Origin of the sequence: Clavibacter michiganensis (genome assembly GCF_016907085.1) — a bacterium.
Lineage (GTDB): Bacteria > Actinomycetota > Actinomycetes > Actinomycetales > Microbacteriaceae > Clavibacter > Clavibacter michiganensis_O.
This window is the reverse complement of the sequence record NZ_JAFBBJ010000001.1, coordinates 1,937,604-1,992,558: the sequence shown is the minus strand read 5'-3', so window position 1 is coordinate 1,992,558 and position 54,955 is coordinate 1,937,604. Positions and strand designations below refer to the sequence as shown.

The following is a 54,955-nucleotide window of genomic DNA, read 5'->3' as shown; positions in this document are numbered from 1 at the left end:
GCCCGCGAGCTCGGCCTCAGCCGCCTGTTCTGCCTGACCTTCGAGGTCGGCTTCTTCTCCCGCCACGGGTACCACGAGGTGGCGGAGTCGATCATCGCGCAGGAGATCTACTACGAGATGCTCCGCTCGCACGACGAGGGCATCGCCGAGTTCCTCGACCTCTCGCGCGTGAAGCCGAACACCCTCGGCAACACGCGCATGCTCAAGGCGCTCTGAGCGGATCCGCCCACTGGCGCCCGCGGGCGGTGTCGCTCGACCTGGAGGGACGCGGCCGGCGGGCGCGCCGACCCGCCCGGGCGGGCACCCGACCGTAGCCTGTGGTCATGTCCTCGACCTCGCCCGGAGGCCGCCCGTCCGCGGCCGTGTACCGCCGTCGCCGTCTGCTCGCGCTGCTCGTCGTGGTGGCCGTGATCGCCGTCGTCGTGATCATCGTCTCCAACCTCGGTCGCGGCTCGGCCGACACCGCGGCTCCCGGCGCGACGCCCAGCGCGGACGCCGCCCCCGACGGCGACTCGGGCGACGCCGCCGCGGAGACCGCCCCCGATCCCACCCCGAGCGTCACCGCCAGCGCCGGCACGGAGACGAACGCCGACGGATCCTGCGCCGCGGGCCAGCTGACCGTCACCCCCGTCACCGACGCCGCGTCCTACAAGGCGGGCGTGCTGCCCAAGCTCTCGTTCACCGTGACGAACACGGGCATGGAGCCCTGCACCGCGAACCTCGGGACGACCACGCAGGTGTTCACGATCTCGAGCGGATCCGACGTCTACTGGAAGTCGACCGACTGCCAGACGGGCGCGGAGGACGCCGAGGTCGAGCTCGCCGCGCGGACCCCGCAGACGTCGTCGCCGTTCGAGTGGTCGCGCCAGCGGTCGTCCACCACCACGTGCCAGGAGAAGCAGCGTCCGGCCGTGCCCGCGGGCGGCGCGACCTACACGCTGTCGGTCGAGGTCGCTGGCGTGAAGAGCGCAGCGCCCAAGTCGTTCCTGCTCTACTGACGCGCGCAGCGGTCGGCGCCCATGTGCGCACATGAGCACGATTCCCAATTGGATGCATCCATTGCAATCCATGCATGCGTCTGTCATCCTGATGTCCCACCGACCGAAGGACGCATCATGACCGACACCACCGAGACCCACGCCGAGCACACCGTCGCCGAGCACCAGCACGGCACCGACTGCGGTCACGAGACCGTCACGCACGAGGACCACGTGGACTACGTCCACGACGGCCACAAGCACGCCGAGCACGGCGACCACTACGACGAGCACTGATCCGACGCGCGACGACGCGCGAGGATCGACACGGGGACCGGGCCACGAGGGCCGGTCCCCGTCGTCGTCTCCCGCCCGGACGCCCGCTCCCGTGCCCATAGGATCGACGAGATGACCTACCCACCCGCCGGCTTCGAGCAGGCAGCGGACCTCTTCAAGGCGCTGTCCTCGCCGTCGCGCCTCGGTCTCATCGGGCTGCTGGCGTCGCGGAAGATGAGCGTGTCGGAGCTGGTCGCCGAGTCGGGGCTCTCGCAGCCGCTCGTCTCGCAGCACCTGCGCGTGCTGCGGTCGTCCGGGCTCGTGACCGTGGAGCGCGACGGCCGCATCGCCCGCTACGAGGTGGCGGACACGCACGTGACGCACGTGGTGGACGACGCCGTAGCGCATGTGCGCGAGCACGCGGCCGGATCCGTCGGCGCCGTCTGACCCGCATCCCGGCGCTGCCGGGCGGCCCGGGTCGCGGCCCGCGGATCAGAACGCCTCGTCGAGCTCCTTCTCCCGCTCGCTCTTCGCGAGGGAGAACGCGCGGCCGAGCGCGGAGAACAGCGGGCCCCACTCGGCGTCGACGATCTGCGTGAATCCGAGCCGCCGCGCTTCCGCCGCGCGCTGCGGCGCCGACGTGACGCCGCGGATCTCGCCCGCGAGGCTGATCTCGCCGAACGCCGCGAGGTCGTGCGGCATGGCCTTGCCGTTGACGGCGGAGACGAGCGCGACGGCGATGGCGAGATCCGCCGCGGGCTCGGTGAGCCGCACGCCGCCGACCGTCGACACGTAGACGTCGCGATCCGAGAGCCGCACGTTGGCGCGCTTCTCGAGCACCGCGAGGAGCATCGCGACGCGCGACGCGTCCACGCCGTTCACCACCCGGCGCGGCTGCGGCGCCTTCGTGTCGACGACGAGCGCCTGCACCTCCACGGGCAGGGCGCGGCGGCCCTCCATCGCGACGGTGACGCACGTGCCGGAGACCGAGTGGACGCCCCGCGAGAGGAACATGCCGCTCGGATCCGGCACCTCGACGATGCCGTCGCCCGCCATCTCGAAGCAGCCGACCTCGTCGGTGGGGCCGAAGCGGTTCTTGAGCGCGCGGATGAAGCGGAGCGACGTCTGCCGGTCGCCCTCGAACTGGCACACCACGTCGACCAGGTGCTCGAGGAGCCGCGGGCCGGCGATGGATCCGTCCTTCGTGACGTGGCCGACGAGGAGCAGCGGCAGGTCGCGCTCCTTGCAGACGCGGATGAGCGTGACGGCGACCTCGCGCACCTGGCCGGGGTGGCCGGGCAGGCCGTCGGACGTGCTGCTGGAGACGGTCTGCACGGAGTCGACGATGAGGAGGTCGGGCGCCACCTGCTCGATGTGGCCGAGGATCGTGCCGAGGTCGGTCTCGGCTGCGATCATGAGCGACTCCTGCAGCCCGCCCGTGCGTTCGGCGCGCATGCGCACCTGTGCGACCGACTCCTCGGCCGTGACGTAGAGGACCTTCGCGCCCTTCGCGGCGGCGCGCGCCGCGACCTCGAGCAGCAGCGTGGACTTGCCGACGCCGGGCTCGCCGCTCATGAGGATGGCCGCGCCCGGCACGATGCCGCCGCCGAGCACCCGGTCGAGCTCTCCGACGCCGCTCGGCATGTGGCTGGCGGACGCGGTGCCGACGTGCATGATCGACCGCGCCTGGCTGGATCCGGCGGGCGTGAGCGTGGTGACGCGACCGGCCGCCGCGGGCGTCTGCGACACCTCGGCGACGGTGTTCCAGCTCTGGCACTCGGCGCACCGGCCGACCCACTTCGGGGTCGTCCACCCGCACTCCGAGCAGCGGTACGTGGAGTGGATGCGGGCCATGCGGGGGACTCTACCGGCGGGCACCGACATGGGCGGACGGGGTCGCGCCCCCTTCAGTCACCCCAGTCCGATACGCCCAACCAGCGCTCCTGATTCAAAATGGCCGCGACATCGGGACGAATACTCCCGGCCAAGCGTGCGGCTTCGGCATCAGACGGGTCGGACAAGCAAAGCGTTGACACGATGCCCATATTCGCTCTGACGGTCTCGTATGTCCCCTGCCACTCCGGATCCGCGGTCATGCCTCCCATCTGCTCGGCTACGTAGCCCGTGAAGCTACAGTCCTCTGCGGTCGCCGTCGAGGAACGGGATCTGTCGAGGGCTCCTATCGCGAACGCCAGTTGTCCCAAGGCCCCGGAGTAGTCAGTCGTGTCGCGCGTGGCGTCCGGTATGGGGGATTCGGGTGGCGCCGGAACGTTGATCGTGATGCACCCCGAGAGCAGGAGAGTCGCTGACGCGAGGCTCAGGCTGACGGCGAGCCAACGGGCACCGCTCCTGATGCTCATCGAATTCGCCAGTCCACGCGCGTGCTTCATACTCGTTCTCGCTCAAGGCGGCGACCCGTCACACGCATGTACTCGAACACGGCGACCGAGAAGACGGCTGCCGGGACCGACGCAGGGGAAGTGACGCCCGCGACGAGCAGTGCGCACGAGACGAGTCCGGTCACTAGCAAGAGGATGCCGGTGGAGCGGGCATCGGGGGTGTCGTCAGCCATGGATCCAGCCTACGGATTCGGGTCGCTCGAGCACCACGTATAGCTGGCGTGGCCCGCATGATGTCATGCGGAAACCGCCGATATTTTTGATCGGGTCGTACCCACAACGCGGGGTCGCATAAATCAGCAGGGTGCCCTACGTTGTGTCTGTACGCAACGATAATAGACAAGGATGTCCCCGCATGCCTCAATATTGTGTGAATAGGAACGCTCAGCCCAACGGTGATCACGAGGTGCACGACGTAAGCGCGGGCCTCAGCTGCGTTCCTCTTCCGGCTAACCAATTTGCTCTTGGAAGCCATTGGACATGTCGTGACGCGGTTGCAGACGCTAAGGCGCGCACGAACTATAGCCGCATCAATGGGTGCGCTAAGTGCGCTCTTGCCTGCCACACGAGCTAGTCACTCGTACACGGCTATAGACTTTTCACCGGTCCTGTCGCGTGAGCCTGTCGATCCCCGGCTGCGCTGTATTGCTGCGGCAGAGCACCCGCGCGTGGGCGGTCCGCGGCTGTTATAAATCGCAACGGACGCGATTATGGGCCGTCCCTGCACTCGCGAGGGCAAAGGTCTCTTAGAGCACCGAGCCATTCTTGACGTGGTGGGGAGGACAGGACTGGTCAGCGCCCCGCCACCTCCAGCGCGCGAACGGTCGCCGGGAGGAACGGCAGGAACGCGCTGGCCCAGACGCGGTAGCCGCGGTCGTTCGGGTGGAAGAGGTCGCCGGCGGCCTGGGTGATCGCGAGCACCGCGGTCTGGCGGCGGGTGATGCGGTGCAGCGGCGCGAGGCGGAGGCCGCGGTCGGTCGCGAGGCGGCGGACGATCTCGTTCGCGACCCGCACCTTGCGCTCGCTCGCCGGGAAGTGGAAGCACGGCAGGTCGGCGACGACGGTGGTCGGCGGGACGGCGTCGAGGATCCGGCCGAGGTCGTGCTCGAACGCGACCGGCTCGAAGGCGGCGATGTCGTTGGCGCCGATCGCGAGGGTTACCACGTCAGGCTGCAGCTTCGCGAGGCGGGGGAGCTGGTACTCGACGAGGTCGGCGACGCGGGCGCCCGAGACGCTGAGGTTCACGGTGCGGACCGAGCGGCCGCTCAGGGCGCGGATCCGGTCGGCGAGGATCCCGACGTAGCCGTTCACCGGGCGGCTCGCGCCGATGCCCTGCGCGGTCGAGTCGCCGAGCGCCACGTAGAGGAGGTCGCCCTCGGTCTTCGCGTGCTCGCGCCACCAGGCCGAGTTCACGGGCAGCGTCTCGTTGAGGACCACGGCGCGCTCGCGGCGGCCGGCCTCGAACCGGCGCGGCACGACGAGGGCGGCGGCGGCGAGGCCGCCGAGCGCGGCGGCGGCGGAGGCGAGGAGGGCGGCGGGGCGGGCTGCGCGGGTGGATCTCTGGGGCACCACGGGAGCCTACGCTCGCGGATCCGGGTGCCGGCTGGCCGTGCGCGACACGGCCTACGCGTCCTCCGGCGCCCGCCCCGCCCCCGCCGGCACGAATCGGTACCCCATCCCGGGATCGGTGAGCAGGTGCCGCGGGTGGGCGGGATCCGGCTCGAGCTTCTTGCGCAGCTGCGCCACGTAGAGGCGGAGGTAGCCGCTGTCGTTGACGTGCGTCGGGCCCCAGATCTCGGTGAGGAGCGTCTGGCGCGAGACTAGCCGGTCGGGGTTCCGCACGAGGAGCTCGAGCACCTGCCACTCGGTGGGGGTGAGGCGCACGCGCTGGTCGCCGCGCGTGACGACGCGGGCGGCGAGGTCGACCGTCACGTCGGCGAAGGAGACGGTGGCCGAGCGGTCCTCGTCGGCGGCGGCGCGGCGGCCGAGGGCGCGGATCCGGGCGAGCAGCTCGTCGATGGAGAACGGCTTGGTCACGTAGTCGTCGGCACCCGCGTCGAGCGCCTCGACCTTGTCGGCGGCGCCCGAGCGGCCGGAGACCACGAGGATCGGCGCGGTCGACCACAGCCGGAGCGCCTGGATCACCTCGACGCCGTCGAGCCGCGGCATGCCGAGGTCGATCATGTAGAGGTCGGGCTTCTCGGCGACGGCCGCGCGCACGGCGGCGGCGCCGTCCTCCGCGGTGACGATGTCGTACCCGAGGCTCGTGAGGGTGATGCGCAGCGCCCGCAGGATCTGCTGGTCGTCGTCGGCGATGAGGATCTTCACGCGGACACCTCCGAGGCGGTCGTGGGGAGGTCGGCGGGGGCGGGCGGATCCGCGACGGGCTCGGCGCCGGCCCGGCACACGGGCAGCGCGACCACCATCGTGAGGCCGCCGCCCGGGGTGTCCTCGGCGGTGAGCGTGCCGCCCATCCCCTCGGTGAAGCCCTTCGAGAGCGCGAGCCCGAGGCCGAGGCCGGACGCGTTGTCGGTGTCGCCGAGCCTCTGGAACGGCACGAACATGTCGTCGCGGCGCTCGGGCGCGACGCCCGGTCCGTGGTCCACGACGCGGATCTCGACGGAGTCGGCGAACGCGCTCGTGCTGAGCCGCACGGGCACGCCGTCGGGCGCGTGCCGCACGGCGTTGCTCAGCAGGTTGACGACCACGCGCTGGAGGAGGCCCGGATCCGCGACGGCGCCGGGGAGGTCGGGCGCGAGATCCAGCACGGCGTCGGCGGGGCCGAGGTCGAGCTCGTCGAGGGCGGCGAGCACGACGTCGTCGAGGTCGACGTCCATGAGGCGCACGCCGAGCACGCCCGCCTGCACGCGACTCACGTCGAGGAGGTCGGTGACGAGGTCGGCGAGCGTGCCGAGGCTCTCCTCGGCGGTCGCGAGCAGCTCCTCGCGGTCGCCGTCGGCCCAGGTCATGCCGGGGGAGCGGAGCGCGGTGACGGCGGCGGTCGCGGCGCTGAGCGGCCGGCGGAGGTCGTGGCTGACGGCCGAGAGGAGGGCCGTGCGCACGCGGTCGGTCTGGGCGAGCGGGCCGACCTCGCGGGCGGTGTCGGAGAGGTCGCGGTGCTCCAGCGCGGCGTCGAGCTGCGCGGCGATGACGCGGAGGAGCCGGCGGCCGGACGCCTCGAGGTCGTCGCCGTAGAGGGTGAGCACGCCGCGGGATCCCACGGGCACGTCGGTCGCGGCGGCGCCGGTGACGACACCGTCCCACGCGATCGTCTCGTCGCGATCCGTGAGCTTCACGCCCTGCAGGCCGAACGCCTCGCGGGTGCGGCTCACGAGCGCGTGCACGGCGCCCTCGCCGCGGAGCACGGATCCCGACACGGTCGCCAGCAGCTCGGCCTCGGCGACCGCGCGGCGGGCGAGGCGGGTGCGGCGCGCGGCCTGGTCGACGATCCAGCTGACGAGCAGCGCGATGACCACGTAGAGCACGAGCGCGAGCAGGTGCAGCGGCTCGTCGACGGTGATCGTGTAGAGCGGGTCGATGAAGAAGTAGTCGAGCGTGAAGCCGGAGAGCACGGCCGCGAAGAGGGCCGGCCAGATCCCGCCGACGAGCGCGACCAGCACCACGAGCAGCTGGTACGAGAGCACGTCGCTCGTGATGGAGTCGTCCGAGCGCGTGGCCGAGAGCAGCCAGGTGAGCAGCGGCCCGCCGCCGAGCGCGAGGACCCCGCCCAGGATCCGGCGCCGCATGCTCAGCGCGCCGCCCCGGATCCGCGGCAGCCGGAAGCGCCCGCCCGCGGCCGCGTGCGTGACGATGTGCACGTCGATGTCGCCGGACTCGCGGATCACCGTGGCGCCGATGCCGGGCCCGGTCGCCGCGGCGGCGAGGCGGCTGCGGCGGCTCACGCCCAGCACGAGCTGCGTGGCGTTGGAGGCGCGCGCGAACTCGACGAGCGCGCGCGGGATGTCGTCGCCGACGACCTGGTGGTAGCTGCCGCCGAGCGAGTCGACGAGCGCGCGTTGGCTGGCGAGCGCCTCGGGGCTGCCGGAGCGCAGGCCGTCCTGGCTGGAGACGTGGACGGCCATGAGCTCGCCGCCGGCGGAGCGGGCCGCGATCCGGGCGCCGCGCCGCAGCAGCGTCTCGCCCTCGGGGCCGCCGGTGAGCGCCACGACCACGCGCTCGCGGGCCTCCCACCGGGCGTCGATCCCCTTCTCGTCGCGGTAGGCGGCGAGCGCGGTGTCGACCTCGTCCGCGAGCCAGAGGAGCGCGAGCTCGCGGAGGGCGGTGAGGTTGCCGAGCCGGAAGTAGTGGGAGAGGGCCGCGTCGATCCGCTCGGCCGGGTACACGCGCCCGCCGGCGAGCCGGTCGCGCAGGGCCTCGGGCGCGAGGTCGATCACCTCGATCTGGTGCGCCTCGCGGAGCACGCGGTCGGGGATCGTCTCGCGCTGCGGGACCCCGGTGATCTTCTCGACCACGTCGTTGAGCGAGGCGATGTGCTGGATGTTGACGGTGGAGATCACGTCGATGCCGGCGTCGCGGATGAGGTCCACGTCCTGCCAGCGCTTCTCGCTCCGGCCGCCGGGGGCGTTGGTGTGGGCGAGCTCGTCGACCAGCGCGATGGTCGGCCGGCGGGCGATGACCGCGTCCACGTCGAGGTCGGTGATCTCCACCCCGCGGTGCGACACCTCGCGCCGGGGCAGGATCTCCAGCCCCTCGAGCATCGCCGCCGTGGCGGCGCGGCCGTGGGTCTCCACGACCGCGACCACCACGTCGGCGCCCTCGTCGCGCAGCCGCTTGCCCTCCTCGAGCATCGCGTAGGTCTTGCCCACGCCCGGCGCCGCTCCCAGCAGCACCCGCAGTCGACCGCGCTTCATGTCTTCTCTTCCTTGCCCGCGTGGTGCGGGCGTCAGCCGCCGAGGCCGGCGAGCGCGATGTTCAGCTCGAGCACGTTCACGGTCGGCTCCCCGAGGTATCCGAGGTCGCGGCCCTGCACGTGCTCGTCGACGAGGCGCTCGACCTGCTGCTCGGGGATGCCCCGGGCCGAGGCTATGCGCGCCACCTGCTCCCGAGCGTATTCCGGGCTGATGTGCGGATCGAGCCCCGACGCGGATGCGGTGAGCGCGTCGGCCGGGATGGTGGCGGGATCCACGCCGTCGGACTCCGCGATGGCGGCCTTGCGGTCCTCGATGGAGGTGACCAGGTCGTCGTTCTCGGGGCCGAGGTTCGAGCCGCTGGACGCCGAGGCGTCGTAGCCGTCGCCCGCGGCCGAGGGCCGGGACTGGAACCACTCCGGGAGGGCGTCGCCGTCGGAGTCCTGGAAGGACTGGCCGATCAGCGAGGATCCGACGACCTGCCCGTCGGCGGAGACGAGCGATCCGTCCGCCTGCGCGGGGAGCGCGAGCTGGCCGACGCCCGTGACGACGGCCGTGTAGCCGACGCCGAGGACGACGGTGAGGACGGCCATCGCGCGGACGGCGACGCCGGCGGTGCGGAGGGACTGGCGGGGGGAGGACATGCGCTTCCTTCTATCTGCGGTTCGGTGAGGAGGGGATCAGAAGCCGGGGATCAGGCTGACGACGAGGTCGACGAGCTTGATGCCGATGAACGGCGCGATCACGCCGCCGACCCCGTAGACGAGCAGGTTCCGGCTGAGCACCTTGGAGGCGCTGAGCGGCCGGTAGGCCACGCCCTTCAGGGCCAGCGGGATGAGCGCCACGATGATCAGCGCGTTGAAGACGATCGCCGAGAGGATCGCGGACGCCGGCGAGTGCAGCTGCATCACGTTGAGCACCGCGAGCTGCGGGAAGACGCCCGTGAACATGGCCGGGATGATCGCGAAGTACTTCGCCACGTCGTTCGCGATGGAGAACGTGGTGAGCGCGCCGCGGGTGATGAGCAGCTGCTTGCCGATCCGCACGATGTCGATGAGCTTGGTCGGGTCCGAGTCGAGGTCGACCATGTTGCCGGCCTCCTTCGCGGCCGACGTGCCCGTGTTCATCGCGACGCCGACGTCGGCCTGCGCGAGCGCGGGCGCGTCGTTGGTGCCGTCGCCGGTCATGGCGACCAGGCGGCCGCCCTCCTGCTCCTTGCGGATGAGCGCGAGCTTGTCCTCGGGCGTGGCCTCGGCGAGGTGGTCGTCCACCCCGGCCTCGGCGGCGATCGCGCGGGCGGTGAGCGGGTTGTCGCCCGTGATCATCACCGTGCGGATCCCCATCGCCCGCAGCTCCGCGAAGCGCTCCTTGAGGCCGTCCTTCACGACGTCCTTGAGGTGCACGACGCCGAGCACGCGGCCGGCGCCGGCCGGGTCCTTGGTCGCGACGACGAGCGGGGTGCCGCCGCCGTTCGAGATCGCCTCGACGGCCGCGGTCAGCTCGGCGTGCAGCGTCGAGGGCAGCGGGTGGCCGCCCTCCTCGAGCCACGCGATGACGGCGGACGACGCGCCCTTGCGGACGACCGTGCCGTCGGGCAGGTCGACGCCCGACATGCGGGTCTGCGCCGTGAACGGCACGTCGACGCCGCGGGGCAGCGTGCTCGTGTCGAGGCCCTGGGCGACCGCGAGGTCGACGACGCTGGATCCCTCCGGCGTCGGGTCCGCGAGCGACGACATGGCCGCGGCCCGGGCGAGCTCCTCGGCGCCGACGCCGTCCACCGCGACGAGCGCGCTGGCGCGGCGGTTGCCGTAGGTGATGGTGCCGGTCTTGTCGAGCAGCAGCGTGGTGACGTCGCCGGCGGCCTCGACCGCGCGGCCCGACATGGCGAGCACGTTGCGCTGCACGAGCCGGTCCATGCCGGCGATGCCGATGGCGGACAGCAGCGCGCCGATGGTGGTCGGGATGAGGCAGACGAGCAGCGCGATGAGCACGGGCACGCTCACGGTCGCCGCCGAGTAGGAGGCGATCGGGTTGAGCGTGAGCGCCACGATCACGAAGACGATCGTGAGGCTCGCCAGCAGGATGTTCAGCGCGATCTCGTTCGGCGTGCGCTGGCGCGACGCGCCCTCGACCAGGCCGATCATGCGGTCGACGAAGGTCTCGCCGGGCTTCGAGGTGATGCGCACGACGATCCGGTCGCTCAGCACCCGCGTGCCGCCGGTGACGGCGCTGCGGTCGCCGCCCGACTCGCGGACCACCGGCGCGGACTCGCCCGTGATTGCCGACTCGTCGATGGAGGCGATGCCCCACACCACGTCGCCGTCGCCCGGGATCGACTCCCCGGCGACCACGACGACGGTGTCGCCGAGGGTGAGGTCGGCGCTCGAGACCTCGCGGAGCTCGGCGCGCTCGGCGCCGGGATCCCCGGAGGCGTCGTAGGAGGCGACGACGTGGGCCATCGTGCTGGTGCGGGTCTTGCGGAGGCTGTCGGCCTGCGCCTTGCCGCGGCCCTCGGCCACCGACTCCGCGAGGTTCGCGAAGACGACGGTCAGCCAGAGCCACAGGGCGATCCCCGCCGTGAAGGTCGCGGGCACGGCGCTGCCGCCGGAGGATCCCGCGCCGCCCGTGAAGGGCTCGGCGATCGCGAGCACGGTGGTGAACGCGGCGCCGACCTCGACGATCAGCATCACCGGGTTCCGCCACATGAGGCGCGGGTCGAGCTTCCGGAACGCGCCGGGGAGCGCCTCGGCGAGCTGCCGGGCGTCGATGGCCCGGGCGCGTGAGGCGGGAGCCGGTTCGGCCGGCGCCTCGGGGGTGGTCAGGACGGTCATGATGCGAGCCCTTCCGCCAGGGGACCCAGCGCGAGAACGGGGAAGTAGGTGAGAGCGGTCACGATGACCGTCACCCCGATGAGGAGGCCGACGAACTGCGGCCGGTGGGTGGGCAGGGTCCCCGAGGTGGTGGGGATGCGGTCCTGCGCCGCGAGGGATCCGGCGAGCGCCAGCACGAGCACGATCGGGAGGAACCGCCCGAGCAGCATCGCGACGCCGAGCGCCGTGTTGAACCACGGGGTGCTGGCGGTGAGGCCCGCGAACGCGGATCCGTTGTTGTTCGACGCCGAGGTGAACGCGTAGACGACCTCGGAGAGGCCGTGCAGGCCGCCGTTGAGGATCGAGGTGCCCTCGACGTCCTCGCGGACGGCCGGGATCGCGAAGCTCAGCGCCGTGCCGAGGAGCACGAGCGTCGGCGTGATGAGGATGTAGAGGCTCGCGAGCTTGATCTCGCGCGGCCCGATCTTCTTGCCGAGGTACTCGGGCGTGCGGCCGACGAGCAGGCCCGCCACGAACACGGAGATGACGGCGAGGATGAGCATGCCGTAGAGGCCCGAGCCGACGCCGCCGGGGGCGACCTCGCCGAGCATCATGTTGATCATCGGCATCATGCCGCCGAGCGCCGTGTACGAGTCGTGCATCGAGTTGACCGCGCCCGTCGAGGTGAGCGTGGAGGCGGATCCGAACAGCGTCGAGGCGATGATGCCGAAGCGCTGCTCCTTGCCCTCCATCGCGCCGCCGGCGGCCATCGGGGCGGTGCCCTGGCCGTTCAGCTCGAAGATCGTGAGCGCCGTGAAGGAGACCAGGAAGATCGTCGCCATGACGGCCGCGATCGCGGTGCCCTGGCGGGTGTCGCCGACCATCTTCCCGAAGGTGCGGGGGAGCGAGAAGGGGATGACGAGCATCAGGATCACCTGGAACGCGCTGGTCCACGCGGTCGGGTCCTCGAACGGGTGCGCGGAGTTCGCGTTGAAGAACCCGCCGCCGTTCGTGCCGATCATCTTGATGGCCTCCTGCGAGGCCACCGGCCCGCCCGGGATCGTCTGCGTGCCGCCCGCGAGGGTGGCGACGTCCTGGAAGCCCGCGAAGTTCTGGATCACGCCGCCGGCGATGAGGACCACCGCGGTGACGAGCGAGAGCGGGAGGAGCAGGCGGAGCGATCCGCGCAGCAGGTCGACCCACATGTTGCCGATGGTGCCGCTGCGCGTGCGGGCGAAGCCGCGGACGAGCGCGATGGCGACCGCCATGCCGACCGCCGCCGAGACGAAGTTCTGCACCGCGAGGCCGGCCAGCTGGACCGTGTAGCCCATGGTCGCCTCGGGCGAGTACGACTGCCAGTTCGTGTTGGTGACGAACGAGACGGCCGTGTTGAAGGAGAGGCCCTCGGGCACGGCGGGGAGGCCGAGCGCGTACGGGAGGAAGCCCTGGAGGCGCTGCATCCCGTAGACGACGAGGACGCCGACGAGCGAGAACGCGAGCACCGCGCGCAGGTAGGCGGGCCAGGTCTGCTCGGAGCGGGGATCCACGCCGATGAGGCGGTAGAGGAAGCGCTCCACGCGGGAGTCGTGGCGCGACTCGTACATGCGCGCCATGAAGTCACCGAGCGGGCGGTGGACGAGGACGAGGACCAGGACGACGGACGCGACCTGGAGGATGCCGGCGAGCGTGTCCATCAGAACTTCTCGGGCCGGATCAGGGCGTACACGAGGTACACCACGGAGGCGATGCCGAGCACGGCGGCGGCGAGGCCGGCGGCGTCGGCGAACGAGGTGATCACAGCTTCTCCGCTCCTCGGCCGACGACGGCGACGAGGGCGAACAGGACGATGGCGCCTGCGATGTACACGAGGTCGAGCACTGGGGGATCCTCCGTTGAGGGATGCCGCGGCCGGTCGGACGCGGGTGCCCGTCGGGGGCACGGAGGACGAGTAGACACCTCGCGATCGGGCGTCCTCACGCATCCATACGGTTCCCTCACGGGGCGGCGGGGAACCTCACGACACTCCTACGCGGGGGAGGGGCATCTGCTTCCCCTAAGCGCGGTAGTCGCGACGCACAGGGCTGCTGCGACACTGACGCACGCCACACCAGGCCATGACCCTCAAACGCGGGGCAGCAATTAGCCCTCTGGCTATCATCAGGGCGGCTTATAGTAGGGATTGTGCCGATACGGGTATCGTCGCGATATTTCACTCACTCGATCTAGGATGCTCCCATCGCCGCGAGAATCGCCTTAAGTACGGCACAGTTAAAAGTTCTTCTCATGCGCTCCGGGCAGTTTTGCGCTTTCACAAATTGCGGCCAGCGGTTATATGAGGAGGCGGTTAATCCGGCTGACGTGGATACCGTGACTTTTGAGATCGCGCACATTGCCGCGGTCAGCCCTGGCGGCGCTCGGTTTGATAAAAAAATGACTGATGGGCAGCGCGCCGATATCACAAATCTGATGCTGTTGTGCGAAAGGCATCACAAAATCGTGGACTCGCAAAGGGGGCGCTACACGGAGGAAGTGCTCATTGCCATGAAGCATGAGCACGAGCGGGAAATCACGCGGGGGCAGCTGTACGCAATGAGCGAGGTTGGTTTCGAAGAGTTGGAAGCAATTTGCGCATCTGTCCGCATGCTTCCATCGGCAAGTCGTGCCCAGATCGATGAACTGGTCTTGCCGCCTGAGGTGACGGTAAAGATGAGAAGCAACGATCTCAGTGATGCGTCCGGACGGATCATAAAAGTCGGCATATCAAAAACCACACAGGTTGCCGCTTACATCAGTTTTACGGAAGGCATCTCTCCGGGCTTTGCCAATCGAGTTCGGCAGTGGTTTCTGATCTCATATGCGCAGGGTGCATTAGACGGCCTCGCCGGAGATGAATTGTTCGCCTACTTATGCTCGGTAGCGTCGGAAAATGCGGGAGTAAAGCGAGGAGCTCTCCTGGAAGCCGCCGCTATTGCAGTCGTCGTGCACTTGTTCGAGATCTGCGAACTGTTTGAGGCCCCAGATGCTTCTGCCAAATAAATACATTCTCCCGCAGGATTCGCTCTTGGGGCTATCAATGCGGCTCGTGGCAGCGCTACCGATTGTCAGTAATGTAGGAGAGGCCTGGTTCATATTTCGAGACCGTGTGGACGCGCATTCAGACTTTCAACGTTTCACTTTAGTTCTGGACGTACTCTTCATAATGGATCTATTGGCGCTCGAAGGTAACTTACTTATCACCAAAGAGCTCGGCGGTAAAGCGATCACCAAGGAAGGGCCCTGATGCTTATCGAGCTTGGCGCAAATAAGCCCTCATTCACGCCAATCCGGTTCACCTCGGGAATGAATGTTGTCTTAGCAGATCGGACAGCGAAGGCCACCCGGACCGATAGCCGCAATGCGCGTGGTAAATCTAGCATCTTGCTGGCTATAAATTACTGTCTCGGTGGCAGTTTTCCGCAGGCATTTAAGCCTTTGGCTGATGATGACTGGAGATTCGACCTCACGATCAAGATTGGTGACTCGATCGTCACGGCGTCAAGGCGCTGCGGTGTGGAGCGTAACTTAATATCAATTGCACTAAATGAGGGGCCGCGACCCGCCTGGTTTTCATTGATGGACGAAGGTGTCTTTCGTCTCGATACTTGGAAGTCGGTGCTCGGGTGGACCCTGTTCGGCTTACCGGAGCTAGCGGCTGATGAGGATCGTGTTTTAAGCGCACGGACCTTGCTGTCTTATGTGGTCAGGACAAATGCGCCCGACGATCCAACAAAAATCATAGCTCAGCAGTCAGCGCGTCTGTCAAGAATGCATACTTCGTACCTATTGGGTTTAGATTGGACAGTAAACGATCGCCTGGCGAAACTAAAAGAAGAGGAACAGGCATATAAGGCAGTTGATGCGGCTGTCGCTTCGGAGTATGTGGCTGCGGTGGTGGGAAATGAGGCAGACCTTTTGATGGAGCGACAAGAGGCTGTCATCGAGCGCGACCGGGTAGCCGAACATGCACGAAACTTCGTGCTTCTCGACGATCCAGACGACGTCATAAAGCAAGCCGACGACCTTACGGCGGACGTGAACGGGCTTCGTAACGAGATATACATGACGCGGCAGATGATGTCTCTGCATGAATCTTCCCTCGCCGAGTCGCAGCGGCCATCCGCAAATGAAACTCTTGATCAACTTCGACTAGAGCTTGCAGGAGTCATAAAAAAGAAGGCGCTTCTTCGCTTAGATCAGGTTGAGGAATTTCATGCGCGCATCTATCAAAATCGAGTTGCTTACTTAGGCGTTGAACTTGAAGAGCTGCGACAGCGCAAGGATGACCTGGAGGGGCGTCTGAAAAAAGTTTTAGCAAAAAGGACCCGTCTTCTCGAGCAGGTGCATGCTGGTGGTGTGCTAGACGAGTTACTTGCTTTGCAGCGCTCTCATATAGAGCTCGCAGCCGTGGTCCGCGACCTCGATTTACAGCTTGACGCACTTCGGAGGTGGGCGCGCGCGAGGGAGGAAGTTAATGTCAGGAAAAGCGAAGTACGCGTTACCGCCGCAGACCTCTTGGCGGAACGCCAGTCAACACTAGATCATTTCGCTACTCGATTCGACGCCGTCATACGGTCGCTTTATGGCAAAGGCGGGGCCCTTACTGTCAAAGTGGACGAGGATGGGTATAAAGTGGATTTGACTGTACCTGCGTCAAGCAGCACGGGCGTGAAGAAGATGAAGCTTTTCAGTTATGACTTGACGTTATTATGGGAAGCGAATAGGGAAGTTCACCCCGGATTCCTTATCCATGACTCTGTTGTATTTGACGGCGTTGACCCAGCGCAAACACAGACGGCTTTGGAGCAAGTGCAGGAAGCGGTGCTTTCGTCGCCGGAAGAAGAGCGCCAATATATTGTATTACTAAACAGTAACGAGGTCCCCGACGAGCTCGCGGCGACGGCCTGGTTCCAGACAAGCATTCGACGCCGCATCATCGAAAGTGAAATAGGTGGAGCATTTGGCATCCTATTTTGAGCACGAAGAGTTTTCACGTCGACTCGCCTACGTTGGCTCTGGTGGACTTGCCTCAGCCAGTTGTTCGCGGCCCTTTGTCTGCAAACGGCTGAATGCTTTGATGGTACGCAACTAGGCCCACTCCGCCACCACGTCCGACCCGACCTTCACGATGAGCACCGCGACCACCACGATGAACGCGATGCGGATGAAGCGGCTGCCGCGGGCGACGGCCATGCGGGAGCCCGCGTAGCCGCCGACCATGTTCGCGACGCCCATGCCGAGGGCGAGCGCCCAGAGCACGTGGCCCTGGGGGATGAAGAACGCGAGCGCGCCGAGGTTCGTCGCGACGTTGACGATCTTCGCCTTGGCGCTCGCGAGCACGAAGTCGTAGCCGAGCGCGGTGATGAGCGCGATGATCAGGAACGTGCCCGTGCCGGGTCCGATGAGGCCGTCGTAGAACCCGATCACCACGCCGAGCAGCGCCGCGATCCCGTGGTGCTTCCGGCCGGTGTGGCGGAGGGCGGCCACGTCACCGAGCCGCGGGCGGGCGATGGTCACGACGGCCACGATGATCAGCGCCACCACCACGAGCGGCTTGAACACCGATGCCGGCAGCAGCGCCGCGAGGCTCGCCCCGCCGTAGCTCCCCGCCAGCGCGACCGCCGCCATGGGCAGGGCGGTGCGGAGGTCCGGATGCGTGCGCCGGTACCAGGTGACCGCGCTCGTCGACGTGCCGAACAGCGACCCGAGCTTGTTGGTCGCGAGCGCCTCCACGGGCGTGATCCCCGGCACGAGCAGCAGCGCCGGCAGCTGCAGGAGTCCGCCGCCGCCCACCACCGCGTCGATCCAGCCCGCCGCGAGCGCCGCCAGGATCATGAGCAGCGCGACCGTGACGGTGATCTCGCCGAGGGAGCCGCCGATGTCCATGCGGGGTCGGCTACTCGGTGTCGCCGGCGCCGGACCCGGCGAGTGATGCGTCCGCCGACTCGAGCGCCACCAGGCGGCGGATCTCCTCGGCGTCGACGTTCACGCCGAAGAGCGAGCGGCCGGGCTCGAGCACGCGGCCGGCGCTCAGCGGGCCGATGTCGACGGGGTCGAAGCCGAACGCGTCCACGAGGGCGGCGACCGTCGCTCGTGCCGCGTCGTCGTCGCCCGCGACCGCGATGCCCTTGCGGCCGGGGGTGCCTGCCGGACGGTGCCCCTCGTCGAGGTCGTGGTACCCCATGTGGTTGAAGGCCTTGACGATCGTGGAGTCCGGGAGGAAGTCCTGCACCAGCTCGCTCGTGGAGGAGGCTGGCTTCGCGAGGTCGTCGCGGTGGCCGTCCACCTCCCACCAGTAGTTCATGGAGTCGACCACGAGCTTCCCGGCCAGCTCCGCGACGGGCACGGAGGGCAGCTTGCCGAGGGGGAGCGCGAGGATCACGACGTCGGCGCGGGCGGCCGCGTCCGCCGAGGTGGTGGCGACGGCGCCCGGCGCGAGCACGTCGACGATGAGGGCGATGCGCGAAGGGTCCCCGGATCCGGAGATGAGCACGGGGTGGCCCGCGGCGGTCGCGCGGCGAGCGAGCACCGTCCCGACCTTGCCGGCGCCGAGGATCCCGATCGCGGCGGATCCGGCCGCCTCCGACCGGTCGGCGTCGGGTCGGGAGGAGGGGGCGTCGGGCGAGGTCATGCATCCATTCTCCGCGGATCGTCGCCGGTCCCTCGACCAGCGGCCCGCGCTGACCTAGCGTGATCCCCGGCCCTGCGGCATCACGATGCACGGCCGGGGGCGGGACGCATCCGAACCTGGATCCGACGACGATCCTGGATCCGGTACCCGCCCTGGCGCCCAGCCGCGGCGAGACGCCACCGACCGGGCGACGAGGCCTGATGAAGCCAGCCCAGACCCCGCTGGTGGCGGGTCCGCCCCGGCGGACCCGCCGGCCCTGCCCGCGGCCCCGCCCGCCTCCCGGTGCCTCCGCCCCGGCGCTAGGCTGGCGTGCGGTCGGTACCCGGCCCCTGCGCTCCGCGTCCGACGTCGCGGACCGACGGGCCACGGAGGATCTCGTGATCACAGCCATCCCCCCTCGCGCGGGGACGCGTGCCTAGGCGCGGTCTCGTCGCCGACGCCGCGGAGGCGCTCGAGCACGCGACGTCCGCCGGCGCCGACCTCTGCGGTCCCCTCGTGGCCGCCATCGGCATGAGCGGCGCCGCCGTGTCCACCCTCGGCGATCCGCTCGGCAGCGAGACGGTCTGCGCGTCGGACGACCGGGCGGCGCGGCTCGACGAGATCCAGCTCGACCTCGGCGAGGGCCCGTGCTGGGAGGCGATGTCCATCCGCGGACCCGTGCTGGAGCCGGACGTGCAGGGATCCGACGCCACGACCTGGCCGCTCGCCCGGCAGGCCATGCACGCCACGGGCCTCGGCGCCGTCTTCGCCTTCCCCCTCGTGGTCGCGGGGCTCAGCCTCGGCGCGGTCGACCTCTACTCCCGCACCGCGCGCGACATCTCCGCGCAGGAGGTGACGGACGCGACGGCCCTGTCCCGCATCGTCGCCCGCCAGGTCCTCCGCCGCGCCCTCATGGCCGCGGAGGGCCCGCAGGAGGACACTGGAGCCTGGGATGGCCGGTACTCGCGCCGCGAGGTGCACCAGGCCACCGGGATGGTGGTCGCGCAGATGGGGATCCCGCCGGCCGACGCCCTCCTCGTCCTCCGCGGCCACGCCTTCGCCACCGGCCGCCCCCTGCGCGACGTCGCCGAGGACGTCCTGGGCCGCACGCTCGACTTCAGCCCCGACCGCTGAGACGCACCACCAGCACCACCACTGACCGCCCGAACGACCCAGAGGAACCACGACGATGCCGGAGACCCGGGAAGCGCAGCTCGTCCACACCTTCGTGAGCCTCGCCGACTCGCTCGTGAGCGGCTACGACGTGCTCGACCTGCTGCAGACGCTGGTCGACCAGACCGCCCTCCTGTTCGACGCGAGCGCGGCCGGCATCATCATCGGTCCGGACGCCCGGCACCTCGAGGTCGTCGCGTCCACGAGCGAGAAGAGCCGGCTGGTCGGGCTCATGCAGCTCGAGGCCGGCGAGGGGCCGTGCGTCGAGGCCGTGAGCACCGGCCGGGTCGTGTCCGTCTCCGACGTGCGCGAGATCGCCCACCGCTGGCCGGCCTTCTCGGCGCAGGCCGCGGGTGCGGGATACGTGTCGGTGCACGCGATCCCGCTGCGGCTGCGCGGGCAGGTCATCGGCTCGCTCAACCTCTTCCGCGACCACGAGGGCGCGCTCAACGAGGCCGACGCGACGGCCGCGCAGGCGCTCGCCGACGTGGCGACCATCAGCGTCCTGCAGGAGCGGACGATCCGCGACAGCGCGGTCGTGCGCGACCAGCTCCGCCAGGCGCTCGACAGCCGGGTGGTCATCGAGCAGGCCAAGGGCGTCATCGCGTACACGCACGGCGTCGACATGGAGGAGGCGTTCCGCCTGATCCGCCGCGAGGCCCGCAGCACCAGCACGGCGATGCCGGTGGTCGCGGCGGGCATCGTGGAGGGTCGCGTGACGATCCGGTCGTCCGCGCCCTAGCGGTCCGTCCGGCGCGCGGCAGCTCGCGGCCCGGCCGTCAGGAGAGCGTGCCGTCGAGGATCCGGTCGAGCGTGGCGAGGCCCTCCCAGACGTGGGCGTGGATGCCGGCCTCGCGCGCCGCGTCGACGTTCGCGGGCTTGTCGTCGACGAACACGATCCGCTCGGCCGGGCTGCCGAGGCGCTCGACGGCGTGCTGCCAGACGTCGGCGTCGGGCTTGGCCATGCCGATCCGCGCGCTCACCAGCACCACCTCGAAGCGGGCGCCCCAGCCCGCGGGATCCTCCAGCACGTCAGCCAGCTCGTGCGGCGCGTTGGAGAGGATCGCGAGCGGGTACCCCGCCGCGACGGCGCGATCGAGGGCGGCGAGCGTCTGGTCGTCCGGCGCTCCCCAGCGGCGCTGCTCGATCGCGACGAGCTCCGCGAGAGCGTCGTCGGTGGGGACGGGGGCGCCCGCGTCGCGGGCCACGGCGTCCCAGAACTCCCGGGCGCTGCCGCCGCGGTCGTACGCCTCGCGGTGCGCGTCGAAGGCCGCGCGGACGCGTGCCTGGGCGTCCTCGCCCGTGACGCCCGCGGGATCCAGCGCGCGGGTCAGCGCGCCGATGTCGTCCGGCTGGGTGATGAGCACCCCGCCGATGTCGAAGAGGAGCCAGGGGAAGGCGGGGTCGCGGTTCTCGGGCACGGGTCTCCTTCGGGACGAGCGGACGGGATCCCTCGAGCATGCCCGCTGCGCGCCCGGAGCGCCCGCGGCGTCCACGGCCGTGCGGATCCCGTGAGGGTCGGGCGTGCAGGCGCACGGCTTCCGTCAGGGCCGGCTGCGACGGCCGTCCGCGGCGGTAGACCTGCAGCCATGACCCTCACCGCGATCCTCCCGTCGCTCCGCCGCAGCATCCCGGATCCGCTCGCCGCCGCCGAATGGCCCGCCGGCACCGTCGCCACCACCACGGACCTCCGGGTCGGCGACGTGTCCCTCGTCGCGCTCGCCGCGGAGCGCGGAACGCCCTGCACGACCACGGCGGCCGCCGTCGAGCGGGGCAGCGGCGCCCGCGCGTCGCGCACAGCGCGCGCCTCGGCGGTCGTGCTGCGGATCCTCGCCGTCGCCCCCGCGACCGCCGACGCCCCGCGCGCCCTCCTCGTCGACGCGGACGTCGCCGGCCTCGCCTGCGCGTGGGCCGAGGCACGGCTCATCGGCCGCGCGTCCACCGCCGCGGCGCGCCCCGCGGAGGTCGGCGGCCAGGCCGTGCGCCTGCCCGCCGACCTCGCGGCCGGCGACCTCATCGCCGTGCCCGTGCCGGCCGTGGTCGAGGTGCGGGGGATCCGCGTGGTCGACGCGTCGACGCCGGTGACGCTCCCGCGCGCGGCCCGCATCGCGCCCGCCCCGGTGCGCGTCCAGGCGCCCGTCCCCGTGCGCGCGCTGGCGCCCGCGCGCTGATCCGCCGCCGCCCGCCCCGTGCGGCCGCGGTGCCGCCCTGTACTACACTCGATCCCGGTGGCGTGTCCGAGCGGCCTAAGGAGCACGCCTCGAAAGCGTGTGTGGGGGAGACTCCACCGTGGGTTCAAATCCCACCGCCACCGCCAGACGGATCCGGCACCGCGCCTCGCGCGCAGCCCGATCCGCGCGAAGGGCCCCGGGAGACCGGGGCCCTTCGTCGTTCTCGGATGGTCGCCGGGCGGGCGCGCGCCTCAGCGCAGCACCCCCAGCTCCCGGGCCGCCGCGACCGCGCCCGTGCGCGAGCTCACGCCGAGCTTCGAGAAGACGTGGACGAGGTGCGACTTCACGGTCGCGTCGGTGATGTGCAGGCGCGCGGCCACGTCGGTGTTCGACGCGCCGTCGGCGACGAGCCGCAGCACCTCGATCTCGCGCGACGACAGGCTCACCCGCGGCGCCCGCATCCGGGCGAGGAGGCGGCTCGCGACGGCGGGCGCCAGCGCGCTCTCGCCGGCGGCGGCCGCGCGCACCGCCGCGAGCAGCTCCGCGGGCGGCGCGTCCTTGAGGAGGTAGCCGCTGGCGCCCGCCTCGACCGCGCTGAGGATGTCGCCGTCGCTGTCGTAGTTGGTGAGGATCAGCACGTAGGGCGCCGCCTCCGCCTGGCGGATCTGCCGGGTCGCGTCCGCGCCCGTGCGCTCCTGGCCGAACTGGAGGTCCATGAGCACGAGGTCGGGATCCTCCGACGCCGCCAGCGCGACGGCCTCTTCGGGCGTGGCCGCCTCCCCGATGACGTCGATGTCGGCCGCCGCGTCGAGGACGGCGTGCAGCCCGGCGCGGACCACGGGGTGGTCGTCGGCGATGACGATGCGGATCACGACGGCTCGACCCCCAGGATCGCGGTGATGGTGGTCCCCCGGCCGGGCGCGCTGTCGACGTCGAGGGTGCCGCCGAGCTGCTCCACGCGCTGCGCCATGGCGCGGAGGCCGAAGGAGTCGGAGGCGCCCGCGTCCGCGGCCGCCCGGGCCGGGTCGAAGCCCGCGCCGTCGTCGCGCACGGTGAGCGTCGCGTGCGCGGCCGTGACCGCGAGGCCGATCTCCACGACGCTCGCGTCGGCGTGCTGCGCGACGTTCGCCACGGCGCCCTGCGCGATCCGCAGCAGGGCCGTCTGCACGTCCATCGGCAGCGGCTGCTCGAGCGGCGGGACGGCGACGTCGATCCGGAGCCCCTCCCGGCGCCACTGCGCGCTCAGCCGACCGAGCGCCGCGCCGAGCCCCGCGTCGAGCGAGGGCGGGGCGAGCTCCCGGATGAAGCGGCGCGTGTCGGCGAGCCCGTCGGCCGCGGTCGCCCGGGCCAGGCGGATGTGGTCCAGGCCCGGCCGGTCGCCGTCGGCCGCCTCGGCCGCGTGCAGCAGCATCTGGATGCTGCTGAGGCCCTGCGCGACGGTGTCGTGGATCTCCCGCGCGAGCCGGGCGCGCTCCGTCAGCACCCCCTGCTCCCGCTCGGTCGCGGCGAGGAGGTCGCGCGTGGCGATGAGCTCCGCGACGAGCGCCTCCCGCTCCGCCGACTCCCGCGCGAGCGCCCGGTAGCCGAGGCCGATCAGCAGCGCGACCCCCGCGCCGACGAGCGGGCCGATCACGCCGCCGATGGTGAAGCCGCCGTGCAGCCCGAGCGCCACGACGGCGACCAGCGTCGCGACGACCACCGCGATCGGCCCGGCGGCGCGCGGCAGGGCGTGCAGGTAGAGGAAGAAGAGCGGGAAGACGAGGTAGGCCGCGTCCGGCACCAGCACGAGGAGCGCGATCCACGCGACGGTGAGCGCGACGATCCACACGGCGCCGACGGCCGTCCGTCGGGCCTCGCGTACCATCCGCACGCGGCCCCCGAGCAGGTAGAGCACCGCGAACGCGGCGGTCAGGGCGAGCGCGATCACCGTGCGCGGCCCGTCCGCGACGAGCACGCGCACCACCACGAGCGCGACGAGCGCGGCGACGAGCACGTGCAGTCCGGTGCGGAGCCCCACGAACACGGGGGAGAGGGTGCGGTGGGCCATGTCCCCTGGAGCGTACGGCGGCGCGCGGGGGAACGGATCAATCGAAAGTGGGAAGCAGGGAGCGAACCTCTCCCCGATGGATGCGCGGAGCCCGACGGCGAGGCTGATCACGGCGATGGGGAGGGACCCCGGCGCCGGAAGGATCCATCGTGTTCGTCGCCTGGCGTGATCTCCGATTCGCCCGGGGCAGGTTCGTGCTCATCGGCGCGGTCGTCGCCCTCATCACCCTGCTCGTGGGGTTCCTCGCGGGCCTGACCGGCGGGCTCGCCGCGCAGGACGTGTCGGCCGTGCTCGGCCTCCCCGGCGACCGCCTCGTGCTCGCGCAGCCGGACTCCGGCCAGCCGTCGTTCGCGCAGTCGTCGCTCGACGACGCCACGGTCGCGGCCTGGCGCGGCACCGCGGGCGTCACGGCGGTCACGCCCGTCGGCATCGCGCAGGGCCGGGCGACCGGTGCGGGGTCGGCGGGAGGCACGGACGCGGATGCGGTCGCCGTGGCCCTCTTCGGCGTCCCGCACGGCGCGCCGGCCTCCACGGTCACCGACCTGGCGCCCACCGCGGACGACGAGGTCGGGCTGTCGTCGGAGGCGGCGCACTCGCTGCACGCGGCGGTCGGCGACCGGATCACGATCGCGGGTGCTGCCTACGACGTCGGCTCGATCGGCGGCGACGCCTCGTACAGCCACACCCCCGTCGTCGCGCTCACGCCGGCCGCCTGGGCCGACGCCGACCGGCGGCTCGGCGGCGACGGCGACGCGACCGTGCTCGCCGTCTCCGGATCCCCGGACTGGGCCGCCGCCGCGAGCGCCACCCGCACCTCCGCCTCGCCCGCCCTCGCGAGCCTGGGCGCGCTGGAGACCTTCAAGTCGGAGATCGGATCCCTCGGGCTCATGATCGCGATGCTCTTCGGCGTCTCCGCCCTCGTCGTCGGCGCGTTCTTCACCGTGTGGACCATGCAGCGCGCGGGCGACATCGCCGTGCTGAAGGCGCTCGGCGCGTCCGACGCGTCCCTGATCCGCGACGCGCTCGGGCAGGCGCTCGTCGTCCTGGTGCTCGGCATCGGCGTCGGGATGGCCGCGGTCGTCGGCCTCGGATCGCTCGCCGGCGGCGCCCTCCCGTTCCTGCTGAGCCCGCTCACCACCCTCCTCCCGGCGGCCGCGATGGCCGTCCTCGGGCTCGCCGGTGCCGCCGTCGCGCTCCGCACCGTCACCCACGCCGACCCCCTCACCGCACTCGGGAGCAACCGATGATCCACCTCGACGACGTCACCCTCACCTTCCCCGACGGGGACTCCCGCATCACCGCGGTCGACCACGTCTCGCTCACGGCGCCCGCGGGCGTCGTCACCGGGATCACCGGGCCGTCCGGTTCCGGCAAGTCCTCGATCCTCGCTGTCGCGGCCACGTTGATCCGACCGGACTCCGGCCGCGTGCTCATCGGCGACGTCGACGCCGCGACCCTCGGCAGGAAGGAGGCGACGGCGCTGCGCCGGGACGGCATCGGGATCGTGTTCCAGCAGTCGAACCTCGTGCCGTCGCTCACCGCGCGGGAGCAGCTGCTCGTGATGGCGGAGCTCGGCGGCGGGCGGCGGGATCGGACCGCCGTCCGGCGTCGCGCCGACGCCCTGCTCGACGCCGTGGGCCTGATGGCGCATGCCGGCAAGCGCCCCGCCCAGCTCTCCGGCGGGCAGCGGCAGCGCGTCGCCATCGCCCGCGCGCTCGTGAACGACCCGTCCGTGCTCCTCGTCGACGAGCCCACGAGCGCGCTCGACCAGGAGCGCGGCGCCGAGATCATGGACCTCATCGCGCAGCTGACCCACGGCCAGGGCACCGCGACCCTGCTCGTGACCCACGACCTCGTGCACCGCGCCGCACTCGACCGGCTCGTCACGGTGGTGGACGGGCGGATCTCGGGCATCGACGAGCCCGGCGCCGCGCAGCCGGCGGGGGCGGTACCGGTGGCGCGCTGACCCGGCGCGGCGGCTCCCGGCGCGACGCTCGGATCCCGCACAGCGGCGCGGAGGATCCTCGTGCGCACGCATGCGGGACATCGCGGGTCGCCGACCCGCGCGCCCCGCCATGATGGGCGCCTGGCCCTCCTCCGAGCGAGGGCCCGCCTCCCGCGCATCGAGATCGGAGCACCGCCATGTCCCACGACGTCGAGCCCTCGCCGGGCGCGCCCGAGCCCGCCGCGTCCGCCGCCCCGCACGCCGACCGCGCCGCCCAGCGCGGCGTCACCCCGGGCGTGCTGCTCGCGTCGGAGTGGTCGTGGCGCCTGCTCGTCATCGGCATCGCGGTCGCCGCGTTCGTGTGGATCCTCGTCGCGGTCAAGGAGGTGGTCATCCCGTTCCTCATCGGACTCCTCATCTGCGCGCTGCTGGAGCCGCTCGTGGGGGCGCTCCGCAAGCGCCGCTGGCCGGCCTGGCTGGCCATCACGTCGACGCTGCTCGGCACCGCGGTCGTCATCTCGGGGCTCGTGTTCCTGCTCGTCGCGCAGATCCGCACGGGCATCCCCACCCTGCAGCGGGAGGCGATGGACCGGTTCGAGTCCGTCCGCGACCTCCTCGCGCAGCCGCCGTTCAACGTGGTGCCGTCCGACTACGACGCCCTGCTCGCCTCCGCCGGGAAGGCCCTCGAGAACAGCCGCGAGGCCCTCCTCACCGGCGCGCTCGACGCGGGGCTCGGCGTCGGCCACCTCGTCACGGGCGCGCTCCTCGCGTTCTTCACCATCGTCATCGTGCTCATCGACGGCCGCGGCATCTGGCGCTTCGTCGTCTCCGTCTTCCCCCGTCGCGCCCGCCCCGCCATCGACGGCGCCGGCCGCGCGGGCTGGGGCACGCTCTCCGCATTCACGCGCGTGCAGATCTTCGTCGCCGCCGGCAACGCGGTCGGCATCGGCATCGCCGCGTGGCTGCTCGGGCTGCCGCTCGCGATCCCCATCGCGGTCCTCGTCTTCCTCGCGTCCTTCATCCCGGTCGTCGGCGCCATCGTGTCGGGCGCCTTCGCGGTGGTCATCGCGCTCGTGTTCGTGGGGCCGCTGCAGGCCGTCATCATGCTGGCGGCCGTCATCGGCGTGCACCTGCTCGAGTCGCACGTGCTGCAGCCGCTCGTGATGGGCGGGGCCGTGCACGTGCATCCGCTCGCGGTGGTGCTGGCCGTGGCCGCGGGATCCTACGTCGGCGGCGTCGCGGGCGCCCTCTTCGCGGTGCCCTTCGTCGCCACCCTCAACGTGATGGTCCGGTACATCGCGGGCGGCAGCTGGAAGGCCCGCACCCCCGCCGTAGGATCGTAGGGACGCACCTGCGGAGTCGATGGAGCCGCCCGCGCACGTCTCTACGGGAGGACCCCACATGACCGAGGAGAACTACTCGAATCCGGATCGCAACCTCGGGATGGAGCTCGTCCGAGCCACCGAGGCGGCCGCCATCCGCTCCGCCCCCTTCATCGGGAAGGGCGACAAGAACGCCGCCGACGGCGCCGCGGTCGACGCGATGCGCAAGTTCCTCGGCACCGTCGCGTTCGACGGCCTCGTCGTCATCGGCGAGGGCGAGAAGGACGAGGCGCCGATGCTCTTCAACGGCGAGCACGTCGGCAACGGCTTCGGCCCCGCGTGCGACATCGCGGTGGATCCCATCGACGGCACGAGCCTCACCGCCGCCGGCCGCATGAACGCCCTCTCGGTCATCGCGGTGAGCGACCGCGGCAGCATGTTCGACCCGTCCGCCGTCTTCTACATGGACAAGCTCGTCACGGGCCCCGAGGGCCGCGGCGTCGTCGACCTCGACCGCCCCATCGGCGACAACATCCGCGCGCTCGCCGACGCGAAGGGCCTCGCGGTCGAGGACATGCAGGTCGCCGTGCTCGACCGGCCGCGTCACGCCGACCTCATCGCGCAGATCCGCGCGGCCGGCGCCTCCACCCGCCTCCTGCTCGACGGCGACGTCGCGGGCGGCATCAACGCGGCCCGCCCCGACTCGCGCATCGACATGTGCGTCGGCATCGGCGGCACGCCCGAGGGCATCATCACCGCGTGCGCGATCAAGGCGCTCGGCGGCGTGCTCCTCTCGCGCCTCGCGCCCAAGGACGAGGCCGAGAAGCAGCGCGCGATCGACGCGGGCCACGACCTCGACCGCATCCTCGACCAGGACGACCTCGTCACGGGCGACAACGCCTACTTCGTCGCGACCGGCGTCACCGACGGCGCGCTCGTCGCGGGCGTCACCCGGCACCGCGGCATGATCCGCACCTCGAGCATCGTGCTCCGCTCCCACTCGGGCACCATCCGCCGCGTGGAGGCCGACCACCTGGTCTCCAAGTGGTACAGCGACGCCAGCTGAGCCGACCCGAGCCGACCCTGACATGACCCGCACGCGCACCCGCCGCAGCCTGCTGTCCCGCCTCGCCCCGCCCGTGATCGCGGTCGTCGGCGGGCAGGGCGAGTTCGCGTCGCCCGCGCGCACGATGGGCGGCGCCCACCGGCGCGTGGTCCGGCCGGGTGCCTTCGCGCCGCCGCCGCTGCTCCGCGGGGTGCGGGTGACCGCGCGGATCCAGGGCGGCTGGCACGTCTACGAGGTGGCCCCTCAGGGTCCGGCCTCGCGGCGTCGCGCGCTGTACGCGCACGGCGGCGGCTGGACCCACGAGATCAGCCCGTTCCACTGGTGGCTGGTCGCGGGGCTCGCCCGGCGCACGGGCACGACCTTCACCGTGCCCATCTACCCGCTCGTCCCGTCGGCCACGGCCGCCGAGGTCGTCGCGCGCACGGCGGACCTCGCCGAGCAGCTCGTCGCCGAGGTGGGCGCCGGCCTCGTCACGCTGATGGGCGACTCGGCGGGCGGGCAGATCGCGCTGTCCACCGCGATGGCCCTGCGCGATCGCGGCGTGCCCGCGCCGCGCGACGTGGTGCTCCTCTCGCCCGCGCTCGACCTGTCGTTCACGGATCCGCTCATCGCCCGCATCCAGCCGACCGACCCGTGGCTCGCGGTCGACGGCATGCGCGCCGCCGTGGAGTCGTGGCGCGGCGACCTGCCCGTGGAGGACCCGCGTGTGAGCCCGATGCACGGATCGCTCGCGGGCCTCGGCCGCGTGACGGTCTTCTCGGGCACGCACGACATCCTCTTCGCCGACGCGCGCGCCTTCGAGCGGAAGGCGGCCGCGGTCGGGCACCCGGTGCGGATCCACGTCGAGCCGAACCTCCTGCACGTGTACGCGCTCATGCCCATCCCCGAGGGCGCCCGTGCGCGCGACGCGATGGTGGATCTGCTCCTGTCCTGACGCGGCCGAGCCCGGATCGCGGGCGGGGAACCGGCGTACGTTCGAGGAGCGGGCGACGGGGCCCGCCGTGCTCTCGGAGGTACCCGCATGACCAGGACTCGCAGGACGCTCGCCGTCATCGCGGCGGCCGTCACGGCCACGCTGCTCGCGGGATGCGGATCCGGCGGCTCCGGCGCGGCCGACGCCTCCTTCACCACGGAGGCCACCGGCACCCTGAAGGCCTGGGCCTTCGACGGCGCCGACGACGTGGGCGAGGCCCGCCTCGCGCACGCGGCCGACGCGCTCTCCGACGTGACCATCGACCTCGACTCCACCGCGTTCGACGCGCAGAAGTTCACGACCCGCGTCGCGAGCGGCCAGACGCCCGACGTCGTGCAGATGGACCGCCAGTTCGTGGCGACCTATGCGGCGCAGGACCTCATCCTGCCGCTCGACCAGTGCTACTCGGCCCACGACGTGGATCCCGCGGAGCGCTTCTACGAGTCCGTCACGAACGACATCCGCTACGACGGTGCGATCTGGGCGGTGCCGCAGTTCTTCCAGCCGCCGGCGATCCTCCTCAACGAGCGCGTGCTCTCCGCGGCCGGCGTCTCGGGCGACCAGTTCGACACCTCGGAGCCCGACCAGCTGCTCGACGCCGTCGGGAAGGTCTACCGCGAGTCGGGCGGCGACCCCGCGGTGCTCGGCCTCGACGCCGTGCCCACCGCGCAGGCCGCGCTCTGGATGCTCGGCTTCGGCGGCCAGCTCGTCGACGCGGACGGCAAGCCCACGCTCGACGACGACGCGAACCTCCCGGGTCTCGAGTTCCTGAAGCAGCTGTCCGACGCGCAGGGCGGCTACGCGAAGGGCAAGAGCTTCAGCGACGCGTTCGACACCTTCGGCGACGGCAACCAGTTCGTGAAGGACCAGGTCGGCGCGCAGATCGACGCCCAGTGGTACCTCAACGTGGTCGCGCCCTACCGCGACGACATCGACATCTCGGCCGTGCCCTTCCGCGACAGCGACGGCGAGCCGTTCGCGGTGGCCGGCGGATCCGCGTTCGTGATCCCCGCCGGGGCGGAGAACAAGGACGCCGCGTGCGCCTGGATGCTCGACCTCACGAGCCAGGAGTCGTGGGAGGCCGCGGGCGACGTGCGCGCCGCGACCGTGACGGAGAACGGCGGCATCAACACGGGCCTGTTCACGGGATCCCCTGCCGCCGACCAGGCCATCCGCGACGCCCACGTCGTCCCGAGCGGCGACGACGGGATCGACCAGGCCATCGCGACCTTCTACGACGTGGTGGCGGAGGGCCGCTCGATCGGCGGATCGCCGGCGGGGCAGCAGATCCAGAGCGAGCTGCAGAACGCGGTCGCCTCGACGCTCCTCGGCGACAAGACCCCCGAGCAGGCGCTCGCCGACGCTCAGACGGCGGCCATGCGGGCCTACGAGCAGGCGGCGCGCTGATCCGGCGCTGACGTGCACATGGCGTGACCAGGGCGCCCGGCTACCGTGGGAGCCGGGCGCCCATCCGCGCTCCCGGACGAGGGATCAGTACCCGGAACGCGACAAGACTGGCCGGGAGAAGAAGCCATGTCGTGGATCGTCCTCATCGTGTCCGGGGTGCTCGAGGCCGTCTGGGCCACCGCCCTCGGGAAGTCCGCCGGGTTCACGAAGCTCGGGCCGTCGATCGTCTTCGGCATCGCCGTCGTGCTGAGCATGGTCGGCCTCGCGTACGCGATGCGCGAGATCAGCACGGGCACCGCCTACGCCGTGTGGGTCGGCATCGGCGCGGCGCTCACCGTGACCTACGCGATCGTCACCGGCGAGGAGCCCGCGAGCGTCGTGAAGGTCCTGCTGCTGCTCGGCCTCGTCGGCTGCGTCGTCGGCCTCAAGGTCGTCGACACCGGGCACTGAGCCCGGGCGGCGCGGGCCGGGCGGATCAGCCCTTGCGCCCCTGCGTCGCGATGCCCTCGACGAAGTAGCGCTGCCCGAACGCGAAGAGCAGCAGCATCGGGAGAGTCACGAGGAGCGCCGCGACCATCACGAGCTGGTAGTCGCCCTGCCCGCCGTTCGTCGGGCTGAACGCGGTCATCGCGTAGGAGAGCCCGAGCGGCACCGTGAAGCCCTCGACGCTGCCCGCGTTCAGGTAGATGAGCGACGCCTGCAGGTTGTTCCAGCTGGCCTGGAACTCGAAGATGAAGATGATGACGAACGACGGGATCGACAGGGGCAGCGCGATCCGGCGGAACATCCCGAAGTAGCTGGCGCCGTCGAGCCGGGCCGCCTCGAACAGCTCCCGCGGCAGCCCGAGGAAGAACTGGCGCTGCAGGAAGATGTAGAACGCCGAGCCGAACAGGTTCATGCCGAACAGCGGGATCCACGTGCCGATGAGCCCGAGGTTCTTCCAGATGAGGAACTGCGGCACCATCGTCACGGCGCCCGGCAGCATCATCGTCGCGAGCACCAGGCCGAACAGGATCCGCCTGCCCGGGAACCGGAAGTACGCGAAGCCGAACGCCACGAGCGCGCTCGAGATCGACACGAGCGCGGCCGACAGCAGCGCGATCGCGAGGCTGTTGCCCATCCAGCCGAGGAGCGGCAGCTGCTCCCACACCTCCACGTAGTTCTGCGGCGTGAAGGTGCGCGGCCAGAGCGCGTTGTCGAAGACCTCGCCGCGCGGCTTGAGGCTCGCGGCGAGCAGCCATGCGAACGGGTAGAGGAACAGGAGCGCGAAGGCCACGAGCAGCGCCGTGATGAGGGCGCGGCCGATGCGGGAGCGCACGCGGCGGACGCGGTCGGGGTCGCGGCCGCCGGGCGACGGATCCCGCGACGGCAGCGGCGTGAGGGCGGCGGCGAGGCGCGGATCCCCGGTGGCGGCCGGCACGGCGTCCGGCGTCGCGGCGGCGTCCGGGGTGCGGTCGGTGACGGCCATCAGCGGTCCCCCTCGTAGTAGACGACCCGGTTGCTCAGCTTCACCTGGACGAGCGTGATGACCAGCACGATCACGAACAGCAGCCACGCCATCGCGGCCGCGAACCCGAAGTCGAACGAGCGGAACGCCTGCTGGAACAGGTAGACCCCGTAGAACAGGGACGAGTCGGGCGACGCGTTCGTCTGATCCCGCCAGAAGAGCAGGTAGGCCTGGTCGAAGACCTGCAGCGCGGCGATCGTCAGGACGACGACGTTGAAGAAGATGGCGCCGGAGATCATGGGCACGGTGATCGCGAAGAACTGCCGCACGGGGCCGGCGCCGTCGAGCGCGGAGACCTCGTAGAGCTCGCGCGGCACGTCCTTGAGGGCGGCGAGGAAGATCACCATGGTGCCGCTCACGCCCCACAGCGTCATGAGCACGATGGACGGCTTCACCCACGCGGGGTCGATGAGCCACTGCGGGCCGTCGATGCCGATCGCCTCGAGCCCCTGGTTCACGGCACCCGTGTTGCCGTTGAGCAGCAGCAGGAAGACGCTCGCGGTGGCGACCGTCGGGGTCATCTTCGGCAGGTAGTAGAGGGTGCGGAAGATGCCGGCGCCGCGGCCGAGGCGGGCGAGGAGGATCGCGAGCAGGAGCGCGAGGCACACCTCGAACGGCACGGCGAGGATCGCGTAGAAGAGCGTGTTGCCGAGGCTCAGCGCCACGCGCGGATCCGAGAAGAGGCGCTCGTAGTTCTCGGTGCCGACCGGGGTCGCGACGTCGGTCGCGAGGTTGTAGTCGCTGAACGACACCACGAGGCTGTAGGCCATCGCGCCGAGCGTGAAGACGAGGAACCCGATGATCCACGGGCTGATGAAGAGGTAGCCGGCGACGGCCTCGCGGCGGGCCATGCGGGAGCGGCGGGGACGGGGCGGCCGGTCGGCGGAGGGGCTTCGCGCGGGGCGGCTCGTCGTCGTCATGGTGGTCCTCGTCGACTGGTGGATCGGAGCGTCGTCGCTCCTGCTGCCGACCCTAGCCCGGCTCCTCCTCCGCGTCCGGGCCGTGCGCATGACGGACGCCCGCCCCCGCGCGAGGCGGGGACGGGCGTCCGGTGATGCGGTGCCGCGGTGGCGGCTAGTGCCGGCGGCGGCGCACGCGCACCGCGATCACCGCCACGATGCCGGCCGCGAGGGCCGCGGCGCCGAGGCCGAGCTCGAGCGCGAGGCGCGCCCCGTCGCCACCGGTGCGGGGGAGGTGGCCGGCCGGGGGAGGCACGTCGCCGGGCGGGGTGGTGGACGTCGGCACGCCGGAGGTGGGCGTGGGCGACGGGGTGGGCGTGGATCCGCCGGTCGAGCCGCCGGTGCCTCCGCCGGTGCCGCCGTCGGTGCCTCCGCCGGTGGATCCGCCGCCCGGGGTGGGCGAGGGCGCCGGCGTGGACGAGGGCGCCGGCGTCGGGGTGACGACGGGCGTGCTGCCCGAGCCGATGGGCGACGTGGTGGTGCCGCAGGTGGAGGAGGTGAACGCGTCGTCGTCGAGGGTGACCGAGCCGTTGCGCGCGAGCGCTCGGCCGTCGACCGTGGCGCCCGTGCCGACCGAGACGCTCGTGAGCGCGAGGATCGTGCCCGCGAAGCCGGAGCCCGTGCCGAGCGACGCCGAGCTCGAGACCTGCCAGAACACGTTGCAGGCCTGGGCGCCGTTGACGAGCGACACCCGGCTGCCGGAGCCGGTGGTGAGCGACGACGGGGCCTGGATGACGAAGACGGCCGACGGGTCGCCCTGCGCGTCGAGCGTGACGGTGCCGGTGTTGGCGAGCGGGCCGGCCGCCGTGTAGACGCCGGGCGTGAGGGTGGATCCGACGAGGTCGGCGGGCACCGCGGCGGTGGTGGGGCGGCCGGCCGCGTCGTCGTAGGCGGTGGTGAGGTCGGACTGGGCCTGGCCGGCCGCGGCGTCGGCCGCGTGCGTGGCGCCGCCGACGACGCCCGGCGGGAAGCCCGTGACGGACGCCGCGGGGCTGGTGCCGAGATCCGCCGAGAGGGTGGTGGGGCCGGTGTTGGTGACGCCCTGGCCGGCGAGCACCGAGTACGAGGCGGCGGTGCCGAGGCCGACGGTGGCGGTGGCGGCGAAGGCGCTCGCCGGGGCGAGGAGGGCGGCGCCGAGGCCGGACGCGGCGACGGCCGCGACGGCCAGCGAGGCGACGGCGAGGGACCCGGACCGGCTCCGACGTGATGAGGACGTGCAGGCATGGCGCGACTGGTGCATGGACAGCTCTCGTCGGAAGGGTTGGCGGGCGGAACCGCGACCGTATCGAGCCTCGGCAATCGGGCGTGCGCGGAGTCCACAGGTCGATACGGTGTCGGGGTGATCCCCATCGCCGTCGAGATCCCCGCCCGCGACGAGCTGCTCGACCTCTACGGATCCGTCGGCTGGAGCGTCTACGCGCGCGACCCCGAGCGGCTCGAGCGGGCGCTCGCCGGATCCGCCCTCGTCGCCACCGCGCGCGACGCCGGAGGCCTGCTCGTCGGCCTCGTGCGCACCGTGGGCGACGGGGTCTCGATCTGCTACGTGCAGGACCTCCTCGTGCGCCCCGACGTGCAGCGCGCCGGGATCGGCCGCGCCCTCCTCGAGCACGTGCGCGCGAGCCAGCCGGCGGGCGTCCTCCTCGTGCTCACGACCGACGCGGGCGGCACCGAGGACGGCGACCGCTCGCACCCCTTCTATCGCGCGCTCGGCTTCACGCCGCACGCGGAGCAGGGGCTGGCGGCGTTCTCCCTGCGGGTCTGACGGGGCGTCGCCCGCGTCAGCTCGGCAGGACGCTGGCGCTCTGCGGATCCTCGATTAGGTTCAGCGCGTCGTCCCGGTCGAGGCTCCCCGGGAAGTTGAGGTGGGTGAAGCGGCCGTCCGGGTCGTAGGAGGCGGTGGGCGCTTGGATCCGGGATCCGCGCACAGCCGCGAGAGCGCCGCCGTCCGCGCGGCCGAGAGCGTGCCGGTCGAGCCGATCGCGAGCACGACGCGGAACCGGGCGCCGCCGTCGAGGTCGAGTCGGAGAACGAGCGGATCCCGCCGCTGACGCTTCCGGGGCTTGTCGTAGCGGGACTCCCGCGGCCGCGGCGCCAGCTCGATGCGCGCGCCGACGAGGTCGGTGAACGGGCGCTCCCGGCCGCGGAGGCGGAGGACGCCGCGGCCGCCGTCGAGGTCGAGTCCGGGTGCGAGGCGCGTGATGACGAGGAGGAGGAGCCCTCCCGCGGCGACGACGCCGAGCAGGACTGTGGCTGCCACCGTGATCCAGCCGCCACCGACGGCGTCCTCCACGCGGCGGCCGAGGAGGCCGAGGGGATTCGAGCTCACCCAGACGATGAGGAGGAACCAGCCGCTGCCGAAGAGCAGGCGCTGCCGGTAGCTGGGTGGCGGGATCCGCACCCACCCGTCGTCGGCCACGCGTCAGCTCCCGTCGGCGGGGCGGGCGGGTGCGTCCGCGTCGGCGGCCTCCTGAGCGGCATGCGCGGCTGCGGCGCGCTGCTCCGCGGCCCGGCGCGCATCGCGCCGGATGACGAGCGCATAGGCGATCCCGCCGGGCAGCATGACGATCGCGATGCCGATCACGGGGATGCCCTGGCGGCCGAAGAGCGCGTCCGGGTGGAACACCGAGACCACGGTCGCGCCGAGTCCGAGGAGCATCGCGAAGGCGGCGATGACGTACTGGGAACGGGCGCTCTGGCGCGGGACGCGGGGCGTCGTGCCCGCCCGGTGGACGTTGCGCGCACCCGACCCGAGACCCCGCCCGGGGAGCGCCGCGGTCGGGTCGGCGGTCCCGCTGCCGTCCACGAGGGCCGCGGTGTCTTCCAGCGTCAGGTGCCCCGGGAACTCGACGTGCGCGAACCGGCCGTGCGGATCGTCCTTCGAGCGGGGCGGCGCGATGCGGGATCCGCGGATCGCCGCGAGGAGCGCATCGCGCTGGTCGTCGGCGAGCCGCACGCCCTCGCGGGAGGAGACGACGACGCCGCAGCTCTCGCCGCCGGTGGTCGAGAGGCGCAGGATCAGGGTGTCGTCGCCCTCCCCGCCGGTCAGCTCGATCCGGGCGCCCGTGATCTCCGAGAAGCCCCACTCCTTGCGCCCGATGCGGAGGACGCCGCGCGCGACGTCGACCGCGGGCGGCTGCGTGCGCTCGGCGACGACCAGGTACGCGATGCCGAGCACGGCGAGCGCTACGAGGATCGGCAGGCCCACCCGGATGAGCGGCGACGGGCCGACCGCCTCGTCGACGACGCGCGTGAGCCCGCCGACGGGCGTCCAGAGGAAGAGGGACACGATGGCGAGCGAGCCGAACGTGAGCAGCCAGCGCTGCCGGGTGCCCGGGGACGGGATCCGCACCCACGCGCCGCTGGCCATGCTCCGACCCTACGGGGGCGGATCCGCGGCCCCGCCCCGATCAGCGCCCGCCCGCGCCCCCAGAACGAGGCGCGCGGTCCGCGGGATCAGCCCGCCGCCGGCTCGTCCCACCCCTCCTGCGGCGTCTCGCACGTCCCGCGGAACACGTACTGCGACGGGCGCTTCCGCTCGCGGCTCGACCAGTCGATCGCGGGGCGGCGGGCCTCCGGCGGCAGGTAGCCGAGGCGGTACACGGCCTTGAGCTCGAGCTCCGGCGGCACGCGCAGCAGCTCCTCGACGCGGGCCCACTGCTCCCGGATCTCCATCGGGAACGAGATGAACTGGATCCCCATGCCGATGGCGCCCGTGGTCAGCCACACGTTCTCCATCGCGGCGCCCATCGAGAACGTCGAGTAGAAGGACGCGAGCGACTCGGGGCGCTCCTCGGCGCGGTCGAGCATCACGCCGATGAGCAGCGGGCAGCCGGTCGAAGAGCATGCCGTCGCGGCGCGCGTCCATCTCCTCCTGCGAGACGCGGAAGTGGTGCTTGTAGCGCTCGAAGAAGGTGCCGTTCGACATCGTCTCGGTCATGCTCGCGCCGCTGATGTCGGCGATCCGCTCGATCGTCTCCCGCTCCTCGACGAGCACGAAGCGCCACGGCTGGCTGTTGAGCTGCGAGGGGGCGCGGCCGGCGACTTCCATCAGGAGCCGCTGGTGCTCCTCGCTCACGGGGTCGGGCAGGAAGGCGCCGTTGGTGGTCCTCCGGGCGCGCAGGACGTCGAGGAAGTCGATGCGTCAGCTCCAGGTGGCGAGGATGCCCCGGGCGTACCAGGGCGCGGCGGTCAGGGCGACGGCGGGGTGCCGACGGGTGCGCGTGCCGACCGCGGGGAGCGCGGCGAGCGGGATCAGGGCCGGGGCGAGGCGGAGGGCGGCGCGGACGGCTGTGGGCCGCGCGGACGACCCGGCCCACAGCGGCGACGCGAGCGCGAGCGCGGTGAGCGCGCTCGTCAGCACGTACGCGCGGTGGTGGAGGCGGAGCTCGGGGCGGGGCGGCAGGATCCGGGTGGCCGCCGCGATCCCGATGGCGCAGTTCAGGAGGTACGCGGCGCTCGCCGCCGCGAACGCGACGCGGACCGCGGGCGTCGCGGCGCGGGTCCGGCTCTCGGTCATCCCCTTCGACGCTAGTCCGGCGACGCACGGGTCGGTCGGGCGGCGACGGGAGCGCGCCGTCGCCGGCGGGATCCCGGTTGGATGGACCCATGCAGATCTCCCCGGCGACGCCCGCGCGCCTGCTCCTCACCCGGCACGCGCAGACGCCCTGGAACCGGGAGTACCGCTACAACTCGCGCACCGACGTGGACGTCGGCGACGACGCGGCGGAGCAGCTCGCGCCCCTCGCGGACCGGCTGCGCGGGGAGGGCGTGGAGCGGATCCTCGTGAGCACGCTCGCGCGCGCCCGCAGCACCGCGCGGATCCTGCAGGAGCAGGGCGTCGCGCCGGGCGTCGTGCCCGAGCCGCGCGCCGAGCTGGTGGAGCTCGACTTCGGCGGGTTCGAGGGGATCACGCGCGACGAGCTCCGCGGGCCCGTGCACGGCCCGGCGTTCGCGGCCTGGCTCACGGGCGACGACGGCGAGCCCGCGGCGCCCGGCGGCGGCGAGACGTGGGCGGCGGCGGCGGTGCGGGCGCGCGCGGTGCTCGAGGACGTGGCGGCGGATCCGCGCACCACCCTCGTGGTCGCCCACGGCTACCTGCTGCGCGTGCTCTACCTCACCGCGCTCGGCCGGTCGCCCGCGCTCACGCGGTCGCTGGTGTGGGCGAACGGGCAGCTCATCGAGCTGGAGCGCGACGGATCCGGGTGGCGCGAGCGCGGCACCCCCGCCGGCTAGTCCTCCGGGCCCGCGGGATCCGCGCACTCCGCCGGGTAGCGGAGCTCGAACACGACCTCGTCGATCACGCCCGTCCAGACCATGTCGTCGCCGCGGCGCGCGAGCGGGCCGTCGGTGAGGTCGATGGCGTCGGCGAGGCCGAGCCCGGCGATCCACGACTCGATGACGTCGCGCCGCACCTCGGGCGCGTACGCGTCGGCGTCGCCCGAGAAGTGCACGCCCTCCCACGGGCCGCCGAGCTGCCAGGCCAGCGGAGGCAGCCCGCGGAGCTCGCCCTCGGCGTTCCAGGCCAGGCCGATGGAGGTCTCGATCGCCAGCCGGGTGATGCGGCGCTCGGTCGGGACGTGCTCGGGTGCGGTCGACACGGTCTCTCCTCGTGCGGCCGGTGCGGCCGTGCTCGTGCGTGGGGTCAGCCGCACCGTAACGGGGCGCGGGCGGCGTCGCCAGTCGGATGCGCCGCGCGGACATGCGACGGGACGCCGGAGCACCCATCGTATTTCCTCGGGCGATGGATGAGAGGATGATCGCAGCGGAGTCAGGGGATCCGGGCGGGGGACCGCACGGGACCGACGCCGCCCGTCGGCCGCATCGGGGGATGACGAGACCGGCGCACCGCACCATCCGAGGGGGAGACACATGGCGCTCACGACCGCCACCGCACGACGCGAGGACGACGTCACCGTCGTCACCGCAGCAGGGATGCTCAACATGGCCGCGGCCCCCGAGCTCCGGCAGGCGATCCACGACGCGCTGGATCCCGCCCCCGCGCGCATCGTCGTCGACCTGGCCGGCGTCGACTTCATCGACTCCTCCGGCCTCGGCGCCCTCATCGCGGGCCTCCGCGCGGCGCGCGACACCGGCGGTGACCTCCGCATCTCGGCGCCCGGCCCGCAGGTGTCGATGGTGCTGCAGCTCTCCAACCTCGACCGGGTGCTGATCTCCACCCCCACGGCCGAGGCGGCCTACCGTGACTGAGACCACCCGCAGCCTCACGCTCCAGTCCCCGCCCGACGACGTCGACGCCGTCCACGAGCTCGTCGCCGGCCTCTGGGACGACCGCCCCGACGTGGGCGCGCTCGACCGCATGGCCTTCGAGACCGCGCTCATCGAGCTCGCGTCCAACGTGATCGAGCACGCCGACAACGGCCAGGGCGTCACGTGCGAGGTGAGCGTCACGGTCGACGACGGCGTGATGCGCGCGCGGCTGCGCGACGGATCCGAGCCGGGCGACTTCCGCCTCGTCCCGCGCGAGATGCCGGGCGCCGAAGCCGAGTCGGGCCGCGGCCTCGCGATGGTGCAGATGCTCTGCGACGAGCTGACCTACGAGCGGGTCGGCGGCGAGAACGTCTGGAGCGTGCGCCGGACCCGGATCGAGCCCGAGGCGTCCTGATGGTCTCGCCCGCGCGCGCGCCACGGCTCGCCGCACTCTCGCTGCCCGCGTGGGTCGGCCGCGCGGCCTGGATCCCCGAGTCCGCCGCCCGGACGGGATCCGCCGGCACGTCCGGCCCCACCCCCGCGCTCAAGCAGCTGCCGATGCTGGTGCTCTTCGCGCTCGCGGTGCTCACCAGCGTGGCCGTGCCCACGATCGGGATCACGGCGCCGCGCGCGCTCCTCGTGTCCTGCGCGATCCTCGTGGTCGGCACCCTGCTCGCCGTCGTCGTCACCCTGCGCCACGACCTCGCGCGCTTCGCCGTCGTCGTGCCCGCCCTCGACTTCCTCGCCGTCGGCCTGCTGCGGATCGGGACGGGCGAGAGCGCGTCCGTGTTCGGATCCCTGGTGATCCTCCCGGTCGTCTGGTTCAGTCTGAACCCGAGCCGCTGGAACGTGCTCGTCGCGTTCGTCGGCACCTACGTGTCGCTCGGCCTGCCGCTCCTCCTCCGGCTCGGCGGGCAGAACGCGAACGAGCTGTGGCGCGGGTTCTTCAGCGCCCTGGCCTTCGCGGTCGCGGCGCTCGTGGTCAACGAGCTGTCGCGGCGCACCCGGTTCAGCCTCGAGGAGTCGCGCGCCCGGGAGCGGGTGAGCGAGGAGGAGCTGACCCGCGCGTCCATCGTGCAGCGGGCGCTCCTGCCGAAGACGAGCGTGCCGCTCGACGGGTACCAGGTCGCGGGCGCGTGCCTGCCGTCCAAGGCCGTGGGAGGCGACTTCTTCGACTGGTACCCGGTGCGCGAAGGGCTGGCCTTCACCCTCGGCGACGTGATGGGCAAGGGCGTGGGCGCGGGGATCATCGCGGCCACCGCGCGCGCGGTCGTGCGCAGCGCGAAGAACGTGCCGGATCCCGTCGCCGCCATCGAGCGCACCGCCGACTGCTTCACCGCGGAGATGAGCGCGGCGGCCTCCTTCGCCACCGTGTTCCACGCCCGCGTGCGCGCCGAGGACAACACCGTCCTCTACGCCGACGCGGGCCACGGCCTGTCCGCGCTGGTGCGCGCGGACGGCACGCACGAGCGGCTGGAGTCCACGGACCTGCCCGTCGGCGTGCCGGGGGCGGCCGGCTGGCGGTCGCACGAGGTCGCGCTCGGCCCCGGCGACCTCATCGTCACCTTCAGCGACGGCGTGCTCGACCTCTACGACGGCACCCTCCGCGCGGTCGACCGGGTGGCCGAGCTCGCGCGCGCGTCCTCGTCGGCGGACGAGCTGGTGCGGCGGATCACGGCGCTCGCCGCCGGTCAGGCGAACCCGGACGACGTGACCGTGGTGGTGCTGCGCCGCGAGGCGTGAGCGGGTCGCGCGTCGGGCCCTCCGCATCCGGGGAGGGCTCCGAAGACCAGCGCATACACTCGAAGCAGGCGCCGCGATCTGGGGGGATCGTGCGGCGGGCGGCACCCCGCCCGACGCGAGCGTCGCCGGATCCACCAGGGGGGCACATGGCCATGCAGGAACCCGTCGCGCGCCAGGGCGGCTCGGATCCCGCCGGTCGCGCCACCCGCGACGCGGACACCGCGCGCGGTTCCGCCGAGGAGGCGCGCCTCCGGGCCGTGCACGACCTGCGGCTCGTCGGATCCACCGCGGAGGAGCGCTTCGACCGCGTCACGCGCGTCGCGCGCGAGCTGTTCGGCGTGCCGGTGGCCGAGATCAACCTGGTGGACGACGCCGAGCAGTTCACGAAGTCGCCGCAGCCCGCGGGCGTCTCCCTGCTGTCGGACCGCACGCAGTCGTTCTGCGACGTCGCGATCCGCTCGTCCGGCATCCTCGTGGTGCCCGATGCGACGCAGGACGCGCGCTTCGCCGAGCGCACCACGGTCACCGGCCCCCGCCACATCCGCTTCTACGCCGGCCGCCCGCTGCTCTCCGGCGGCCAGACCGTCGGCACGCTCTGCCTCGTCGACACCGAGCCGCGCGAGCTCGCGCCCGACCAGGAGAAGCTGCTCGACGAGATGGGCGCCTGGGTGGAGCGCGAGCTCCGCGACAGCCGGGACGAGGAGCTCGCGGGCGACATCCAGCGCCGGCTCCTGCCCGTCGACCGGCCGCTCTGGCCCGACTTCGACCTCGCCGGCATCAGCCGCCCGGCCCGCGGCGTGGGTGGCGACTTCTACGCGTGGGGCGAGGACGCCGACGGCCTGCACGTGACCATCGCCGACGTGATGGGCAAGGGCGCGGGCGCGGCGATCCTGGCGTCGGCCGTGCGATCGGGCTTCCAGGCGCACCGCGGTCCGGATGCCGCGGGCACCGTCACCGCGGTGCAGGCCCAGCTCCAGGCCGACCTCGACGCGACCGAGACGTTCGCGACGTTCCTGCACTGCCGCGTCGACGGATCCACCGGCCGCTTCGCGTACGCCGACGGCGGCCACGGCCTCACGGTGGTGATCCGCGCGGACGGCGCGCACGAGATGCTGCCGGCGCTCGGCCTGCCGCTCGGCGTGGTGCCGGGCGCCTCGTGGGCGGCGCGAACCGGCGAGCTGCGGCCCGGCGACCGGCTCCTCGCGTTCACCGACGGCGCGCTCGACCTCTTCGACGGATCCCTCGACTCGGTCGCGCCGCTCATCGACCTGGTGCGCACGGCCGCGGACGCCGCCGAGACGGTCGGCCGCATCGCGGACGCGGCCGCCGCGGCCGCCGCGCGCGGCACTGTCGGCGACGACGTGTCGGCGGTGTGCGTGCGCTACGCGGGCGGCGCCACTTCCTGAGCCGACCGCGGCCCGGCCCTCAGGACTCGACCGCCCCCAGCGCCTGCAGGCTCGGGTGGTCGCGCAGCGCGTCGAGGCCCTGGGTACCGAGCACGGTGAGCACCGCGGCGATGGGGGCGTCGACGCCGCGGAGGCGGAGCGGCTCGACGTCGGGGAACTGGCAGACGAGCGCCCACTCGCGCACCTCGGGGTAGACCGCCGTCATGCCCGCGTACCAGAACGCGAGCCAGCGGCCGCCGACCTGGCAGAGGAGGCGGCGGTCGGAGATCACGAGCCGCACGGGCTGCAGCTCGCGCCACTGCTCGGCGGCCCGCGCCTCGGCCGCGCTCCGCCGGGACGCGTTCCCGAGGGCCGCGACCGCCATCCCTCCGAGCACGAACGCGGGGCTCCCGACGAGGAACCCGCTGGATCGCGTGTACGTGACGTCCTGCCCGTAGTACCGCTCGTAGTCCGCCTGCACGTCGTAGAGGAACACCTCGCCGGGCTCGGCGACGACGTCCCAGACGGGGAAGCCGGGCGGGCGCTCGCCGCGCAGCAGCGACGCGCGGAGACGGCACGCCTCCACCCAGCCGGCCGCGCTGCGGACCGCGAGGTCCTGCGCCGCCGCGGCCTCGCGGGCCGGTCGGGCGAGCTCGTGCTGCGCTCCCCGGACCATCCCCTGGAGCACGCGCGCGCCGCGGATCAGGGTCCGCACCGCCGCGACGCAGAGGAGGAGGAGCACGAGCCCGGGGATGAGCGTCGCGGGTCGGGTGAGCACCGACGGATCCGCCGCCGCGGTCAGGAGCGCGAGCAGCCCCATCCCGAGCACGAGCAGCGCGGGCCAGCACAGCAGCAGCCGGAACCAGCCCGGCACCTCGCGCCTCACGACGCGGCTCCGGCCGGATCCGGCTCCGGATCCGGCTCCGGATCCGGCTCCGGGTCCGGCCGCGGCGCGCACGGCAGCGGCTCCCCGGCCTCGGTGGTGGCGGAGGTGCGCGCGAAGGGGCCGGTCGGGCCCATGAGGACGGCGAGGTGGTAGTCCGCGTGATCCCGCCACCAGACGCTCATGCCGGTCGCGCCCTCGAGCCGCAGCGCCTCCCACGCGAGGTGGAGCGCCTCGAGCCGCGCGACGGCCTCGGGGTGGCGCCACCACTCGGGATCCCACCGGCTCTCGCCGCGCGGGCTCACCTCGCGGCGGTAGGCGGGCGCGAGGAAGCCGCGGACGAACGCGTCGACGTCGGGGAAGACCTGCGCGGCGGTGGCGGATGCGGCGGCGGGCGCGTCGCCCCAGCCGAACGCGTCCGTCACGACGCGGCCCCCGGTGCCGGTGCCTGTGCCGGAGCCGGGCCGGCGACCGCGCGGGCGTCGGCGGCGGCGAGCGAGGCGCGGATCACGGCGGCCTCGGGCCCGTCCATCCACGGCACGGTCGCGATCATCGACGCGCGCACGCCCGACGCGAGCAGCACGGCGCGGCCGCGGGGCAGCTCGGCGAGCTCGGAGGTGTCGAGGATGCGGCGCCGGTCGTTCTGCACGCTCGTGGACCGCACGCCGCGCGTCGTCGAGCTGGAGACCGTCTCGTGGTCGTAGTCGCCGATGAGCTCGGACAGCTCCCGCAGCCACTCGGCCTCCTTCACGCCGCCGAGGTACACGACCTCGTTCGCGGCGCTGAAGAGCTTGCGCATGCCCTCGCGGCCGAACACGTCGACGCCCTGCGCGTACGACTGGAAGATCGACAGGACGGGGATCCCGCGCGAGCCGAGGTGCGAGTACAGGTCGGGCAGCTCCTTCCACCGGCACACGTTCGCGGCCTCGTCGAGCACGCACACGAGCGGCGTCGTCAAGCGACCGCCCGGCTGCGTGCGGGCGAGGCGCTCGGCGGCCTCGACGATCGCGACCGTGAGCGCCGTCACGAGCGGGGCGGCCGTGCCCTCGCCCTCCACCGACAGCGAGTACAGCGTGTCGGTGGAGCGCACGAAGGCGTCGGGGTCGAGCCGGGGGCGGGGATCCGCGGCCGCGTCGCCGCCGGCCGGCGTGATCCACCGGTTGATGCGGCTGCTGCGCACGCACGACGCCATCTTCCGGGCGGTCGCGTACACGCCGTCGCGCTGGCGGGGCGAGGTGCGCGAGGCGCTCTCGACGTCGTCCGCGATGAGCGGGTACCCGCCGCGGCGGAGGATGCCCACCATCTCGCGCTCGTCCGGATCCGTGAGCCAGCCGAGCACGTCCGTGATGGGCCGGCGGTCGAGCGCGGCGGCGAGGAGGAGGCCCGTGAGGAGGTCCTTGCCGGCCGCGTCGAAGAAGGCGTCGCCGCGGTCGTCGGCCTCCCGGGATCCCGCGGCGAAGTGCCCGGCGAGCTTCGCGGCGGAGGTGTCGTCGGTGACGGAGGAGAGCGGATCCCACCACCAGGTCGGCTCCTCGTCCACGACCTGCTGCGGGTCGAACACCCACGCGGTGCCGACGCCGGCGCGCAGGTCGCGGGTGGCGCGCACGACGTCGGGCTTGTTCGACGTGGTGACGAGCGCGCCGGGCGCCGCGAGGATCGCCGGCACCACGAGCGAGGTCGTCTTGCCGACGCGCGGGCCGGCGATGCCGACGACCACGTCCTCCCACGAGGCGTAGAGCATGCCACCCGAGCGGAGGTCGCGGCCGAGCGGCAGCCCGGGGCGGCCGGGCACGCCGAGGCGGGCGGCCTTCGCGAGCGATGTGCGCTCGCGCAGCTCGTCGAGGTCGGACACGGAGGCGAGGTAGCGGGCGCTGCGGTCCACGCGCGTGCGGCCGCGGCCGAGGCGGCGGACGGCGCGCGCGACGGCGACCGTGAGCGCCGTCAGCAGCGCGGCGACGGCGACGGCGATCACGACGGCCAGCGGGGTCCACGCGACCTCGCCCTTCTTCAGCGCGATGGCGACGGCGAGCGGATCCCCGGGCAGCGGCGCCCCCGCCCCCGTGAGCGCGCGCGCCGCGGCGAGCCCCGCCCACGCGGACGCGAGGAGCCCGGCGGCGATGCCGATGGCCCACGTCGCGATGACCGTGCCCGGGTTCGCGCGCCCCGGCTCGGCGCGGCGGTTGGTGCGCTCGGAGCTCATGCGGCGCCGGCCTCGACGGCCTCGGGCTCGGCGGCCTCGACGGCCGACAGCGGCGGCTCCGACGGACGGGTCGACGCCTCGTCCGGCTCCGGGAACGACTCGGTCGCGTGCCACGCCTTGTTGGTGTCGTTGATGTGCCGCTCCTCCTCCGTGAGCTCCACGTGCACGGGGATCCCCGGGTGCCCGCCGACCTTGATGAGGAACCGCCCGCGGCCCGGCGGCTCCTGGTCGGGCGACCAGCCGGGCGGGTTCTGCCACGACATCACGAGGTCCTGCTCCGAGCGCGACAGGGCGACCGCCTGCGTGAGCATCGACATCTCCGCGCGCGGCAGGCCGCCCGCGACGACCATGCCGGCGCGCTCGACGAAGCCGCGCGCCTTCATCCGGTCCTGCTCGTCGGCGAGCGCGAGGAGGTCGGACATGGTGTGCGTGATCATCGCGAGCCCCACGCCCCGCTGCCGGTTGAGGCGCGTGAGCGAGTCGATGCGGTCGACGATGCCCTTGCCCACGCGGAGCGCGCGCCACAGCTCGTCCATCACGATCAGGTAGTGCCGCCGGGGCTGGAGGCCCGCGTCAGCGAGGGCGGTCGCCACGTTCACCGTGCCGAAGCCCTGCGACCAGCAGGCGAGGAGCACGGCGGCCTGGAGGTCGGTGTCCGACTCGTCGATGGACGACACGTCGTAGACCACGGGCCGGTCGTGCCGCATGGCGACGTCGGTCTGCTGCGCGAAGATCTCGCCCAGCCGACCGCCGCGCGTGAGGCTGATGAGGCTGGCCTCGAGCCCGCGGGTGATCTCCTGGTAGCGCCCGAGGTCGCCGCGGTCCACCGCCACGTCGCGCACGGCGGGGTGGGCGTCCTGGATCACGCGCAGCAGGTCGGCGAGCACGGGAACGCCCGGGAACTCGTCGTCGAGCACGCGCAGGGCCGCGTCGATGATCGACTCCTCCACGTCGTCGGGCGCCTGCTTGCGGAGGATCGTGAGCAGCGACGAGACCATCGTGTTGCGGCGGCCGTGCGCGTCGGCGATGAGGCGCTGCCGCTCCTGCTCGAAGCCCGCGGCGCGCAGCTGCTCGGCGGCCTCGATCGCGCCGCCCGGATCCAGCACGTTGAGGTGCCCGCGCCCGCGACCGAGAGTGATGACCTGGCCGTCGAGCGCGTGCACCATGTCGACGTAGTCGGGCTTGAGGTCGCCGAGCACGAGCGGCAGGTAGCCCATGCCGTCGCCGCCCACGCACATGCGGCGGATGAGGGTCGACTTGCCGAGGCCGGGGAGGCCGAGGGCGAAGATCGACGGGTTCGAGATGATCCCGGACTGGAACCACGAGATCGGGTCGGCGCACACGGTCGCGCCCGTGTCGAGGTGCAGGCCGAGCGGCACGCCGCTGATGGGGCTGCTGGATCCCACGGCGTACGGCCACAGCCCGCACACCTGCACGGTGGTGCCGCGCCACTCCGGGGCGGGCTGCACGAGCACGGTCTCGCCGCGGGCGCGGCCGAGCCAGCCGCGCGGGGAGGGGCGGCGGTGGGAGCGGGCGGCCGTGCGGAGGGCGCGGCGCTCCGCCCGGGTCGGCCGCGGCACCTCGGGACGGGCCTCGGCCTCCGACGCCGCGCGGGCCGCCTCGGCGGCCAGCTTCCGGGTGCGGCGGGTGGCGACCTTGCGGGATCCCTGGTCAAGCGCGGGCACGGCGGCTCCTCTCGTGGCGGGCGGCGACCGCCGACGCGGCCGGGCGGCACCGGGTGCGTCGGCGGCGGATCACAGCTGGTCCCGGATGTCGTGCGGGATGGCGAGGTGCCGCGGCAGCACCAGGCCGAGCGGGAGACCGGCCGCGAACGCGGAGTCCTGCGAGCCGTGCACCACGCGCAGCCGGATGCGGGCCTGCGCGGAGAGGCTGTCGACGGCGGCGCGCGCGTCCTCGATGGTGGCCGGATCCTGGACGGTGGCCGTCACGACCATCCCGAAGTTCACGAGGCCCGCGCCGCCCGACTCCTCGGACTCGTTCGCGAAGGCCGCGATGACGTCCTTGCGCGACCGGCCCGTCGGGTTCTTGGTGGACCCGACGAGGAACTCGGCGTCGCGCTTGTCGGCCTCGACGATGGCGGCGGCCCGGGCCGGGTCGATGGGCCGGTAGAGCATGGTCACGCGCTTGCGGGCGATGTGCCGGTGCGGCGCGAGCAGGCGCGACAGGATCGACTCGCCCACGTTCCCGCGCGGCGCCTGCGACATCATCCACGACACGGAGAGCGCCGAGTCGTGCCGGTAGGAGTCCCACGCGGCCTGGTGCGCGGTGGGCCCGACCTCCGGCCAGTACAGCTCGGTCGCCTGGCCGGCGGAGTTGGCCTGGTCGATGAGGATCGCGGCGGCCGGGTCGTAGGCGATGCGCACGACCTCGCACAGGTCCTGCGCCGTGAGCGGCCGGGCGGCTCCCGCTCCCGTGGAGGACAGGCCCGAGGTGAGGCCGGGCAGCCGGTAGGCGAGCTCGCGGCCGACCTCCTCGGGGCTGCGGCGGGCGGCGCCGGTGCGCGTGGCGCCCGCGAAGGTGATGGCCACGTACGCCTTGATGGTCGCGGCGCCCGCCGGGTAGGTGGCCACGATCTTCCGCAGCACGCTCTTCGAGAACTCGGACCCGCGGTCGTCGATGCGCCCGAGCACCTCCGAGGCCAGCCGCGTGCCGGTGTCCGGCGCGGTCTCGAGCGTGACGGACGCGGCCACGAGGCCGGGCTCGTCGGCGAGCGCCTCGAGCCAGGAGCCCCACTCGGCCACCCAGATGTCGACCTGCTCCTGGTCCACCAGCGCGGATCCGTCGGGCTCGGCCCCCAGCACGACCGTGAAGTCGTTGGTCGACGGCACCTCGATGAGCGCGAACGGCCGCCCGTAGGAGTCCTTCCACTCGGTGAGGCGGGATCCCGCGGCGAGACCCGGCAGCTGCGCCGTGCCCCACTCCGCGAAGCCCAGCGGCCCCGAGCGGTAGAGGTGCGCGCCGCGGTTGCGGGCGAACAGCCAGCCCGCGCGGTTCATGATCCGGATCATCCCCGACTCCCCGTGCTTGTCCTTGACCGCGACCGCCGCGAGCACGCCGGCGAACACCGCCGCCGTGATCACCCCGGCGACGAGTCCCTTGTTGGTGGCGACGATGATGACCATCACGGCCCCGGCGAACCCGAACATCGTCGGGAACATGCCGAGCCCGCCGACGCCGCGGGTGCGCGGCTTCCGCCAGTTGCCGTACGTGCGCGCGGTGGCGCGGCCCTCGATGGCGCTCATGGATCCGTGTCCCTACCTGGCCCCCGAGGGGCCCTCTCCCGCGGCGTCCTCGACGGCGCCCTTGGTGGCGTGCGCGGCCTTCTTGGCGCCCTCGGCGACCTTCGCCACGCCGAGCGCGGCGAGCCCGACGGGGCCGGCGACCGCTGCTCCCGCGGCGGCCGCTCCGCCGGCGGCACCGCCCGCTGCCGCGCCGCTCGCCCCGGCGCCGGCCTTGGCTCCGGCGGCCGCGCCCTTGGCGGCGGTGCCGCTGCGTGCGCCGGCGCTCGCGTTGGCTGCTCCGGAGGGACCGGAAGCGGATCCGCCGCCTCCGCCGCTCGACCTGCTCGCCATGGATCCGGCCTGCTTGATCGCCCCGGACGCGGCCTCGCCGGCCCCGCCCATCACGGCGCCCGCGACGGCTGCGCCCGACACCCCGCCCGCAGGCGCGACCATCGGCGCGATGAAGCGCATGAGCGCAGGAAGCGCGATGAGCGCGATGAGCATGAGCGCGACCCCGGTGAGCACGGCCCAGATTCCCTGCCCGTCCTTCGCGAACAGGTCGGTGCCGATGAGGCGGAACGCGGCGGCGTAGACGAGGGCGGCTGCCGGCTTGTAGAGGATGAACGCGGTCAGCCATCCGAGCGACTTGCGGAACCACTGGTTCCCCGTCGGCGTGTTCGTGAAGCTCGCGGTGAGCGGCAGGATCCCGGCGAGGAGGACCAGCATCGCCGACCGGACGATCATCATGGCGATCTGCACGTACGAGATGAGGATCGCGATGAGGGCGAGGATCAGGACCCCGATCGTCCCCAAGGGCGACTGCGCGGTGAGCTGCATCATGAGCGCGATGTTGCTGCCGAAGCAGTTGCCGCCGACGTCCGCCACATCGCACTTGGTCGCCGCGTTCAGCACGCCGACCGCGAAGGCGTCACCGAGCCGGACGGCCAGTTGGATCACCGTGAGCCCGATGGTGGAGACCATCACGAGGGTGACCAGGGACCTGAGCAGCTCGCGGACCGGCTCCGCCCGCTGTGTCCACACCAGCCGGATGCCCGCGAGGATCACCGACCCGACCGCCATCGCGAGGACGAGGAACCAGGTGGAGTTCTGCAGGAACCCCACGGCTGTGGTGGATCCGTCCGGAGCCGTCTTCGGAATGACCCAGGCGACCAGCGACGACGCGCTGGTGATGAGGAAGACGCCGCCGAGCACCAGCCCGAGCCGCCCGAGGGCGTCCATGCCCGTCTCCGAGGATCGGGCGCGCATGTAGAGGATCGCGAACCCGATGATCGAGAGGACTGCCACGACGAGCCCGATCCACGCGACGTACCCGAGCAGGGTGTCGAAGTCGCCGGTGACGGTCGAGTTCGGCTCGTAGCCGACGGTCGAGCCCTCGCCCTTCGTGAACTGCGGCCCCGGTATGTAAACCCACATGGTGCCGAGGGATGCGACGACCTTGCCGAAGGTCTCGAGCGCGGCGTCCATCAGCTGTTCGAGCGTGTTCTTCGCGCCTTGCTCGATGGCCGATGCGATCGCATCGGTCCCGCAGCCCACCAGATCGCCGAACCCGCAGGACATGTCAGGCCCCGGCCCACGGGATGTAGCCGCCCAAGCTCTGGATCTGCGAGGGGTCGAGCGGGAGCGTGCCGTCGTCGGCGAGCTCGATCTTCCAGTCGCCGTCCTCCCACCGCATGACGATCGGGAAGCTGACGAGGGCGCCGCCCTTGCTCGTGATCGCGGTGGCCACGTCGACGGTCGCCTCGGAGCCCGAATACGCCGAGATCTTGAAACCGGCGACCTGGAGACGTCCGTCCGAGGACGAGCTGGGGGAAGCGAGCGACTTGGCTGCTGCCGCTTTGCCAGGACCCTGGGCGGCAAGGTCGGCGATGCGCGTCCTCAGCCGTCCGTCGGTCGACTGCCCCATGTAGTTGACGACCGCGTACAGTGCGCCCTTTGCGGTGTGCGCGTAGCACGTGCGCAGCCCGCCCGAGTCGGTCCGGCCCGGGCCTGCTCCCTCGGGATCGTCGGGCACAGCGACCGTGCCGACGAGCTTCCAGGTCGTCGCGGGCGCGGTGTCCAGCGAGCTCGTCTCCTCGTATCCCGGGAGGCCGCAGACGGAGGCGGCGCCGTCCGGCAGCGCGGGTGTGCTCGGTGAGGCGGACGTCTCCGGCTCGGAGGCCGCCGCGTCGCTCGTCGGCGCAGCGGCCGGCGTCCCGCCGCCCGAGAACGCGCCCGTCGCCGCGGCGATGCCACCGGCCACGAGGACGAGGGCGAGGAAGGCCGCGATGGCGATCCAGAGCGGGCGCTTGTGGAAGGGCGTGGCGGGGGTGCTCATGGGGATCCTCTCGGGGGAGCGGGCGGTGCGGGCGGGGAGTCGGCGGTCGCGCTACGCGATCACGAAGCTCACGAGCGACGCGGCGCCGAGCCCGAGGAAGAGGCCGAAGCAGATCTTGATGAGGCGCTCCTGGATCTCGCCGCCCTCGTGCCGGTTGTTGCGGAAGAGCATCGCGCCGGTCGCGATGAGGGAGAGCACCGCGAGGGGGAGGAGCACCCACTTGGCGATGCCGATGATGCGGCCGAACTTCTCGGTCCAGTCGGCGGGCGCCTGGGCGTCGCCGTTGGGCACGTCGATGGCGACGGCGTCCATGGCGTGGTGGATGTGCGCGGACGCCTGGTGGACGGCGTCGAGCGCGAGGAGCGTGGGGGACATGAGGGCCTCTCGTGGAAGGGGGGGGACTAGCGGGGGGATGCGGTGAGCTGCAGGTCGGCGAGGAGCCGCTGGTGCTCGCGGCCCATGTCGGCGGGATCCGCGGGGCCGAGGCGCCACGCGTCGATCCACGGCATGGTCCACGCGCGCGGGTACCCGCCGGCGACGAGCTGCTCGAGCTGGCGGAGCTCCTTGGGGCGGCGGCCCGGGGCGTCCGCCACGAGCACGAGGCCGACGAGGTCGACGAGGCCCGCGACCTGCCCGGACGCCCACTCGCGGGCGACCCGCTGCGCCGCGAGGAGGCCGGAGTGGTCGGTGCGGGCGACGACGACCACGCGCGAAGCGGGGGATCCTGCGGCAGGAGTGGGCCAGGCGTGGCCGGCGGCGCGGGATCCGGGAGCGAGGCGCTCGAGCGTCGTCTCGCCCGCGCCGCCGTGGGCGCCCACCCACCAGAGACCGGCGGTCCCGTCCGCGCGCCGGACGGGCAGGCGGTCGGCTGCCGCGGGCGCGGCGACGGTGGCCGGCTGGGGCGCGCGGGGTCCGCGGAGGCGCTCGCGTCGGGTGAGGGGAGGGGCGTCGGACGCCGGGGTGTCGACGACGGCGGGCGCGCCGACCACCCACGGATTGCCGCTGTCGCTCATGCCCTGCCCATCCCACCCGAAGGGTCTCGTGCTCGCCTCACGCGTGATCCACCGGGCGGGGGATGGCAGGACGCTGCACGGTGATGCTGTCAAAGTGCTTGCACAGACGCAAGTGCTTGCCCCTGCTCGCATTTTCCATGAGACTGTCTCGCCGACGTCGATCCTGGCGGGCACCGCCGCTCGCGCGGGCCGGCTCTCCACACGGGACGCCGGCATCTCCCTCCGCACGACCCGCATGACGCCCCCTCACCGAGAGCCGCAGATGACCGACGCCCCGACCGTGCCCGCCTTCCCCCGCATCGACGCCACCATCACGCCCACCATCGGCGGCCGGGCCACCGGGATGCTCACCGTCAACGGCGTCGCGACGCCCTTCGCGGAGGCGGCGGAGGACGACATCCGCCGCGGCATCGTGATGAGCGTGCGCGCCATCGCCGAGCAGATGCAGCGGGCGGTGCGCCTCACGACGCGCGACCGCTTCGGATCCCAGGCGCTCGCCGTCGGGCCCGACGGCACGGTCGAGGCGCTCAGCGAGCTCGACCGCACGGACGCGATCGCGGAGCCCGCGGTCGTGCCGCCGACCGCGGCCGCGCCTGCGGCAGCCGCGACGTCCATCGCCCCCGCGCCGACCGTCCCCGCCGCGGTCGCGCCCGGCCCGGCCGCCGTCGCCGATCCGCCGCTCACCCGGCGCGCCGCCCGCCAGTCCTTCCTCACGCGCGAGGAGGTGGAGGAGCCGGCCACGCAGGGCGTGCGCGGCACCCTCACGCGGCTCGGGATCCGCATGTCGCCGTCCGAGGCCGAGCGCCTCGAGCGCGAGTGGACCCGCCTCGTCAGCCAGCACTGGCCCGGCCCCCGCACGGTCGCGGTCGTCAACGGCAAGGGCGGCGTGGGCAAGACCATGACCACCATCTGCCTGTCGTCCGTCTTCGCGCGGCACGGCGGAGCGGGGGTCCTCGCCTGGGACAACAACCAGACGCGCGGCACCCTCGGCTGGAGCACGGAGCAGGGGCCGCACGACGCGAGCATCCTCGACCTCCTGCCGCAGGTCGACCGGCTCCTCGGCACGGGCGCGCAGTCCGCCGACCTCGCGCACTTCGTGCACCACCAGACCCGCGACCGCTACGACGTGCTCCGCTCGAAGCCCGAGGTGCTCGCCACGCAGCAGCGGTTCGACGACACCACGGTCGACCTCATCCACGCGGTCGCCGCGAAGTTCTACCGGCTGGTGCTCATCGACTCGGGGAACGACGAGACCGACCCGATGTGGCTGCGCGCCATCGAGCGGGCCGACCAGATCGTGGTGCCGACCATCGGCGAGGCCAAGGCGGCGGAGTCGGCGGCGCTGCTGATCGAGGGGCTCGCCGAGCGCGGCGGCCACTTCGCGGATCTCGCGGAGCGCGCGGTCGTGGTGGTCAGCGCGCACAAGCACGACCTGGCCCCCGCCGAGCTCGCGAAGATCTCCGACGGCTTCGCGCCCCTCGCGCGCGACGTGGTGACGGTGCCGTACGACCCGGCGCTCGGCGCGGACGTCCTCAACTACGGCGCGCTCCGGGCGTCCACGCAGCGGGCCTGGCTCCGCGCGGGGGCGGCCGTGGCGCGGGGCCTCTGATGCGGGCGGGCGTCGCGCGGTCGTCCGTCGTCCGCGCGGCGGGCGCCGTCGCGCTCGCCGCCGCCCTCGCCCTCGGGGCCGCCGGATGCGCGAGCGTCACCCTGCACGACGACGGGAGCCCCGTGGATCCGGCCCCCTCGTCCGGCGCCGCCACGACGGACGGCACGACCGGCGGCGGCGCCGGGGACGCAGGTCCCTCCTCCCCGGGCGCGACGGACGACGGCGCCGCCGCGGAGCCCGAGCCCACGGCGGACGCGGCATCGCGGGCGTCGGCGCTCGCCGCGGCCGACCGGGTCATGCGCACCTACGCGCAGCCGGGCATCACGGAGGCCGAGTGGGAGCGGCAGATGACGCCGCTCCTGTCCCAGCGCGGCGCGGTGGCGTTCGTGCCCACGATCCCGTCGCGGCTCACGGCCCACGCGGTCACCGGCACCGGCACGGTGATGCCCGCGCCCACCGCCTACGCGCTCATCGTGCGCGTGCCAACGGACGACGGCGACTACGACGTCGCCCTCGTCCGCTCGTCGACCACGGCTCCGTGGCTGGCGGACGAGATCCAGGCCGTCCGCGACAAGTGAACGGCGCCGGGAAGGGGGTACTGATCCTCATCGGCACGCCCGCGGCGCTGATGGGGATGATCGTCTTCCTGGTGCTCTTCGGCTTCGGCGGCGACGACGCGTCGGCGTGCACGACGCAGGGCGCGGCGTCCTCGTCGACCGGGCCGCGCACGCCCGTCGACGGCTACTCGGGCGACCAGCTCGACAACGCCGCCGCGATCATGGACGCCGCCGCCGGGCTCGGCCTGTCCCGGCAGGCGCAGGTGCTCGGGGTCATGGCGGCGATGGGCGAGTCGTCGCTGCGCGCCATCGACTACGGCGACGACGCGGTGAATCCCGACGGATCCATCGCCGACTCGATCGGGCTCTTCCAGCAGCAGTCGTCCTGGGGCTCCGTGCAGGAGCGGATGGATCCGACCTCGAGCGCGAAGCTGTTCCTCGCCCGCCTGCAGACCGTGAAGGGGTGGGAGTCGCTCGAGCCGACGCTCGCGATCCACGAGGTGCAGATCAACAAGGACCCGTACCACTACCGCAAGTTCCAGCAGCCGGCCGAGGACGTGGTCGCGCAGCTGTCGGGCGCCGCGGCCGCAGCTCCGGCGGCGACCCCCGTCGCGTCCGGCACGCCGGATCCCTCGGCCACGCCCGCGCCCGCCGGCGGGTGCTCCGCCGGCGGCACCGTGCTCCCGCTGAAGGCGCCCTTCGACCAGACCTCCGGGTACGGACCGCGCGAGAGCCCGACCGCGGGCGCCTCCTCGTGGCACCCGGCGAACGACTACCAGACGCGCGAGACGGGGACGTCCTCCGGGCGGAGCGGCTACTCGTGCGGCTCGCCCGTGCTCGCCGCGCAGGCAGGCAGCGTGACGACCGCGGGCGGCTACACGGTGTCGATCCGGTCGGCGGCGGGCTACACGATCAGCTACCTGCACATGTACGAGCCGGACATGGAGGTCCACGTCGGCGACGCCGTGACGCCCGGCCAGGAGATCGGCAAGGTGGGGTCGAACGGCCCGTCCACCGGGTGCCACCTCGACATCCGCATCGACGTCGCGGGATCCACCGACCCGCACGTCAGCGGGCTGCCGCAGTCGCAGACGCAGGGGGCGCCGGTGAGCGGCTACGTGGATCCGGAGGCGTTCTTCGCCGCGTTCGGCGTGACGCTCTGCGGCGGGGAGTGCCGGCATGCGTCCGCGTGAGACCGGCGGGGTTGCGGTGCACGGGGGACCTCCGGCGATAAT

General features: G+C 72.6%; 55 protein-coding genes, 1 tRNA gene, 1 pseudogene and 1 riboswitch (1 of these 58 running past the window's edge). Of the genes and pseudogenes, 26 read left to right on the top strand and 31 right to left on the bottom strand.

What is annotated here, in order from left to right:
- The 4 genes from JOE38_RS09190 to JOE38_RS09175 all read left to right on the top strand — a co-directional run.
- On the top strand, window positions 1-216 hold the 3' end of the coding sequence (locus JOE38_RS09190; protein ID WP_204575908.1) for an amino-acid N-acetyltransferase. It extends 327 nt beyond the left edge of the window; 216 of the gene's 543 nt are visible here — the last part of the coding sequence; its start codon lies off the left edge, out of view; the stop codon is at window positions 214-216.
- 107 nt (window positions 217-323) lie between these two features.
- Window positions 324-998, top strand: coding sequence for a hypothetical protein (locus tag JOE38_RS09185; protein ID WP_204575907.1), 675 nt, complete (start codon window positions 324-326; stop codon window positions 996-998).
- 117 nt (window positions 999-1,115) lie between these two features.
- The gene (locus JOE38_RS09180) at window positions 1,116-1,274 is read left to right on the top strand and encodes a hypothetical protein (RefSeq protein WP_012039450.1); all 159 of its coding nucleotides are present in this window, start codon (window positions 1,116-1,118) and stop codon (window positions 1,272-1,274) included.
- A gap of 111 nt (window positions 1,275-1,385) precedes the next feature.
- The gene (locus JOE38_RS09175) at window positions 1,386-1,700 is read left to right on the top strand and encodes an ArsR/SmtB family transcription factor (protein WP_204575906.1); all 315 of its coding nucleotides are present in this window, start codon (window positions 1,386-1,388) and stop codon (window positions 1,698-1,700) included.
- 45 nt (window positions 1,701-1,745) lie between these two features.
- Here the strand turns inward: JOE38_RS09175 and radA are convergent, their stop codons facing one another.
- The 9 genes from radA to kdpF all read right to left on the bottom strand — a co-directional run bounded on the left by radA (window position 1,746) and on the right by kdpF (window position 13,128).
- Complete coding sequence (gene radA, locus JOE38_RS09170) at window positions 1,746-3,107, bottom strand: DNA repair protein RadA (protein ID WP_041464337.1); 1,362 nt, start codon at window positions 3,105-3,107, stop codon at window positions 1,746-1,748.
- A 532-nt stretch (window positions 3,108-3,639) separates the two neighbouring features.
- The gene (locus tag JOE38_RS09165) at window positions 3,640-3,825 is read right to left on the bottom strand and encodes a hypothetical protein (protein WP_204575904.1); all 186 of its coding nucleotides are present in this window, start codon (window positions 3,823-3,825) and stop codon (window positions 3,640-3,642) included.
- Window positions 3,826-4,444: 619 nt separating this feature from the next.
- Window positions 4,445-5,221 carry an SGNH/GDSL hydrolase family protein gene (locus tag JOE38_RS09160; protein WP_307838852.1) on the bottom strand — a complete coding sequence of 259 codons (777 nt, stop codon included), beginning with the start codon at window positions 5,219-5,221 and terminating at the stop codon, window positions 4,445-4,447.
- A gap of 54 nt (window positions 5,222-5,275) precedes the next feature.
- The gene (locus JOE38_RS09155) at window positions 5,276-5,980 is read right to left on the bottom strand and encodes a response regulator (protein WP_204575900.1); all 705 of its coding nucleotides are present in this window, start codon (window positions 5,978-5,980) and stop codon (window positions 5,276-5,278) included.
- Window positions 5,977-8,523: a DUF4118 domain-containing protein gene (locus JOE38_RS09150; RefSeq protein WP_204575898.1), complete on the bottom strand. Its 2,547-nt coding sequence runs from the start codon at window positions 8,521-8,523 to the stop codon at window positions 5,977-5,979. Before JOE38_RS09150 ends, JOE38_RS09155 begins: the two co-directional genes overlap by 4 nt.
- A 32-nt stretch (window positions 8,524-8,555) precedes the next feature.
- Entirely contained in the window at window positions 8,556-9,164 is a 609-nt protein-coding gene (kdpC, locus tag JOE38_RS09145) for a potassium-transporting ATPase subunit KdpC (RefSeq protein ID WP_204575896.1), read from the bottom strand.
- Between the two features lie 36 nt (window positions 9,165-9,200).
- A complete protein-coding gene (gene kdpB / locus JOE38_RS09140; protein WP_204575894.1) occupies window positions 9,201-11,351 on the bottom strand; it encodes a potassium-transporting ATPase subunit KdpB in 2,151 nt (716 codons plus the stop codon).
- Window positions 11,348-13,024 (bottom strand): potassium-transporting ATPase subunit KdpA, encoded by a 1,677-nt coding sequence (gene kdpA / locus JOE38_RS09135; protein WP_204575893.1) that lies wholly within the window; start codon window positions 13,022-13,024, stop codon window positions 11,348-11,350. Before kdpA ends, kdpB begins: the two co-directional genes overlap by 4 nt.
- The gene (kdpF, locus tag JOE38_RS16015; RefSeq protein WP_041464319.1) at window positions 13,024-13,128 is read right to left on the bottom strand and encodes a K(+)-transporting ATPase subunit F; all 105 of its coding nucleotides are present in this window, start codon (window positions 13,126-13,128) and stop codon (window positions 13,024-13,026) included. The genes kdpA and kdpF overlap by 1 nt, the downstream gene beginning before the upstream one ends.
- A 569-nt stretch (window positions 13,129-13,697) precedes the next feature.
- Here kdpF and JOE38_RS09125 point away from each other — a divergent pair.
- Together JOE38_RS09125 and JOE38_RS09120 are read left to right on the top strand one after the other, a co-directional pair.
- The gene (locus JOE38_RS09125) at window positions 13,698-14,366 is read left to right on the top strand and encodes a hypothetical protein (protein WP_204575890.1); all 669 of its coding nucleotides are present in this window, start codon (window positions 13,698-13,700) and stop codon (window positions 14,364-14,366) included.
- 243 nt (window positions 14,367-14,609) lie between these two features.
- Window positions 14,610-16,343, top strand: coding sequence for a DUF2326 domain-containing protein (locus tag JOE38_RS09120; protein ID WP_204575888.1), 1,734 nt, complete (start codon window positions 14,610-14,612; stop codon window positions 16,341-16,343).
- Window positions 16,344-16,454: 111 nt separating this feature from the next.
- On the opposite strand, the gene JOE38_RS09115 is transcribed toward JOE38_RS09120, so the two are convergent.
- On the bottom strand, window positions 16,455-17,252 hold the full coding sequence (locus JOE38_RS09115; RefSeq protein WP_204575887.1) for a sulfite exporter TauE/SafE family protein: 798 nt from the start codon (window positions 17,250-17,252) through the stop codon (window positions 16,455-16,457).
- Window positions 17,253-17,262: 10 nt separating this feature from the next.
- Window positions 17,263-17,997 carry an NADPH-dependent F420 reductase gene (locus JOE38_RS09110; protein ID WP_204575885.1) on the bottom strand — a complete coding sequence of 245 codons (735 nt, stop codon included), beginning with the start codon at window positions 17,995-17,997 and terminating at the stop codon, window positions 17,263-17,265.
- 411 nt (window positions 17,998-18,408) lie between these two features.
- Here JOE38_RS09110 and JOE38_RS16010 point away from each other — a divergent pair, with 411 nt between their 5' ends.
- Window positions 18,409-19,110: a GAF and ANTAR domain-containing protein gene (locus JOE38_RS16010; protein WP_204575882.1), complete on the top strand. Its 702-nt coding sequence runs from the start codon at window positions 18,409-18,411 to the stop codon at window positions 19,108-19,110.
- A gap of 55 nt (window positions 19,111-19,165) precedes the next feature.
- Complete coding sequence (locus JOE38_RS09100) at window positions 19,166-19,891, top strand: GAF and ANTAR domain-containing protein (protein ID WP_204575880.1); 726 nt, start codon at window positions 19,166-19,168, stop codon at window positions 19,889-19,891.
- Between the two features lie 37 nt (window positions 19,892-19,928).
- Here the strand turns inward: JOE38_RS09100 and JOE38_RS09095 are convergent, their stop codons facing one another.
- Window positions 19,929-20,570, bottom strand: a complete 642-nt coding sequence (locus JOE38_RS09095; protein ID WP_204575877.1) for an HAD family hydrolase — start codon at window positions 20,568-20,570, stop codon at window positions 19,929-19,931.
- A 168-nt stretch (window positions 20,571-20,738) separates the two neighbouring features.
- Here JOE38_RS09095 and JOE38_RS09090 point away from each other — a divergent pair, with 168 nt between their 5' ends.
- Window positions 20,739-21,320: a hypothetical protein gene (locus JOE38_RS09090; protein ID WP_204575876.1), complete on the top strand. Its 582-nt coding sequence runs from the start codon at window positions 20,739-20,741 to the stop codon at window positions 21,318-21,320.
- Window positions 21,321-21,376: 56 nt separating this feature from the next.
- Window positions 21,377-21,466, top strand: a tRNA-Ser gene (locus tag JOE38_RS09085).
- Window positions 21,467-21,571: 105 nt separating this feature from the next.
- On the opposite strand, the gene JOE38_RS09080 is transcribed toward JOE38_RS09085, so the two are convergent.
- Together JOE38_RS09080 and JOE38_RS09075 are read right to left on the bottom strand one after the other, a co-directional pair.
- Window positions 21,572-22,192, bottom strand: a complete 621-nt coding sequence (locus JOE38_RS09080) for a response regulator (RefSeq protein ID WP_204575875.1) — start codon at window positions 22,190-22,192, stop codon at window positions 21,572-21,574.
- Complete coding sequence (locus JOE38_RS09075; RefSeq protein ID WP_204575874.1) at window positions 22,189-23,367, bottom strand: sensor histidine kinase; 1,179 nt, start codon at window positions 23,365-23,367, stop codon at window positions 22,189-22,191. Before JOE38_RS09075 ends, JOE38_RS09080 begins: the two co-directional genes overlap by 4 nt.
- A gap of 149 nt (window positions 23,368-23,516) precedes the next feature.
- Here JOE38_RS09075 and JOE38_RS09070 point away from each other — a divergent pair, with 149 nt between their 5' ends.
- The 7 genes from JOE38_RS09070 (at window position 23,517) to JOE38_RS09040 (ending at window position 30,530) form a co-directional block, all read left to right on the top strand.
- Window positions 23,517-24,614, top strand: coding sequence for an ABC transporter permease (locus JOE38_RS09070; RefSeq protein WP_204575872.1), 1,098 nt, complete (start codon window positions 23,517-23,519; stop codon window positions 24,612-24,614).
- A complete protein-coding gene (locus JOE38_RS09065; RefSeq protein ID WP_204575870.1) occupies window positions 24,611-25,333 on the top strand; it encodes an ABC transporter ATP-binding protein in 723 nt (240 codons plus the stop codon). Before JOE38_RS09070 ends, JOE38_RS09065 begins: the two co-directional genes overlap by 4 nt.
- Before the next feature lie 176 nt (window positions 25,334-25,509).
- On the top strand, window positions 25,510-26,655 hold the full coding sequence (locus JOE38_RS09060) for an AI-2E family transporter (RefSeq protein ID WP_204575868.1): 1,146 nt from the start codon (window positions 25,510-25,512) through the stop codon (window positions 26,653-26,655).
- 58 nt (window positions 26,656-26,713) lie between these two features.
- Complete coding sequence (gene glpX, locus JOE38_RS09055) at window positions 26,714-27,700, top strand: class II fructose-bisphosphatase (protein ID WP_204575866.1); 987 nt, start codon at window positions 26,714-26,716, stop codon at window positions 27,698-27,700.
- 22 nt (window positions 27,701-27,722) lie between these two features.
- Window positions 27,723-28,634: an alpha/beta hydrolase fold domain-containing protein gene (locus JOE38_RS09050; protein ID WP_204575864.1), complete on the top strand. Its 912-nt coding sequence runs from the start codon at window positions 27,723-27,725 to the stop codon at window positions 28,632-28,634.
- Window positions 28,635-28,721: 87 nt separating this feature from the next.
- Window positions 28,722-30,080 carry an ABC transporter substrate-binding protein gene (locus JOE38_RS09045; RefSeq protein WP_204575862.1) on the top strand — a complete coding sequence of 453 codons (1,359 nt, stop codon included), beginning with the start codon at window positions 28,722-28,724 and terminating at the stop codon, window positions 30,078-30,080.
- A 51-nt stretch (window positions 30,081-30,131) separates the two neighbouring features.
- Window positions 30,132-30,196, top strand: a riboswitch (guanidine-III (ykkC-III) riboswitch).
- 10 nt (window positions 30,197-30,206) lie between these two features.
- Entirely contained in the window at window positions 30,207-30,530 is a 324-nt protein-coding gene (locus tag JOE38_RS09040; protein ID WP_204575860.1) for a DMT family transporter, read from the top strand.
- 25 nt (window positions 30,531-30,555) lie between these two features.
- On the opposite strand, the gene JOE38_RS09035 is transcribed toward JOE38_RS09040, so the two are convergent.
- The 3 genes from JOE38_RS09035 to JOE38_RS09025 all read right to left on the bottom strand — a co-directional run bounded on the left by JOE38_RS09035 (window position 30,556) and on the right by JOE38_RS09025 (window position 33,786).
- The gene (locus JOE38_RS09035) at window positions 30,556-31,548 is read right to left on the bottom strand and encodes a carbohydrate ABC transporter permease (protein WP_204575858.1); all 993 of its coding nucleotides are present in this window, start codon (window positions 31,546-31,548) and stop codon (window positions 30,556-30,558) included.
- The gene (locus JOE38_RS09030; protein ID WP_204575856.1) at window positions 31,548-32,507 is read right to left on the bottom strand and encodes a carbohydrate ABC transporter permease; all 960 of its coding nucleotides are present in this window, start codon (window positions 32,505-32,507) and stop codon (window positions 31,548-31,550) included. The genes JOE38_RS09035 and JOE38_RS09030 overlap by 1 nt, the downstream gene beginning before the upstream one ends.
- A 154-nt stretch (window positions 32,508-32,661) precedes the next feature.
- The gene (locus JOE38_RS09025; protein WP_204575854.1) at window positions 32,662-33,786 is read right to left on the bottom strand and encodes an ice-binding family protein; all 1,125 of its coding nucleotides are present in this window, start codon (window positions 33,784-33,786) and stop codon (window positions 32,662-32,664) included.
- A 99-nt stretch (window positions 33,787-33,885) separates the two neighbouring features.
- Between JOE38_RS09025 and JOE38_RS09020 the strand changes: the two genes are divergently transcribed.
- Window positions 33,886-34,308, top strand: coding sequence for a GNAT family N-acetyltransferase (locus tag JOE38_RS09020; RefSeq protein ID WP_204575852.1), 423 nt, complete (start codon window positions 33,886-33,888; stop codon window positions 34,306-34,308).
- A 60-nt stretch (window positions 34,309-34,368) separates the two neighbouring features.
- Here JOE38_RS09020 and JOE38_RS09015 read toward each other — a convergent pair whose 3' ends face one another.
- The 4 genes and pseudogenes from JOE38_RS09015 to JOE38_RS09000 form a co-directional block, all read right to left on the bottom strand.
- Window positions 34,369-34,962 carry a hypothetical protein gene (locus JOE38_RS09015; RefSeq protein ID WP_239544792.1) on the bottom strand — a complete coding sequence of 198 codons (594 nt, stop codon included), beginning with the start codon at window positions 34,960-34,962 and terminating at the stop codon, window positions 34,369-34,371.
- Window positions 34,963-34,965: 3 nt separating this feature from the next.
- Window positions 34,966-35,913 (bottom strand): hypothetical protein, encoded by a 948-nt coding sequence (locus tag JOE38_RS09010; protein ID WP_204575850.1) that lies wholly within the window; start codon window positions 35,911-35,913, stop codon window positions 34,966-34,968.
- A gap of 86 nt (window positions 35,914-35,999) precedes the next feature.
- A pseudogene (locus tag JOE38_RS09005) lies at window positions 36,000-36,684 on the bottom strand (nitroreductase family protein).
- Between the two features lie 3 nt (window positions 36,685-36,687).
- The gene (locus JOE38_RS09000; RefSeq protein ID WP_204575848.1) at window positions 36,688-37,062 is read right to left on the bottom strand and encodes a hypothetical protein; all 375 of its coding nucleotides are present in this window, start codon (window positions 37,060-37,062) and stop codon (window positions 36,688-36,690) included.
- A gap of 89 nt (window positions 37,063-37,151) precedes the next feature.
- Between JOE38_RS09000 and JOE38_RS08995 the strand changes: the two genes are divergently transcribed.
- Entirely contained in the window at window positions 37,152-37,778 is a 627-nt protein-coding gene (locus JOE38_RS08995; RefSeq protein ID WP_204575846.1) for a histidine phosphatase family protein, read from the top strand.
- Here the strand turns inward: JOE38_RS08995 and JOE38_RS08990 are convergent.
- Complete coding sequence (locus tag JOE38_RS08990) at window positions 37,775-38,143, bottom strand: hypothetical protein (RefSeq protein WP_204575844.1); 369 nt, start codon at window positions 38,141-38,143, stop codon at window positions 37,775-37,777. The genes JOE38_RS08995 and JOE38_RS08990 overlap by 4 nt on opposite strands.
- Window positions 38,144-38,414: 271 nt before the next feature.
- Here JOE38_RS08990 and JOE38_RS08985 point away from each other — a divergent pair, with 271 nt between their 5' ends.
- The 4 genes from JOE38_RS08985 (at window position 38,415) to JOE38_RS08970 (ending at window position 41,902) form a co-directional block, all read left to right on the top strand.
- A complete protein-coding gene (locus JOE38_RS08985; RefSeq protein WP_204575842.1) occupies window positions 38,415-38,753 on the top strand; it encodes an STAS domain-containing protein in 339 nt (112 codons plus the stop codon).
- Window positions 38,746-39,168 carry an ATP-binding protein gene (locus JOE38_RS08980; protein ID WP_204575840.1) on the top strand — a complete coding sequence of 141 codons (423 nt, stop codon included), beginning with the start codon at window positions 38,746-38,748 and terminating at the stop codon, window positions 39,166-39,168. Before JOE38_RS08985 ends, JOE38_RS08980 begins: the two co-directional genes overlap by 8 nt.
- A complete protein-coding gene (locus JOE38_RS08975) occupies window positions 39,168-40,496 on the top strand; it encodes a PP2C family protein-serine/threonine phosphatase (RefSeq protein WP_204575838.1) in 1,329 nt (442 codons plus the stop codon). Before JOE38_RS08980 ends, JOE38_RS08975 begins: the two co-directional genes overlap by 1 nt.
- 146 nt (window positions 40,497-40,642) lie before the next feature.
- The gene (locus JOE38_RS08970) at window positions 40,643-41,902 is read left to right on the top strand and encodes a PP2C family protein-serine/threonine phosphatase (RefSeq protein WP_204575836.1); all 1,260 of its coding nucleotides are present in this window, start codon (window positions 40,643-40,645) and stop codon (window positions 41,900-41,902) included.
- A gap of 19 nt (window positions 41,903-41,921) precedes the next feature.
- On the opposite strand, the gene JOE38_RS08965 is transcribed toward JOE38_RS08970, so the two are convergent.
- The 9 genes from JOE38_RS08965 to JOE38_RS08925 all read right to left on the bottom strand — a co-directional run bounded on the left by JOE38_RS08965 (window position 41,922) and on the right by JOE38_RS08925 (window position 51,554).
- Window positions 41,922-42,767 (bottom strand): hypothetical protein, encoded by an 846-nt coding sequence (locus tag JOE38_RS08965; protein ID WP_204575835.1) that lies wholly within the window; start codon window positions 42,765-42,767, stop codon window positions 41,922-41,924.
- Complete coding sequence (locus tag JOE38_RS08960; protein ID WP_204575834.1) at window positions 42,764-43,189, bottom strand: DUF4913 domain-containing protein; 426 nt, start codon at window positions 43,187-43,189, stop codon at window positions 42,764-42,766. Before JOE38_RS08960 ends, JOE38_RS08965 begins: the two co-directional genes overlap by 4 nt.
- Entirely contained in the window at window positions 43,186-44,964 is a 1,779-nt protein-coding gene (locus JOE38_RS08955) for a type IV secretory system conjugative DNA transfer family protein (RefSeq protein ID WP_204575833.1), read from the bottom strand. The genes JOE38_RS08960 and JOE38_RS08955 overlap by 4 nt, the downstream gene beginning before the upstream one ends.
- Window positions 44,961-46,649: an ATP/GTP-binding protein gene (locus tag JOE38_RS08950; protein WP_204575832.1), complete on the bottom strand. Its 1,689-nt coding sequence runs from the start codon at window positions 46,647-46,649 to the stop codon at window positions 44,961-44,963. The genes JOE38_RS08955 and JOE38_RS08950 overlap by 4 nt, the downstream gene beginning before the upstream one ends.
- Window positions 46,650-46,718: 69 nt before the next feature.
- Window positions 46,719-48,227, bottom strand: coding sequence for an SCO6880 family protein (locus JOE38_RS08945; RefSeq protein ID WP_204575831.1), 1,509 nt, complete (start codon window positions 48,225-48,227; stop codon window positions 46,719-46,721).
- Between the two features lie 12 nt (window positions 48,228-48,239).
- On the bottom strand, window positions 48,240-49,691 hold the full coding sequence (locus tag JOE38_RS08940; RefSeq protein WP_239544791.1) for a type IV secretion system protein: 1,452 nt from the start codon (window positions 49,689-49,691) through the stop codon (window positions 48,240-48,242).
- 94 nt (window positions 49,692-49,785) lie between these two features.
- Complete coding sequence (locus JOE38_RS08935; protein WP_204575829.1) at window positions 49,786-50,541, bottom strand: hypothetical protein; 756 nt, start codon at window positions 50,539-50,541, stop codon at window positions 49,786-49,788.
- A gap of 51 nt (window positions 50,542-50,592) precedes the next feature.
- Window positions 50,593-50,916 (bottom strand): hypothetical protein, encoded by a 324-nt coding sequence (locus JOE38_RS08930; RefSeq protein WP_204575828.1) that lies wholly within the window; start codon window positions 50,914-50,916, stop codon window positions 50,593-50,595.
- A gap of 26 nt (window positions 50,917-50,942) precedes the next feature.
- Complete coding sequence (locus JOE38_RS08925; protein ID WP_204575826.1) at window positions 50,943-51,554, bottom strand: DUF6668 family protein; 612 nt, start codon at window positions 51,552-51,554, stop codon at window positions 50,943-50,945.
- 262 nt (window positions 51,555-51,816) lie between these two features.
- On the opposite strand from JOE38_RS08925, the gene JOE38_RS08920 reads away from it, so the two are divergent.
- From JOE38_RS08920 to JOE38_RS08910, 3 genes are read left to right on the top strand one after another with little or no spacing between them, the layout of a single operon-like run.
- Window positions 51,817-53,163: a MinD/ParA family ATP-binding protein gene (locus tag JOE38_RS08920; protein WP_204575824.1), complete on the top strand. Its 1,347-nt coding sequence runs from the start codon at window positions 51,817-51,819 to the stop codon at window positions 53,161-53,163.
- Window positions 53,163-53,741 (top strand): hypothetical protein, encoded by a 579-nt coding sequence (locus JOE38_RS08915; RefSeq protein WP_204575822.1) that lies wholly within the window; start codon window positions 53,163-53,165, stop codon window positions 53,739-53,741. The genes JOE38_RS08920 and JOE38_RS08915 overlap by 1 nt, the downstream gene beginning before the upstream one ends.
- Window positions 53,738-54,913: a M23 family metallopeptidase gene (locus JOE38_RS08910; protein ID WP_204575820.1), complete on the top strand. Its 1,176-nt coding sequence runs from the start codon at window positions 53,738-53,740 to the stop codon at window positions 54,911-54,913. The genes JOE38_RS08915 and JOE38_RS08910 overlap by 4 nt, the downstream gene beginning before the upstream one ends.
- Window positions 54,914-54,955 lie beyond the last annotated feature (42 nt).

Excerpts from the sequence above, each read along its gene's own strand:
- JOE38_RS09185 (WP_204575907.1), top strand. The coding sequence starts at position 324 with ATGTCCTCGACCTCGCCCGGAGGCCGCCCGTCCGCGGCCGTGTACCGC.
- JOE38_RS09180 (WP_012039450.1), top strand. The coding sequence starts at position 1,116 with ATGACCGACACCACCGAGACCCACGCCGAGCACACCGTCGCCGAGCAC.
- JOE38_RS09175 (WP_204575906.1), top strand. The coding sequence starts at position 1,386 with ATGACCTACCCACCCGCCGGCTTCGAGCAGGCAGCGGACCTCTTCAAG.
- radA (WP_041464337.1), bottom strand. The coding sequence starts at position 3,107 with ATGGCCCGCATCCACTCCACGTACCGCTGCTCGGAGTGCGGGTGGACG.
- JOE38_RS09165 (WP_204575904.1), bottom strand. The coding sequence starts at position 3,825 with ATGGCTGACGACACCCCCGATGCCCGCTCCACCGGCATCCTCTTGCTA.
- JOE38_RS09150 (WP_204575898.1), bottom strand. The coding sequence starts at position 8,523 with ATGAAGCGCGGTCGACTGCGGGTGCTGCTGGGAGCGGCGCCGGGCGTG.
- kdpC (WP_204575896.1), bottom strand. The coding sequence starts at position 9,164 with ATGTCCTCCCCCCGCCAGTCCCTCCGCACCGCCGGCGTCGCCGTCCGC.
- kdpB (WP_204575894.1), bottom strand. The coding sequence starts at position 11,351 with ATGACCGTCCTGACCACCCCCGAGGCGCCGGCCGAACCGGCTCCCGCC.
- kdpA (WP_204575893.1), bottom strand. The coding sequence starts at position 13,024 with ATGGACACGCTCGCCGGCATCCTCCAGGTCGCGTCCGTCGTCCTGGTC.
- JOE38_RS09120 (WP_204575888.1), top strand. The coding sequence starts at position 14,610 with ATGCTTATCGAGCTTGGCGCAAATAAGCCCTCATTCACGCCAATCCGG.
- JOE38_RS09115 (WP_204575887.1), bottom strand. The coding sequence starts at position 17,252 with ATGGACATCGGCGGCTCCCTCGGCGAGATCACCGTCACGGTCGCGCTG.
- JOE38_RS09110 (WP_204575885.1), bottom strand. The coding sequence starts at position 17,997 with ATGACCTCGCCCGACGCCCCCTCCTCCCGACCCGACGCCGACCGGTCG.
- JOE38_RS09100 (WP_204575880.1), top strand. The coding sequence starts at position 19,166 with ATGCCGGAGACCCGGGAAGCGCAGCTCGTCCACACCTTCGTGAGCCTC.
- JOE38_RS09090 (WP_204575876.1), top strand. The coding sequence starts at position 20,739 with ATGACCCTCACCGCGATCCTCCCGTCGCTCCGCCGCAGCATCCCGGAT.
- JOE38_RS09075 (WP_204575874.1), bottom strand. The coding sequence starts at position 23,367 with ATGGCCCACCGCACCCTCTCCCCCGTGTTCGTGGGGCTCCGCACCGGA.
- JOE38_RS09065 (WP_204575870.1), top strand. The coding sequence starts at position 24,611 with ATGATCCACCTCGACGACGTCACCCTCACCTTCCCCGACGGGGACTCC.
- JOE38_RS09060 (WP_204575868.1), top strand. The coding sequence starts at position 25,510 with ATGTCCCACGACGTCGAGCCCTCGCCGGGCGCGCCCGAGCCCGCCGCG.
- glpX (WP_204575866.1), top strand. The coding sequence starts at position 26,714 with ATGACCGAGGAGAACTACTCGAATCCGGATCGCAACCTCGGGATGGAG.
- JOE38_RS09050 (WP_204575864.1), top strand. The coding sequence starts at position 27,723 with ATGACCCGCACGCGCACCCGCCGCAGCCTGCTGTCCCGCCTCGCCCCG.
- JOE38_RS09045 (WP_204575862.1), top strand. The coding sequence starts at position 28,722 with ATGACCAGGACTCGCAGGACGCTCGCCGTCATCGCGGCGGCCGTCACG.
- JOE38_RS09040 (WP_204575860.1), top strand. The coding sequence starts at position 30,207 with ATGTCGTGGATCGTCCTCATCGTGTCCGGGGTGCTCGAGGCCGTCTGG.
- JOE38_RS09035 (WP_204575858.1), bottom strand. The coding sequence starts at position 31,548 with ATGGCCGTCACCGACCGCACCCCGGACGCCGCCGCGACGCCGGACGCC.
- JOE38_RS09030 (WP_204575856.1), bottom strand. The coding sequence starts at position 32,507 with ATGACGACGACGAGCCGCCCCGCGCGAAGCCCCTCCGCCGACCGGCCG.
- JOE38_RS09025 (WP_204575854.1), bottom strand. The coding sequence starts at position 33,786 with ATGCACCAGTCGCGCCATGCCTGCACGTCCTCATCACGTCGGAGCCGG.
- JOE38_RS09010 (WP_204575850.1), bottom strand. The coding sequence starts at position 35,913 with ATGGCCAGCGGCGCGTGGGTGCGGATCCCGTCCCCGGGCACCCGGCAG.
- JOE38_RS09000 (WP_204575848.1), bottom strand. The coding sequence starts at position 37,062 with ATGACCGAGAGCCGGACCCGCGCCGCGACGCCCGCGGTCCGCGTCGCG.
- JOE38_RS08995 (WP_204575846.1), top strand. The coding sequence starts at position 37,152 with ATGCAGATCTCCCCGGCGACGCCCGCGCGCCTGCTCCTCACCCGGCAC.
- JOE38_RS08985 (WP_204575842.1), top strand. The coding sequence starts at position 38,415 with ATGGCGCTCACGACCGCCACCGCACGACGCGAGGACGACGTCACCGTC.
- JOE38_RS08975 (WP_204575838.1), top strand. The coding sequence starts at position 39,168 with ATGGTCTCGCCCGCGCGCGCGCCACGGCTCGCCGCACTCTCGCTGCCC.
- JOE38_RS08970 (WP_204575836.1), top strand. The coding sequence starts at position 40,643 with ATGGCCATGCAGGAACCCGTCGCGCGCCAGGGCGGCTCGGATCCCGCC.
- JOE38_RS08955 (WP_204575833.1), bottom strand. The coding sequence starts at position 44,964 with ATGAGCTCCGAGCGCACCAACCGCCGCGCCGAGCCGGGGCGCGCGAAC.
- JOE38_RS08945 (WP_204575831.1), bottom strand. The coding sequence starts at position 48,227 with ATGAGCGCCATCGAGGGCCGCGCCACCGCGCGCACGTACGGCAACTGG.
- JOE38_RS08940 (WP_239544791.1), bottom strand. The coding sequence starts at position 49,691 with ATGGACGCCGCGCTCGAGACCTTCGGCAAGGTCGTCGCATCCCTCGGC.
- JOE38_RS08935 (WP_204575829.1), bottom strand. The coding sequence starts at position 50,541 with ATGAGCACCCCCGCCACGCCCTTCCACAAGCGCCCGCTCTGGATCGCC.
- JOE38_RS08930 (WP_204575828.1), bottom strand. The coding sequence starts at position 50,916 with ATGTCCCCCACGCTCCTCGCGCTCGACGCCGTCCACCAGGCGTCCGCG.
- JOE38_RS08925 (WP_204575826.1), bottom strand. The coding sequence starts at position 51,554 with ATGAGCGACAGCGGCAATCCGTGGGTGGTCGGCGCGCCCGCCGTCGTC.
- JOE38_RS08920 (WP_204575824.1), top strand. The coding sequence starts at position 51,817 with ATGACCGACGCCCCGACCGTGCCCGCCTTCCCCCGCATCGACGCCACC.
- JOE38_RS08915 (WP_204575822.1), top strand. The coding sequence starts at position 53,163 with ATGCGGGCGGGCGTCGCGCGGTCGTCCGTCGTCCGCGCGGCGGGCGCC.